Annotated in this window: 51 protein-coding genes and 1 rRNA gene (1 of these 52 only partly in view); 27 read left to right on the top strand and 25 right to left on the bottom strand. The window is 41.5% G+C overall.

Translation table 11 applies throughout. The annotated features are described in order from the left end of the window. Nucleotides 1–813: 813 nt before the first annotated feature. A complete protein-coding gene (tyrS, locus tag F902_RS05770; protein WP_016543200.1) occupies nucleotides 814–2046 on the bottom strand; it encodes a tyrosine--tRNA ligase in 1233 nt (410 codons plus the stop codon). Between the two features lie 61 nt (nucleotides 2047–2107). Here tyrS and F902_RS05775 point away from each other — a divergent pair, with 61 nt between their 5' ends. Continuing rightward, the gene (locus tag F902_RS05775; protein ID WP_004803368.1) at nucleotides 2108–3241 is read left to right on the top strand and encodes an anhydro-N-acetylmuramic acid kinase; all 1134 of its coding nucleotides are present in this window, start codon (nucleotides 2108–2110) and stop codon (nucleotides 3239–3241) included. Between the two features lie 49 nt (nucleotides 3242–3290). On the opposite strand, the gene erpA is transcribed toward F902_RS05775, so the two are convergent. The 5 genes from erpA to F902_RS05800 form a co-directional block, all read right to left on the bottom strand. After that, a complete protein-coding gene (gene erpA, locus F902_RS05780) occupies nucleotides 3291–3626 on the bottom strand; it encodes an iron-sulfur cluster insertion protein ErpA (RefSeq protein ID WP_004656878.1) in 336 nt (111 codons plus the stop codon). 122 nt (nucleotides 3627–3748) lie between these two features. Further along, on the bottom strand, nucleotides 3749–4753 hold the full coding sequence (locus F902_RS05785; protein ID WP_004803366.1) for a putative solute-binding protein: 1005 nt from the start codon (nucleotides 4751–4753) through the stop codon (nucleotides 3749–3751). A 289-nt stretch (nucleotides 4754–5042) separates the two neighbouring features. After that, nucleotides 5043–6050: a putative solute-binding protein gene (locus F902_RS05790; RefSeq protein WP_004803364.1), complete on the bottom strand. Its 1008-nt coding sequence runs from the start codon at nucleotides 6048–6050 to the stop codon at nucleotides 5043–5045. 216 nt (nucleotides 6051–6266) lie between these two features. Then, nucleotides 6267–7268 carry a putative solute-binding protein gene (locus F902_RS05795; protein ID WP_005201754.1) on the bottom strand — a complete coding sequence of 334 codons (1002 nt, stop codon included), beginning with the start codon at nucleotides 7266–7268 and terminating at the stop codon, nucleotides 6267–6269. Between the two features lie 197 nt (nucleotides 7269–7465). Then, nucleotides 7466–8473 (bottom strand): putative solute-binding protein, encoded by a 1008-nt coding sequence (locus F902_RS05800; RefSeq protein WP_005201756.1) that lies wholly within the window; start codon nucleotides 8471–8473, stop codon nucleotides 7466–7468. A 212-nt stretch (nucleotides 8474–8685) separates the two neighbouring features. On the opposite strand from F902_RS05800, the gene F902_RS05805 reads away from it, so the two are divergent. The 4 genes from F902_RS05805 to F902_RS22600 all read left to right on the top strand — a co-directional run bounded on the left by F902_RS05805 (nucleotide 8686) and on the right by F902_RS22600 (nucleotide 13075). Continuing rightward, on the top strand, nucleotides 8686–10614 hold the full coding sequence (locus F902_RS05805) for an ATP-binding cassette domain-containing protein (RefSeq protein ID WP_026057509.1): 1929 nt from the start codon (nucleotides 8686–8688) through the stop codon (nucleotides 10612–10614). Nucleotides 10615–10956: 342 nt separating this feature from the next. Next, entirely contained in the window at nucleotides 10957–11514 is a 558-nt protein-coding gene (locus tag F902_RS05810) for a VTT domain-containing protein (protein WP_005146304.1), read from the top strand. Nucleotides 11515–11757: 243 nt separating this feature from the next. Beyond that, entirely contained in the window at nucleotides 11758–12915 is a 1158-nt protein-coding gene (locus tag F902_RS05815) for a PepSY-associated TM helix domain-containing protein (protein WP_005201760.1), read from the top strand. Beyond that, on the top strand, nucleotides 12899–13075 hold the full coding sequence (locus F902_RS22600; protein WP_005201762.1) for a hypothetical protein: 177 nt from the start codon (nucleotides 12899–12901) through the stop codon (nucleotides 13073–13075). The genes F902_RS05815 and F902_RS22600 overlap by 17 nt, the downstream gene beginning before the upstream one ends. 32 nt (nucleotides 13076–13107) lie before the next feature. On the opposite strand, the gene gyrB is transcribed toward F902_RS22600, so the two are convergent. From gyrB to dnaA, 4 genes are all read right to left on the bottom strand, one after another. Then, nucleotides 13108–15576, bottom strand: a complete 2469-nt coding sequence (gyrB, locus tag F902_RS05820; protein WP_005201764.1) for a DNA topoisomerase (ATP-hydrolyzing) subunit B — start codon at nucleotides 15574–15576, stop codon at nucleotides 13108–13110. Nucleotides 15577–15622: 46 nt separating this feature from the next. Then, nucleotides 15623–16705 (bottom strand): DNA replication/repair protein RecF, encoded by a 1083-nt coding sequence (recF, locus tag F902_RS05825; protein WP_005201766.1) that lies wholly within the window; start codon nucleotides 16703–16705, stop codon nucleotides 15623–15625. A 23-nt stretch (nucleotides 16706–16728) separates the two neighbouring features. Continuing rightward, nucleotides 16729–17877, bottom strand: a complete 1149-nt coding sequence (dnaN, locus tag F902_RS22850; protein ID WP_005201768.1) for a DNA polymerase III subunit beta — start codon at nucleotides 17875–17877, stop codon at nucleotides 16729–16731. A 90-nt stretch (nucleotides 17878–17967) separates the two neighbouring features. Next, the gene (dnaA, locus tag F902_RS05835) at nucleotides 17968–19365 is read right to left on the bottom strand and encodes a chromosomal replication initiator protein DnaA (RefSeq protein WP_004803339.1); all 1398 of its coding nucleotides are present in this window, start codon (nucleotides 19363–19365) and stop codon (nucleotides 17968–17970) included. Between the two features lie 670 nt (nucleotides 19366–20035). Here dnaA and rpmH point away from each other — a divergent pair. The 5 genes from rpmH (at nucleotide 20036) to mnmE (ending at nucleotide 24159) form a co-directional block, all read left to right on the top strand. Continuing rightward, nucleotides 20036–20170: a 50S ribosomal protein L34 gene (rpmH, locus tag F902_RS05840; RefSeq protein ID WP_000831329.1), complete on the top strand. Its 135-nt coding sequence runs from the start codon at nucleotides 20036–20038 to the stop codon at nucleotides 20168–20170. A 27-nt stretch (nucleotides 20171–20197) separates the two neighbouring features. After that, a complete protein-coding gene (rnpA, locus tag F902_RS05845) occupies nucleotides 20198–20593 on the top strand; it encodes a ribonuclease P protein component (RefSeq protein WP_004656857.1) in 396 nt (131 codons plus the stop codon). Nucleotides 20594–20602: 9 nt separating this feature from the next. Continuing rightward, the gene (gene yidD, locus F902_RS05850) at nucleotides 20603–20926 is read left to right on the top strand and encodes a membrane protein insertion efficiency factor YidD (protein ID WP_004803336.1); all 324 of its coding nucleotides are present in this window, start codon (nucleotides 20603–20605) and stop codon (nucleotides 20924–20926) included. 2 nt (nucleotides 20927–20928) lie between these two features. Further along, entirely contained in the window at nucleotides 20929–22689 is a 1761-nt protein-coding gene (gene yidC, locus F902_RS05855) for a membrane protein insertase YidC (protein WP_004803334.1), read from the top strand. A 114-nt stretch (nucleotides 22690–22803) separates the two neighbouring features. Next, a complete protein-coding gene (mnmE, locus tag F902_RS05860) occupies nucleotides 22804–24159 on the top strand; it encodes a tRNA uridine-5-carboxymethylaminomethyl(34) synthesis GTPase MnmE (RefSeq protein ID WP_005201772.1) in 1356 nt (451 codons plus the stop codon). 58 nt (nucleotides 24160–24217) lie between these two features. Here the strand turns inward: mnmE and F902_RS05865 are convergent, their stop codons facing one another. Further along, on the bottom strand, nucleotides 24218–25405 hold the full coding sequence (locus F902_RS05865) for a PilT/PilU family type 4a pilus ATPase (RefSeq protein WP_005201774.1): 1188 nt from the start codon (nucleotides 25403–25405) through the stop codon (nucleotides 24218–24220). 435 nt (nucleotides 25406–25840) lie between these two features. Here F902_RS05865 and F902_RS05870 point away from each other — a divergent pair, with 435 nt between their 5' ends. Next, the gene (locus F902_RS05870; protein ID WP_005201776.1) at nucleotides 25841–26539 is read left to right on the top strand and encodes a DsbC family protein; all 699 of its coding nucleotides are present in this window, start codon (nucleotides 25841–25843) and stop codon (nucleotides 26537–26539) included. A gap of 54 nt (nucleotides 26540–26593) precedes the next feature. On the opposite strand, the gene F902_RS05875 is transcribed toward F902_RS05870, so the two are convergent. The 3 genes from F902_RS05875 to guaD form a co-directional block, all read right to left on the bottom strand. Beyond that, a complete protein-coding gene (locus F902_RS05875; protein ID WP_004656846.1) occupies nucleotides 26594–26845 on the bottom strand; it encodes a GlsB/YeaQ/YmgE family stress response membrane protein in 252 nt (83 codons plus the stop codon). Nucleotides 26846–27073: 228 nt separating this feature from the next. Next, nucleotides 27074–27601 (bottom strand): hypoxanthine phosphoribosyltransferase, encoded by a 528-nt coding sequence (gene hpt, locus F902_RS05880; RefSeq protein WP_005201778.1) that lies wholly within the window; start codon nucleotides 27599–27601, stop codon nucleotides 27074–27076. Nucleotides 27602–27814: 213 nt separating this feature from the next. After that, nucleotides 27815–29143: a guanine deaminase gene (guaD, locus tag F902_RS05885; RefSeq protein WP_005201780.1), complete on the bottom strand. Its 1329-nt coding sequence runs from the start codon at nucleotides 29141–29143 to the stop codon at nucleotides 27815–27817. Between the two features lie 139 nt (nucleotides 29144–29282). On the opposite strand from guaD, the gene F902_RS05890 reads away from it, so the two are divergent. Then, nucleotides 29283–29909, top strand: coding sequence for a nucleotidyltransferase family protein (locus F902_RS05890; protein WP_005201782.1), 627 nt, complete (start codon nucleotides 29283–29285; stop codon nucleotides 29907–29909). 24 nt (nucleotides 29910–29933) lie between these two features. On the opposite strand, the gene F902_RS05895 is transcribed toward F902_RS05890, so the two are convergent. Then, nucleotides 29934–30890: a TerC family protein gene (locus F902_RS05895; RefSeq protein WP_005201784.1), complete on the bottom strand. Its 957-nt coding sequence runs from the start codon at nucleotides 30888–30890 to the stop codon at nucleotides 29934–29936. Nucleotides 30891–31288: 398 nt separating this feature from the next. Here F902_RS05895 and F902_RS05900 point away from each other — a divergent pair, with 398 nt between their 5' ends. Next, nucleotides 31289–32485 (top strand): low temperature requirement protein A, encoded by a 1197-nt coding sequence (locus F902_RS05900; RefSeq protein WP_005201785.1) that lies wholly within the window; start codon nucleotides 31289–31291, stop codon nucleotides 32483–32485. Nucleotides 32486–32551: 66 nt separating this feature from the next. Here F902_RS05900 and F902_RS05905 read toward each other — a convergent pair whose 3' ends face one another. Next, nucleotides 32552–33469 (bottom strand): LysR family transcriptional regulator, encoded by a 918-nt coding sequence (locus F902_RS05905; protein ID WP_005201787.1) that lies wholly within the window; start codon nucleotides 33467–33469, stop codon nucleotides 32552–32554. Nucleotides 33470–33574: 105 nt separating this feature from the next. Here F902_RS05905 and F902_RS05910 point away from each other — a divergent pair, with 105 nt between their 5' ends. Genes F902_RS05910 through F902_RS05925 form a run of 4 tightly spaced genes read left to right on the top strand, consistent with a single transcriptional unit; the run spans nucleotide 33575 to nucleotide 37397 of the window. Next, on the top strand, nucleotides 33575–34804 hold the full coding sequence (locus F902_RS05910; RefSeq protein WP_005201790.1) for an acyl-CoA dehydrogenase family protein: 1230 nt from the start codon (nucleotides 33575–33577) through the stop codon (nucleotides 34802–34804). Nucleotides 34805–34820: 16 nt separating this feature from the next. Beyond that, a complete protein-coding gene (locus tag F902_RS05915) occupies nucleotides 34821–35942 on the top strand; it encodes a phosphotransferase family protein (RefSeq protein WP_005201792.1) in 1122 nt (373 codons plus the stop codon). Continuing rightward, a complete protein-coding gene (locus tag F902_RS05920) occupies nucleotides 35939–36637 on the top strand; it encodes a histidine phosphatase family protein (RefSeq protein ID WP_005201794.1) in 699 nt (232 codons plus the stop codon). Before F902_RS05915 ends, F902_RS05920 begins: the two co-directional genes overlap by 4 nt. Before the next feature lie 16 nt (nucleotides 36638–36653). After that, nucleotides 36654–37397, top strand: a complete 744-nt coding sequence (locus F902_RS05925; RefSeq protein ID WP_005201797.1) for an SDR family oxidoreductase — start codon at nucleotides 36654–36656, stop codon at nucleotides 37395–37397. A 248-nt stretch (nucleotides 37398–37645) separates the two neighbouring features. Here F902_RS05925 and mpl read toward each other — a convergent pair whose 3' ends face one another. Beyond that, nucleotides 37646–39007: a UDP-N-acetylmuramate:L-alanyl-gamma-D-glutamyl-meso-diaminopimelate ligase gene (gene mpl, locus F902_RS05930; RefSeq protein ID WP_004803289.1), complete on the bottom strand. Its 1362-nt coding sequence runs from the start codon at nucleotides 39005–39007 to the stop codon at nucleotides 37646–37648. A 222-nt stretch (nucleotides 39008–39229) separates the two neighbouring features. Here mpl and F902_RS05935 point away from each other — a divergent pair, with 222 nt between their 5' ends. The 4 genes from F902_RS05935 to F902_RS05950 all read left to right on the top strand — a co-directional run bounded on the left by F902_RS05935 (nucleotide 39230) and on the right by F902_RS05950 (nucleotide 43316). Then, nucleotides 39230–39583: a DMT family protein gene (locus F902_RS05935; RefSeq protein ID WP_005186310.1), complete on the top strand. Its 354-nt coding sequence runs from the start codon at nucleotides 39230–39232 to the stop codon at nucleotides 39581–39583. 136 nt (nucleotides 39584–39719) lie between these two features. After that, entirely contained in the window at nucleotides 39720–40232 is a 513-nt protein-coding gene (purE, locus tag F902_RS05940; protein ID WP_005201799.1) for a 5-(carboxyamino)imidazole ribonucleotide mutase, read from the top strand. Between the two features lie 68 nt (nucleotides 40233–40300). Further along, on the top strand, nucleotides 40301–41422 hold the full coding sequence (locus tag F902_RS05945; protein ID WP_005201801.1) for a 5-(carboxyamino)imidazole ribonucleotide synthase: 1122 nt from the start codon (nucleotides 40301–40303) through the stop codon (nucleotides 41420–41422). A 595-nt stretch (nucleotides 41423–42017) separates the two neighbouring features. Beyond that, complete coding sequence (locus tag F902_RS05950; protein ID WP_005201802.1) at nucleotides 42018–43316, top strand: lytic murein transglycosylase; 1299 nt, start codon at nucleotides 42018–42020, stop codon at nucleotides 43314–43316. Nucleotides 43317–43367: 51 nt separating this feature from the next. Here the strand turns inward: F902_RS05950 and F902_RS05955 are convergent, their stop codons facing one another. The 5 genes from F902_RS05955 to F902_RS05975 form a co-directional block, all read right to left on the bottom strand. After that, nucleotides 43368–43751, bottom strand: a complete 384-nt coding sequence (locus F902_RS05955) for a hypothetical protein (RefSeq protein ID WP_162180594.1) — start codon at nucleotides 43749–43751, stop codon at nucleotides 43368–43370. A gap of 109 nt (nucleotides 43752–43860) precedes the next feature. Further along, the gene (locus F902_RS05960; protein WP_005201804.1) at nucleotides 43861–44769 is read right to left on the bottom strand and encodes a matrixin family metalloprotease; all 909 of its coding nucleotides are present in this window, start codon (nucleotides 44767–44769) and stop codon (nucleotides 43861–43863) included. A 384-nt stretch (nucleotides 44770–45153) separates the two neighbouring features. Beyond that, the gene (locus F902_RS05965; RefSeq protein WP_004803275.1) at nucleotides 45154–46065 is read right to left on the bottom strand and encodes a matrixin family metalloprotease; all 912 of its coding nucleotides are present in this window, start codon (nucleotides 46063–46065) and stop codon (nucleotides 45154–45156) included. A gap of 381 nt (nucleotides 46066–46446) precedes the next feature. After that, on the bottom strand, nucleotides 46447–47355 hold the full coding sequence (locus F902_RS05970; protein WP_005201806.1) for a matrixin family metalloprotease: 909 nt from the start codon (nucleotides 47353–47355) through the stop codon (nucleotides 46447–46449). Between the two features lie 3 nt (nucleotides 47356–47358). Next, the gene (locus F902_RS05975) at nucleotides 47359–47769 is read right to left on the bottom strand and encodes a hypothetical protein (RefSeq protein WP_005201807.1); all 411 of its coding nucleotides are present in this window, start codon (nucleotides 47767–47769) and stop codon (nucleotides 47359–47361) included. 201 nt (nucleotides 47770–47970) lie between these two features. Here F902_RS05975 and F902_RS05980 point away from each other — a divergent pair, with 201 nt between their 5' ends. Further along, the gene (locus F902_RS05980; protein ID WP_005201809.1) at nucleotides 47971–48849 is read left to right on the top strand and encodes an MBL fold metallo-hydrolase; all 879 of its coding nucleotides are present in this window, start codon (nucleotides 47971–47973) and stop codon (nucleotides 48847–48849) included. A 121-nt stretch (nucleotides 48850–48970) separates the two neighbouring features. Here the strand turns inward: F902_RS05980 and dnaK are convergent, their stop codons facing one another. The 3 genes from dnaK to F902_RS05995 all read right to left on the bottom strand — a co-directional run bounded on the left by dnaK (nucleotide 48971) and on the right by F902_RS05995 (nucleotide 52664). Further along, nucleotides 48971–50914, bottom strand: a complete 1944-nt coding sequence (gene dnaK / locus F902_RS05985) for a molecular chaperone DnaK (protein WP_005201812.1) — start codon at nucleotides 50912–50914, stop codon at nucleotides 48971–48973. Between the two features lie 151 nt (nucleotides 50915–51065). After that, nucleotides 51066–51611 carry a nucleotide exchange factor GrpE gene (gene grpE / locus F902_RS05990; protein ID WP_005186322.1) on the bottom strand — a complete coding sequence of 182 codons (546 nt, stop codon included), beginning with the start codon at nucleotides 51609–51611 and terminating at the stop codon, nucleotides 51066–51068. A 159-nt stretch (nucleotides 51612–51770) separates the two neighbouring features. Continuing rightward, nucleotides 51771–52664 (bottom strand): LysR family transcriptional regulator, encoded by an 894-nt coding sequence (locus F902_RS05995; RefSeq protein WP_005201815.1) that lies wholly within the window; start codon nucleotides 52662–52664, stop codon nucleotides 51771–51773. A gap of 107 nt (nucleotides 52665–52771) precedes the next feature. On the opposite strand from F902_RS05995, the gene F902_RS06000 reads away from it, so the two are divergent. The 5 genes from F902_RS06000 to F902_RS06020 all read left to right on the top strand — a co-directional run. Next, nucleotides 52772–53626, top strand: coding sequence for an MBL fold metallo-hydrolase (locus F902_RS06000; RefSeq protein WP_005201817.1), 855 nt, complete (start codon nucleotides 52772–52774; stop codon nucleotides 53624–53626). Between the two features lie 388 nt (nucleotides 53627–54014). Next, the gene (locus F902_RS06005; protein ID WP_005201819.1) at nucleotides 54015–54254 is read left to right on the top strand and encodes a hypothetical protein; all 240 of its coding nucleotides are present in this window, start codon (nucleotides 54015–54017) and stop codon (nucleotides 54252–54254) included. 360 nt (nucleotides 54255–54614) lie between these two features. Next, a complete protein-coding gene (locus tag F902_RS06010; RefSeq protein WP_017402117.1) occupies nucleotides 54615–55685 on the top strand; it encodes an alpha/beta hydrolase in 1071 nt (356 codons plus the stop codon). A 133-nt stretch (nucleotides 55686–55818) separates the two neighbouring features. Beyond that, nucleotides 55819–56376: a peptidylprolyl isomerase gene (locus F902_RS06015; protein WP_005201825.1), complete on the top strand. Its 558-nt coding sequence runs from the start codon at nucleotides 55819–55821 to the stop codon at nucleotides 56374–56376. A gap of 424 nt (nucleotides 56377–56800) precedes the next feature. After that, a 16S ribosomal RNA gene (locus tag F902_RS06020) occupies nucleotides 56801–57671 on the top strand (its annotated part continues 256 nt past the right edge of the window); the annotation flags it as partial.

Genomic DNA, 57671 nt, shown 5'->3' on the forward strand with positions numbered 1-57671 from the left:
TCCCAGTGTGGCGGATCATCCTCTCAGACCCGCTACAGATCGTCGCCTTGGTAGGCCTTTACCCCACCAACTAGCTAATCCGACTTAGGCTCATCATTTAGCGCAAGGTCCGAAGATCCCCTGCTTTCTCCCGTAGGACGTATGCGGTATTAGCATTCCTTTCGGAATGTTGTCCCCCACTAAATGGCAGATTCCTAAGCATTACTCACCCGTCCGCCGCTAAGTGATAGTGCAAGCACCATCACTCCGCTCGACTTGCATGTGTTAAGCCTGCCGCCAGCGTTCAATCTGAGCCATGATCAAACTCTTCAGTTTAAAATCATTAGTAGCTTATGGCTACAAATCTTGGCTCATCAATTTTCTGACTAAAAATTCGCTCAAATAAACTTCGAGAAATTTTTACCATTCAATCAATGAAATATTTTCGATCGATCAACCAGTAAAAATCCACACAAGTTGTTCTTCTATTCTCTTAATGATCTTCTCGATGATTCGTCATCATCAAGCTAGGTCGGCTATATTACTCTCAATTTCTTAAAAGTCAACAGGTAATTTAGATATTTAGCAAACTTATCAATCAACCCAAGAATCCAACCTTTTTAGCCAAATCCTTGTTTCTCAACAAGTTTTTATCTGCATCACCGCCGATGGATGTGCATTCTACAGCATTTCACATCAGACACAACCCCCTTTTTTATTATTTTCTTTTGCATGTTTCTTTTTTCTACAAAATCAGTGTTTTCGTTGTTTTTATCAGCTATTTACGTATAAAAAGCAGGCTCATGGCCTGCTTTTTATTATTTTCATTTCGATTTAGTCAGTGAAAGTCACTCGGGCAATGGCTTTTTTACCTGATTGAATGATTAAAGTGACATTCTCTTTTACAGAGTAGCTCATATCAACCACATTCCAGTCAACTTTTACTGCACCACGACCCACGGCGTCTTTCGCTGCTGCTGCATTCGGGTTTAAGCCTGCAACACGAAGAATGGTTGCAATAAATAACTCACCACCAAACTCACCACGAGAAATGGTCACTTCTGGGGTATCTTCTGGTACTTCGCCTTCAGTTACACGGTTACCTGCACTCTTATGTGCATTTTCCGCTGCTTCTGCATCATGGAAACGTTCAACCAACTCAAGCGCCAAGATACGTTTGATTTCCTGTGGGTTACGACCCGCTGCCATTTCATCAAGCAGTACTTTGATTTCATCAAGTGACTTGAAGCTCAATAGATCAAAGTAACGTTCAATCAAGCTATCTGGCATCGACAGGATTTTTTGGTACATCGCACCTGGAGTGTCAAATACACCAATATAGTTGCCTAAAGATTTAGACATCTTATTCACGCCATCTAGACCTTCAAGAATCGGCACAGTAATGCAGACTTGTGATTCTTGACCGTAACGACCTTGTAGGGTACGACCCATTAACAAGTTAAAGGTCTGGTCTGTACCACCTAACTCGACATCTGCCTCAAGTGCAATCGAGTCATAGCCTTGTACCAATGGATACAAGAACTCATGAATTGCAATCGGTTGATGGTTGTTATAGCGCTTAGTAAAGTCATCACGTTCTAACATACGTGATACGGTTTGCTGGCTCGCCAATTGAATTAAATCAGCTGCTGTTCTTTGATTAAACCATTCCGAGTTAAAACGAACTTTGGTTTTATTTGGATCTAAGATTTTAAAAACTTGTTCTTGATAGGTTTTCGCGTTGGCTTCAACTTGCTCACGAGACAACGGCGGACGTGTTGCGCTTTTCCCAGACGGGTCACCAATCATGGCCGTATAGTCACCAATCAAGAAGGTAACTTCATGTCCCAAATCTTGGAAGGTTTTTAATTTATTAATTAGAACCGTATGTCCTAAGTGTAAATCAGGAGCCGTTGGGTCAAAGCCTGCTTTTACACGGAGTGGACGATTCTCTTTGAGTTTTTTCAGTAAATCTTCTTCAGAGATAATCTCGTGCGTGCCTCGTTGAATGAGAGCAAGCTGTTCTTCGGCTGGCAAGAAATTTGACATCACAAAACCTAAACACATCAGTTATTCAATTTGTGCGATATACTAACATTTTTTCAGCATCTTGCAGGATAAGTTGTATATGAGCGCAATCTATATTGGTGTAATGACAGGCACGAGCATGGATGGTGTTGATATTGTTGCAACTTCATTCGACCCTTTAACGCTGCATGCTACGCTGACTGTGCCTTTTGAACTTGAATTACGCGATGAGTTGATGGCATTGACACTGCCTGATGACAATGAAATTGATCGTATGGGTAAAGCTGATGTTGCTTTAGCGCAAATGATTGGGCATGGCATTAATGAACTGATTGAAAAGAATAATTTAGATCGCACTCAAATTAAAGCCATCGGTTCACATGGGCAAACCATTCGCCATCGTCCTGAGCATGGTTTTACCTTACAAATTGGTGACCCCAATATCATTACCGAAATCACGCAACTGCCTGTAGTGTCTGATTTCCGTCGTCGTGATATGGCAGCAGGTGGCCAAGGTGCGCCTTTAGTACCCGCCTTCCATCAAGCCTTATTCCTACATGACAGTATCCACCGTGTCATTTTAAATTTAGGTGGTATTGCAAACGTCAGTATGCTGCCTGCAAATGATTTAAACGGCGTATATGGTTTTGATACCGGTCCTGCCAATATCTTGATGGATGCTTGGTGTCATCGCCACACTGGACATCCTTATGATGAAAATGGCGACTGGGCGGCATATGGCAATCCAATTCGTTCTTTATTGGATCGTCTACAGAATCATGAATTTTTTGCCAAAGAACCACCGAAGAGCACAGGTCGCGAAGACTTTAATTTAGAATGGTTGGATGAGCAGCTCAGCGATTGGCGCAATGATCTGGAATATGATGAACTGGAAGATACGCCAGAGAATGTTCAAGCGACCTTAATGAAACTCACCACACGTGCGATTAAAAAAGCAATTTATCGTAGCAAGGAATGGATGCCGACAGGTGAAATCTATGTCTGTGGTGGCGGTGCCTATAACTCACATTTACTTGAACAACTCCGTTGGCGCCTACGTAAACATAATTGGTCAGTGCAAACAACAGATGCGCTTGGTCTAGCACCAACTTGGGTAGAGGCAACTGCTTTTGCGTGGTTGGCTATGCGCTTTGTACAACAACTGAGTGGCAATTTACCTGCGGTGACGGGTGCAGCAGGTGATCGTATCCTCGGAACAATAACCACGGTATAAAACAAAAAAGCTTCTCAATTGGAGAAGCTTTTTTTACATCAAAAATCGGTTAGATCGAGAACGATGAACCACAACCGCAAGTGGTGGTCGCATTCGGGTTTTGAACTACAAAACGAGAGCCTTCAAGTCCTTCCAAATAATCGACCACTGACCCAACAAGATATTGATAACTGAGGGAGTCAACCAGCATTTTAACGTCGCCATTCATAAATTCAGCATCATCTTCATTGATGCTTTCAGCGAAATTAAAGCCATAAGAGAAGCCTGAACAACCACCGCCTGTTACATAAACACGTAACATAAGATCGTTATTGCCTTCACTTTCGCGTAGTTGGCGAACTTTGTTAGCAGCACTATCTGACAATTCTAGAGCTTGAGCGTTCATGATGGATATTCCTCAGACTTCAATACGTCTTTAATAAATAAAAGACCTGATATTCAGTATAGCATACTCAATATCGGGTCTGTATTTGAAGTTTAAAGTGCTGTTAAAGACTTTTTATATGATTATTTGTAGTTCTCATCCTGTAAACCGCACTCAAAGTTTTTAGCATCTTCACGGCAACGGAATTGCCATAACAATTTCATCATGCGCTTGTCATAAATTCCTTTAGCGGTCAGATTAATACGTGCTTCACGCATTAATTTTTGATAGCCTGGTTTGTCAGAAGCAGGAACTTCCATCCAATATTTTTGTGGAATGTCTGCTTTCATTTTTCCAAGAATGGTAAATGCACGTGGTAATTGTGCTTTCACCCATTCTCTTGACTTTTGGCCAAAACCAGCAGGGAATTTATCCGGATGAATGATTAAATTACCAGTTACTTGTAAAATTGGGTAATTCACAATCGCCCCTTTGGTTCCCAAGCCCTTATACAGTTCTAAAGGTTTGAACGCTGCCGCTGGCGCACCAATAATATCCACCTGACCATTGTTAAACTTCGCACCAAAGTTGGTGATATCTGAACTGACCGCTTGTGCACCGACTTGTGACGCCATAATTTTTTGGGCTTCGTCATAATCTAAAACGGCGATTTTCTTACCTGCCGCCTTGGCAACGGTATTGATATTACGGTCATTCACCAATAAATAGGCATCACCCACAGGAATAACACCAACCACCTCATATTTTCCATTCACCATCGCTTTGGCAAAGGTTGGGCTGGCTAAACCCTGCATCACTTTAACGGCCAATTTAAGGTCGGTAATCGCCCCGATTGCATCCAATGAACCCGTAAATTGGTTAAACTGACGACCACGCATTCCTGTGATACTCACGCCATCACATTTTCCTGCTTTAAAGTCTTCTGCAATGACCGCTTCATTGGTTCCAACTTTAAGCTCAATATCAGCGCCCCAAGTTTTTGCAGCGAGTTGATAATCCTTCATTAATGCATAAACATCGCCACTTTTGCCCACGATATCAAATACACAAATTGTTTGTTTTGCCTGAGTGCCCGCAGATACCGCGGCGATTCCAGTCGCAAGTAATAAAGTTTTAAACCATTGCATGTTATTTTTCCTTTGCATCTATGCTGATTGTTGTTGCATCCCATCCAAAATCAAAAGACCGGCGGTATAGCTTTAAATACGGTTTACCAATGAATCAATGTTTTAATACAGTCATGTTTAATCATCCTGATTGAAACATCTTTTAAATCTTCAAGATTCCATTTGGTTTTTTATATTTTTATATAATTACCAGCTTTGCCAATCAATACAATGGCTTAAATGACATCTGCAAAAAAACAAAAAGCCTAGATAAATCTAGGCTTTAGGTCTTGATTATGGCGATTCAGGATTATTCACCTGGTAATGCACATTCAAAGTTTGCTTTGTCGACTGAACAACGTGCTTTCTTCAATACAGACATCATGCTTGCATCGTAAATACCACGTTTAGTCAGATCCATACGACCATCACGTAATAATTTTTGATATTTCAAGTTATCTTCAGCACTCAAGTTCATTTTGTATTTAGCTGGAATTTCAGCTTCATAACGTTTGATCATAGCGAATGCTTTTGGAAGTTGCTTCACAAAGTAATCACGAGATTTTTGACCAAAGCCAGCAGGGAATTTCTCTGGACGAAGAACAAGATCCGCAGTCACTTGAAGTACTGGGAAGTTAAACATTGCACCATTTGAACCTAAGCCTTTGCTTAATTCTAATGGTTTGTAAGCATAAGCAGGTGCACCGACCATATCCACTTGGCCGTTATTAAATTTAGCAGCAAAGTTAGAAATATCAGAAAGTACCGCTTGCGCACCTACACGTTGAACCATGATTTTTTGTGCATCGTCATAACCCAATACCGCGAATTTTTTACCCGCTGCTTTTTCAATTGAGTTAATGCTCTTGTCACGTACGAAAATGTAAGCAGCGCCTAATGGTGCAATACCACCAATTTCATACTTGTTACCACCTAAATTGGTGGTCATTTTGGCTGCATTACGTGCATCCAATACATAAGTAATCGCACGTTGTGCAACTTCATTGCTCGGTGCACCGCCCAATGAATCGACTGAACCTGCAAATTTGTTATATGGGCGAGCACGCATTGCTGTCATCGCAACAGCAGCACATTTGCCCGCTTTAAAGTTATTGTCTGCAACCTGTTCATCCGTGATTGCAAGTAAGTTGACATCAGCGCCCCAGCCTTTCGCTGCGAGTGCCCAGTCTTGCATCATTTTGTATGATTCACCTGACTTTCCTAATAAGTCGAATACACACACATCTATTGCTGCTTGAGTAGAAGCAGACACACCAAAGATCGAAGTTGCTGCAAGAGCAAGTGCAATTTTTTTCATATTTTTCATCCTTTCACAAACTTTATGTTTGTCTCCTTGTTCGAAGCAAATATTAATCATGTTTTTTGAAAAAAAATAGAGCTTATACTCTATTTTTATGACTAGATTGTTTACTTTTTACCCTCTTTTATCTATTTCTATTATTTTCATAGGCAATTTTGTTATATATACCTAATTTTATGTATAGATTTAGATCTATTCAGTTATTCTCCTTTTTTATTCACCACTCAAAGTACACTCAAAGTTGGTCCGTTCAACCGTACAACGGGCACGCTTCAGCACATTCATCATACTCGCATCATATACGCCTTGCTTGGTTAAATTCATGCGTCCATCCCGTAACATTTTTTGATACCGGGTTTTATCTTCATTGGTCAAAGTAATCTTTTTGGCATTCATCCCTGCTTCTAAACGTTGCACCATGGCAAAGTTACTTGGCAGTTTATTCACGAACCATTGTCTAGACTGGGTTCCAAAACCACTTGGGAATTGTGCAGGACGAATAATCAGGTCACCGGTAATATTCACCACAGGGAAATTAAACAATGCTCCATTGGCCAAGCCTTTACTGATTTCTAAAGGTTTATAGGCATAGGCAGGCGCTGCAATCACATCCACCTGTCCGCTATTAAATTTTTTCACAAAATCAGAAATATCCGATGGTACCGCTACCAAATCGATGCTTTCTACAATGGCCTTCTGCGCTTGGTCATAATGTAAATAAGCGAATTTTTTGCCTTTGGCTTTTTCAATGGTATCGATCTTTTTGTCACGTACAAAAATATAAGCCAACCCAACTTGAATAATACCAGCAACTTCAAATTTCTCGCCGTTCATCGTTGCCGTTAAACGATGCTGATTACGTTTATCCAGTACATAGGTAATCGCCTTTTGCGCAATGGCATTGCTGGTCACAGCCCCAACTGCATCAACTGAACCTGCAAATTTATTATATTTACGGGCACGCATCGAAGTCATATAGACCCCATCACACTTGCCTGCATCAAAATCTTTTTCCGCTTTTTCTTCGTCTTGATAAGGAATCAGTTCAACATCGCCCTGCCATGTTTTAGAAGCCAGCTTCCATTCCTCAATCAGTTTATAAGACTCCCCAGCCTTACCCAATAAATCAAAAACACAAATTTGTTGTTTTGCCTGTACAGGAGTGCTCATGACAAATAGAGCTGTAGCACTCAATGCCCAAAGTCCTTTTTTCATCTTGTTTTCCCTTACTTTGCTATTTTTGCACAATTTTCCATCAGCGCTTATTCAATATAGTCAGATTTCAACCAAAAGAATAGCGCTTTTATATACATATGTCGGGTTTTCATCTGTTTTACCCATCTGCATCACAGAATCAAATTCAGAGAGGGCTAGACATGAGTCAACGAGAAAACATGCTCTGTTATCCCGATTTACTCACCGCCCAAACTACATTCAAAATTGGTTCGGTCGACCGTACAGCGCGCGCGTTTCAGTACACTCATCATGCTGGCATCGTAAATACCACGTTTGGTCAATCCCATACGTGCTTCACGCAAGATTTGCTGATAACGGGTTTTATCCTCGTTACTGAGGTTGATTTTATATTTGGCAGGTAATTCTGATTCAAGACGCTGGATCAGTGCGAAATTGGTATTCAGACGGCTTAGAAACCACGCTCGAGAGTTCTGTCCAAAATTGCTGGAGAATTTTTCAGGACGGATAATTAAGTCCATGGTCATGTTCACCGCCGGGAACGTAATAATCGCGCCCTCATTTCCCAATCCCTTTGACAATTCTAAAGGCTTATAGGCATAGGCAGGTGCCGCCATAATATCGGCCTGACCAGTATTAAACTTTTTGGCGATATCAGAGATATCTGCAAGTACGGCTTGTCCACCTAGGCTTTTCACCACGATCTTTTGTGCTTCGTCATAGCCAAGCACTGCAAATTTTTTCCCTTTGATTTGCTCAATAGTATTCATCTTCTTGTCTTTGACAAAGATATAGGCCAAGCCAATTTGTGAAATCCCTGCAACTTCATAGTTTTCATTATCAACGGTACTGAGCAAACGGCGTTGATTACGCTTATCCAAAGCAAAACTAATCGCTTTCTGTGCAATCGCATAGCTTGGTACCGCCCCAATCGCATCAATCGAACCTGCAAATTTGTTATAACGGCGCGCACGCATCGAAGTCATATAGACGCCATCACATTTGCCTTGTTCAAAGTCATTTTCTGCCAGCGCTTCATTCTGATAGCTGATCAGAAAGGTATCACCACGCCATGCTTTAGCAGCCAAGGCCCACTCTTCCATGGCCTTATAGGCTTCTCCTGATTTCCCCAACAAATCAAAAACACAAATTTTGCTCGCTGCATGTGTTTCTGTATAGGTCCCCAACACCAGCATTGCCCCCAATGCAAGAATTCCCTTGTTCATCCTTAAATCCTATGCTGCTACTTTTAATCTTGTTGCTTATTTTTCATATAATTTAAATAATAATCTGATTCGTGTCACAAAAATAGAGCTTTTACTCTATTTTATCATTGGTTGATCAGCTCAATTCGAATAACTTGATCTTAAATATAAAAATTTGCATTCATGGGCGATCACCTTAAAATGCAGCTATCTATTCGCTATTTTGCATGCTCATGATCCAATTTGACCAAGTTTCATTACGCCGTGGTGGGCGAGTTTTATTCCAAAAAGCTTCAATGCAGCTTCATCCGGGCTGGAAAATTGGTCTTACAGGCGTGAATGGTGCAGGTAAATCGACTCTATTCGCTGCATTCTTAGGAGACTTGGTTGCAGATGAGGGCAATCTGACCCGCCCCGCGGTCTGGACTGTGGCGCATATGGCGCAAGAAATTAAAGCCTTGGAAATGCCAGCAATTGATTTTGTTTTGTCTGGTGATGAAGAATATTGGGACATTCAAGAAAAATTAGCGCATCCAGATCAACTCAGTAATGATGATTTGGCTCGACTGCATGGTCGTTTTGATGAGATCCATGGTTATGCAGCGCCTGCCAAAGCAGCACAATTGATGGCAGGTCTCGGTTTTCTCGATCATCAATTAAAATTAAATGTCGCCAGCTTCTCGGGCGGGTGGCGCATGCGTTTGAACTTGGCGCGCACCCTTATGAGCCGTTCAGACCTGCTATTACTGGATGAACCGACCAACCATTTGGACTTGGATGCGATCTTGTGGTTAGAAGACTGGCTCAAAGCGTATGAAGGCACATTGGTCCTGATTTCACATGACCGAGATTTCTTGGATGCGATTACCGATCATATTCTACATATCGAAAATCAAGAACTGACCTTGTATACCGGTAATTATTCCACCTTTGAAACCACTCGTAGTGAACGCTTAGCGCAGCAACAGCAAGCTTTTGAGAAGCAGCAAGAAACCCGCGCACATCTACAAAAGTTTATTGACCGCTTTAAAGCCAAGGCCACCAAAGCCCGCCAAGCACAAAGCCGAATTAAGCAATTAGAGCGCATGCAGCAACTCGCACCAGCACATATTGATACGCCATTTACCTTCAGCTTCCGTGAACCGACCAAAATGAGTTCACCTCTGCTGAGTCTAGATGCTGCTACGATTGGCTACGGCGATAAAATCATTGCTGAAAAAATTCGTCTGCAAATCACCCCAAGTTCACGTATTGGTTTACTCGGGATGAATGGTGCAGGTAAATCAACCTTAATCAAGACTCTTGTCGGAGATCTGCCACTACTGGCGGGTGAACGTAAAGCCTCTGAACTACTCAATATTGGGTACTTTGCTCAGCATCAAATGGATGCTTTGGATGCCCATGCCAGCCCAATGCTGCAATTGGCACGTATTGCCGACAAGCACATCAGTGAAGCTACTTTACGTGCCTTTTTAGGCAGTTTTGGCTTTAGTGGCGAACGTATGGATACGCCATGTGAGAGCTTCTCTGGTGGTGAACGTGCACGTCTGGCGCTGGCACTGATCGTATGGCAACGTCCCAATGTCTTGATTCTGGACGAACCAACCAACCATTTAGACTTGGATATGCGTCTGGCACTGACCATGGCACTACAGGACTTTGATGGTGCGGTGGTGCTGGTTTCACATGAACGCCAATTGATTGCCAGTGTCTGTGATGACTTGTTATTAGTGCATGCAGGTCAATGCACAGAATTTGCAGGTGATCTACAAGACTACGCCAAATGGTTACGTGAAGCGCGCCAACAACAGATCAATGCACAAAATGCATCACAACAGCAAAGTACAACCAGCCAAGCCCCTGTCGCAAAAGTAGATAAGGAAGCGCAACGTAAAGAAGCAGCTCGTCGCCGTGAAATGACGCGTCCAATTCGTAAAAATATCGAAAAAGTCGAAGCTCAAATTGAAAAGGTTCAGCCACGCTTAGCTGAAATTGAACATGCTTTAGCGGATAGTGCCTTGTATGAGGCCGACCGCAAAAATGATTTGATCAAGCTAATGAATGAGCAAAATGAGCTCAAAGCGAAATTAGAACAGCATGAAGAACAGCTTTTAGAGCTGATGATGGAACTTGAAGAGCTGGAAAGCTCTTTTGCAGATTAAGCTGCCAGCTGATTCATACACAGCTCTGTTTGAGTGTGTATGAATCACAACGTTTAAGGTCATTTATTTAAACAGAAGCATCCCATTTATGGCCTTAAAAGATGCTTTGGATACTTAAAAACACTATGAATAGCATGAAAAATGTCATGAATTTGTCGAGAATTTAAGATAAGGTAAAAATTGGAATTTTCTGAGAAAATTGAGCTTTAGGCTCAGGCTCGATATACTCAGCTGCCACTGTTGTAAATTTATAAGTGACGAATGAATCCTGAGGGTTAAATTCATTTCACATTTTTTGTACTTTAATTTGGTGAGTACTCTATTTTGGATCATACAAACTGAATGAATTCTTTAGATTTTATTTTTAATTTTGAACATATTCTACCAGTCTTAGTTCAAGAATATGGCTTATGGATTTATTTTATCCTTTTTCTGATTATTTTTTCAGAAACCGCTTTTGTTTTTATGTTCTTCTTACCCGGAGACAGTCTGTTACTCACTGTTGGTGCATTATGCTCTGTGGTTGAAATCATGCATCTTGGTTATATGATCAGCTTACTGTTCTTTGCAGCAGCACTGGGCTATATGGTGAATTACCATATAGGCCGTCATTTTGGCGATCGTATTTTCAATGTTAAATCACGCTTTATTAAGCAAGAATATTTGCAAAAAACCAATGTGTTTTTCTTAAAGCACGGGGGGAAAACCATCCTATTGGCTCGTTTTATTCCGTTTGCCCGTTCATTTGCGCCCTTAGCAGCAGGTTCAAGCAACATGAATTATAGCCATTTCGTTGTGTATAACATCTTGGGTGCATTACTGTGGATCAGCGTGTTGGTGACTGCTGGATACTTGTTTGGTCATGCGTTGATTCAAGTGAGTGACTTTGTCGAAAATTAACAAGCTCTTTTGCTGACAGCAATCTGATTATTCATTCATTTCAAGCTTAAATAGATCATTGATAGGTAGGCGATTTCATCGACTACCTTTTTTTAATCATTTTATTCAGTCTAAGGTTTCACGTGGAACGTAAAAAACAATAGTAAATAATAATGAAAATAATTATCAATAAAAATAAAATCACTTCATAAAAACACAATTCTTAAGGAAGCCAATGTTCTCAACCTCATTGGAAAATCAGTTATGAAGCAAACAGCAACTGCCATTAAAAAAACCAACTCGCGCTGGTTTCGCATTAACTTATGGATTCATCGCTGGGTCAGCTTGGTGATTGTGGTGCCCTTTGCAATTTTATCCATCACTGGGGTTATTCTGATTTTCCATGAAGAGATTGATCATGCACTTGGGGTCGAGCCTACGGCTCTACATTCTTCTTTACAACAGCAACGACCGCTAGCGGACTCAATCGCGACCGCACAGAGAACCTACCCTACCGAGCAGATTATCAGTACAGGCTATGACCCCGAGCATCATCCTGGTGTACTCCTTATCGGGATGGCGAAACCTGAACAAAGCTTTGAAAAAGCACGTTGGCTGTTTGCAGATATTGGTTCTGCAACGCTGATTGATCGACCAAATGAACGAGATACTTTGACTGGCTTCTTACTGGAACTGCATGCCAACTGGTTTCTAGGTTTTATTGGACAATTGATTGGGGCACTGATTGCTTTGTTAGTGTTCTTATCTTTGGTTTCTGGCTTGGTGATCTATGCCCCCTATGTGAAAAAATTCTTTTTGGGCATTCTTCGTTTTAGAAAGAGTCAGCGACTATTACAGCTCGACCTACATAATTTAATTGGCTCTGCAATCCTCGGTTGGGCCTTGGTAGTGACCTTAACTGGATTTCTACTGGGTTTTGGTACGGTTGCAATTGGAGTTTGGCAAATGACTGAACTGAAAGCCCTGCAAGACAAATATCAGCATGCCCGTGTGATTCATCCAAATTTAAGCATTGATCAGGTCTATGCGGCCGCTCAGAAAGGTCAAACAGATTGGCACCCCACCAGTGTGTTCTACCCAAAAACAGAATACGCCACCCAAGGTCACTATATGGTGTTACTGCAAGGCAATGAGGGCTTAAAAGAGAAGATGCTAAAAGTCGCCTTGGTCAATGCAGAAACAGGACAAGTAGATACAGTTGAAGAATTACCCACCTATCTGAAAGCCATCTTACTGTCACAACCGCTGCATTTTGGCAATTACGGTGGTATGCCTCTCAAGATCTTATGGAGTCTATGTACCTTACTCACCTTATTTATCACTTTAAATGGCGCATGGTTATGGTGGGCAAAACGCCAACAAAAGGGCTTAAAAGGAGTCAACAATGCAACTGTGGAATAAGTTAAGTGTGTTATGGCTGTTGGCTTTATGCAGTATTTTAGGAATTGTTGGCATGCTGCTGATGGATGGTATTGCAGATGTTATTTTTTTGATCATTACCCTACTCCCTCTATTGGTTGCAGGATGGAGAGCTTATCTTTTACAACACGGTAAAAGATAAGCTCTTTTGTTTGGTATTGATGCCTAAGCTAATTAAGCATCAATATCAGCATTTAACGCATTTTCTTCAATGAAAGCACGACGCGGTTCTACGTCATCACCCATTAAGCAAGAGAACATACGATCTGCTTCAATCGCATCATCAATAGTCACTTGCAACATATTACGGTTTTCAGGATCCATAGTGGTTTCCCAAAGCTGCTCAGCGTTCATCTCACCCAAACCTTTATAACGTTGGATCATCATACCGCGACGTGAGTCTTGTAAAATGTGCTGCCATACTTGATGGAAGCTCGTGACCTGAATACGGCGATCACCTTTTTGCAGATAAGCCCCTTCTTCCAGCAACTTGAACCAGCTCTTCGAGTTCTTCAGTAAACGCGCATACTCAGCAGAATTTAACAGACCAGCATCTAATAGATACGAATGCGGTAAGTTATGCACATATACGGTGACGCGTGGCCAATAATGTGCTGATTTCTCGCCCTGCGCATTTTCACGCTCAAACGCTTCTAATGTAATCTCGGGACGTAGGCTTGGTTGTAATTTTTCAATTGCAACACGTAATTGCTCTGCCCATGTTTCAACATAGTCGCGTTCATGGTTGTGATCTGTTTTAAATGCATCTAGCTCAAGTAAACCATCTAACAAACTTGCAGGATAACGTTGAGTCAGGCGTTGTAAGCTTTTTTGTGACACTTGATAGTCGGCAATAACACTTGCTAATGCAGCCCCATTAATCGCAGGTGCCTCAGCGCTGACATGTAATGCAAGCTCATCAATCGCATTGGAAATCAAGAAGGTTTCCAGTGCATCATTGTCTTTCATGTACTGCTCATGCTTACCTTTCTTCAACTTATACAATGGCGGCTGTGCAATATAGATATAGCCACGCTCAACCAATTCTGGCATTTGACGGAAGAAGAAGGTCAATAACAAAGTACGAATATGTGAACCATCCACGTCCGCATCGGTCATGATGATGATTTTGTGATAACGTAATTTGTCTGGATTATATTCTTCCCGACCAATACCACAGCCCAAAGCGGTAATTAAAGTACCGACTTCTTGGCTTGAAATCATCTTGTCAAAGCGCGCACGTTCCACGTTTAGAATTTTACCTTTCAACGGTAAAATTGCCTGCATTTTACGATTACGACCTTGTTTGGCACTACCGCCCGCAGAGTCACCCTCGACCAGATACAGTTCAGACAATGCTGGATCTTTTTCCTGACAGTCTGCCAATTTACCCGGTAAACCCGCAATATCTAATGCACTCTTACGACGGGTCATTTCACGAGCTTTACGTGCCGCATCACGCGCACGTGCTGCATCAATAATCTTGCCTGCAATCGATTTTGCGGCTTGTGGATTTTCCAGCAAATAAGCTGAAAACTCTTTGTTCATTGCCTGCTCTACTGCAGGTTTCACTTCACTCGACACCAATTTTTCTTTGGTTTGTGATGAGAATTTTGGATCTGGCACTTTCACTGAAATAATTGCAGTTAAGCCTTCACGCGCATCATCACCTGTGACAGCAACTTTTTCTTTCTTAAGAATATTTTCACTTTCAAGATACTGGTTTAAACCACGAGTTAACGCAGCACGGAAACCTGCAAGGTGTGTACCACCATCTTTTTGTGGAATATTATTGGTAAAGCAACGAACGTTTTCTTGGTAACTCTCATTCCATTGCAATGCAACTTCAACGGCAATACCACTATCCGTATCAGCGGTGAAATGGAAAATCTCATTTAAATGGGTTTTACCTTCGTTAATGTATTTAACGAATTCAGATAAACCGCCTTCATAATCATAAACATGTTCGAAGTTTACACGTTCATCACGCAATACAATTCGCACGCCTGCGTTTAGAAAAGAGAGTTCTCTTAAACGGCGAGCCAAAATATCGACATTAAAAATGGTTTGGCTAAAGGTGAGTTCACTCGGCCAGAAACGAACCGTTGTACCCGATGTATCGGTTTCACCTACAACTTTTAATGAATATTGCGGATCACCATGCGCGTATTCTTGTTCATGGATTTGGCCAGCACGGTGAATGGTCAAATGCAATTTTTTAGATAGGGCATTTACAACTGAGACACCTACACCGTGTAAACCACCCGACACCTTATAACTGTTGTCATCGAATTTACCACCTGCATGCAGAATCGTCAGAATCACCTCTGCCGCTGACACCCCTTCTTCTGGGTGAATATCGGTTGGAATTCCACGACCATTATCCGAGACACTCACCGATTCATCTTCATGAATCGTCACGATAATCTCGTCACAGTGTCCTGCTAAAGCTTCATCGATGGCGTTATCCACCACCTCAAACACCATATGGTGTAAACCTGTACCGTCATCGGTGTCACCGATATACATGCCAGGACGTTTACGAACCGCGTCTAATCCACGTAATACTTTAATACTAGAGGAATCATAAGCCTTTTCATTTGTTTGTTCTGTTTGAGAGACTGATTGAGACTCTGAACTCATGGTTACTCCCTAGTAATATTGATCTATTGAAAGATGAAAAATAAAATTATGGTGCAGCAAGACTGACTTGACCGTGAACAACGTGGAATAATTGAAAAGAAATCGACAAATCCTGTAAGTGTTTTAATACCGACGCATGGTCTAAGGTGGTCATAAAAACTTGACTTCCCAACTGACTCAATCGCTCAATTAAACGTTGTTGTGCAGTCTCATCTAACTCTGCTGTCAGATCATCTAATAATACCACAGTTTCCTTATTACTCGCATGTAGCATTGCAATTTGTGACAGTTTTAATGCCATGATTAACAACTTTTTTTGCCCGCGAGAGAGCACATCATCGGCATTGCCAAACGGCGTTTTTAAACGTAAATCAGCGCGATGCGGACCGTACTCGGTATAACGTCGATCGAGGTCTTTTTGATGCTGCTGAACCAAGTCCTGCAATAGACCTTGTTCAGTATGAAAGCCGGGATTGTATTCCAGTTCAATTTCAAGATTGGGTAGAAGTTGCTTTAAATCTTCATGGAAAAATTGGTTCCATTGCTCAACAATACTGACCCGTTGTGAATGCAGCATTTCACCATAATCACTGAGCATTTTATTCCAAGGCTCTAAATCAGCCAAAGTCAGATTACGCCGTGTCTTGAGCAAACTATTGCGTTGTTTGAGTGCCCGAGAATAATATTGCCATGCAAAATAAAACTCAGGTTCCACGTGGAACATTAACCAATCTAATAACTGCCGTCGAGGCTTTGCACCATGGTCAATAATATCGGTACTCTGTGGATCGATATGCTGTAAAGGCAATAATTTTGCCAGTTGACCTTGAGTCGCAATAGTATCGCCATTGACCTTAATCACCTGTTCGCCCGAAGCCAACTTTTGCATACCAATACGCTCACTGGCAGATTGTGCAAATACAATTGCATCCCCTGCATCATATTGGATGTAATGTTTTGGAATATGGGTACGAAATGAACGACCTGTTGCCAGTAAATGTATGGACTCGAGAACTGAAGTTTTTCCAGAACCATTTGCGCCGTAAAAAATATTAAACGGTTGCAACTCATGGAGTGCAACCGTCTTTAAATTACGTACACGTTCGATATTTAAACGCGTGATTTGCATGCTTTAAAACTCAAATCTCGCCATTAAACTCGCATTGGCATCACGACATAGGTTTGATCAGGATGCGCTGGATCTTGAACAAGCACCGATTGATTGGCTTCACTCATGCTCATTTTCACATCATCACCATCCAGTACACCCAACACTTCAAGAATATATTGTGCATTAAATGACATTTCTAGAGGGGCATCTTGATATTGAATTGCAATATCTTCTACCGCTTCATCCTGTTCTGGGTTATTGGCACGCAACTGCAATGAATCTTGATTAAAATTCAAGAAAACGCCACGAAGTTTTTCATTACTTAAAATAGCAACACGCTGCAACGACTGTTTAAACACATCATGTGCAATAAACACATGCTTATCACCATTTTTTGGAATGACACGGCGATAATCAGGGAACTTCCCATCAATTAACTTCGTCGTGAAACGAACCGTAATATCACCCTGCTCTTTATCACGGCTTGGCGTATTAATGGTGACGTTCAACAATTCACGCCCAATCAATAAGGTCAATTGCTCATCTTCAAGACTCAGTAAACGTTGTAATTCACCTACGGCTTTACGCGGAACAATGGCCTGCATCGGCGCTGCTGCTGTTGAAGAAGCCAACACCTCACACAAGGCTAAACGATGTCCATCAGTAGTTACTGTACGTAATTGATTTTGATCAATTTCCAACAATGTACCCGTCAGGTAAAAACGGACATCTTGTACAGCCATAGCAAAAGCTGTTTTTTCAAATAATCGCTTCAATTCACGCTGCGTGACCTGAACTTGTGTACCCTGACTATTTTCAGTAGTTAACAATGGATAATCTTCCGCAGGAAGTGTACCCAAAACGAAACGGCTATTGCCCGATTTTAAAATACAACGTTGATCTTCAGTAATTTGTAGATCAATCAAGGCTGCTGTCGGAAGAGATTTACAAATTTCGACCAGTTTACGTGCAGGAACCGTGGTTTCACCCGCTTCCAAACAAGCACCTTCTGCTAACGTAGTGCTGGCAACCAATTCAACTTCCAAGTCAGAACCTGTAATGGTTAAAGCCTGTTGTGTGGTTTGAATTTTAACGTTTGAAAGAATATTCAAGGTATGACGGCGTTCAACAGCCCCCACCACATGGGATAAAACATTGACTAAACTTTCTTTAGCGATTTTCAAACGCACGATTTTATTCCTCTTACAACAGAAGCCGATATGAATGTTAGCAGTGTACTATGCTGCACTTAAAAATAGTTTGCAACTCTGAAAAATAGATTAACTTTGTAACAAGCGCAGTAAATTTTTATAGTCTTCATTAAAAATAGGGTCTTCTTCACGCAAGCTGACCACTTTTTCACAGGCATGCATCACGGTACTGTGGTCACGACCACCAAAAGCCATGCCAATTTCTGGGAAACTATCCCCAGTTAATTCACGTGCCAAACCCATGGCCAATTGACGTGGGCGTGCATAAATACGGGTACGTTTTGGACCAATCAATTCTTTTAATGGAATTCGGAAGTATTCACTCACCACCCGCTGGATATTTTCCACGCTAATGGTACGTGCACGAATCGCCAAAACATCTTTTAACGACTCGCGTACGACATCTAGGTCAATGACAGTACCTTTGAAACGTGAAATCGCGACCACTTTATTCAGAGCACCTTCAAGCTCTCGCACATTGGCAACCACTTGTTGTGCAATAAACAAAGCACAGTTTCTTGGTAAATCAACACCACTATTTTCAGCTTTTTTCAGCAAAATCTCGATACGGGTTTCGATATCTGGTGGTTCAACCCCCACAGATAAACCCCATGAAAAGCGAGAAACTAAACGTGGATCAAGTTCAGTCAATTCTTTTGGATAACGATCTGAGGTTAGAATAATTTGTTTAGATTCATCCAATAAAGCATTGAATGTATAGAAGAATTCAACAAGACTGGCTTCTTTTCCTGCGAGCAAATGAATATCATCCACCAACAATAAATCTAAAGAACGACAATTTTTCTTAAACTCTTCAACCTTACCTTTTTGTAATGAACTGACAAAGTCCTGTACGAAACTTTCCGAAGTCATATACATCACACGTGCATTTGGCTTGGCTTGTAACAGCGCATTGCCCACGGCCTGCATTAAATGGGTTTTACCCAGACCTGTTGGGCCATACAAAAATAAAGGGTTGTGTTGCGAAGCCCCTAACTGCGTTAAAACTTTACGGCAGGTTTCAGCAGCCATTTGGTTAGAACGGCCTTCAACAAACAAAGAGAAGGTAAATAATGGATTGAGTTGTCTTTTCTTCGGTATTTTAGTGACATTTTGACTGGGTTGAACCAAGTCAGATTCTTTTTTTACTTTTGTTGGAACAGCAACAGGTGCACTACTCAACGCTGCTGTTGTGGTTGCAGGTTGCTCATTAGAAGACAAAATTGTCCCAGGACGTGAATCAACCAGAATTTCAACCTGACGAACTCGGCCTTCCGACAATTGTTCCGCAAGAATAGAGATCAGTTCTAAATGGTTATCTTGAATATAACGCGTCCAATAGGGGTTCGGTGCGTATAAACGCATCACACCATCAACCTCTTCAGCAACCAAAGGACGAATCCACATCGCAAAGACGTTATCAGATAGCTCTTGTCGCAAGCGAGTTAAGCAGTCTGTCCAGAGCATGTGCATCCCCTATATATCCATTTTTTAAATTCAAAAATAAAAAACCGTCACCCCCTCATCTTTCAAAGGGGTCGCCATTCTAACCAAGTTATCCACATCTGTCAGGACAATTTATGGGACTTTTGCTGAAAAAGACAGCATTCGTTTATAAATTTAAATTCAAAACCATATGTGCATAACTTTTTGCACAAGCTGTGGATAGTTTTAAGCTCAAAGTTATCCACAAACTATAAAATTGATAAAAACATGCTTATCCACAGCATAACTTTATGTTTATTCATGAAAAAACATCACTTTCCACAGAATAAATGCGCCCTAATAAGAATAAATTTAAATTTTAAAATTTGAATTTACTTATAGGGTTCACTCGAATTGTGGATAACTGAGCATATCGAAATTTAAATTCAAAATCCAAGAATTAAATTTAAATCAGAAGATGGATTGTTGATAAGCTTGTTTGTAAGCTGTGAATATAGACGAATACTGATATTATTTAAATAGATAGCTTGTGTATATTTTTTGTTTTCAATAAAAGCATATAACTTCGAGCAGTTTTATTGCTTCAAAACAGAACAAAGAAAATGTAAAGTTTTTGATTTTTCATTGACAGCGTAAACATTGCGCAATAAAATCGCGGACCTTTATAGAAAGATCATTTTGGAGTTTCGAAATGAAACGTACTTTCCAACCATCTGAATTAAAGCGTAAACGCGTTCATGGTTTCCGCGCTCGTATGGCTACTAAAGCAGGTCGTCAAGTTTTAGCTCGTCGTCGTGCAAAAGGTCGTCATAGCTTAACTGTTTAATACTGTTAAGCTGACCAGACTTGGGTGATGACACTTTACAGTTTCGGCACTGAATCTCGTATTCGTTGTGCCGCTGATTATAAAAGTGTATTTGATGGTGCGCTTTTTAAAGTGCATCAGCCCCATTTCCTTTTTTTAGCAAAATTAACCGAACAGCCGAAAAGCCGTTTGGGTATTGTCGTTGCTAAAAAAAAGGTGCGTCGTGCACATGAACGAAATCGAATAAAACGTCTTGCTCGGGAGAGCTTTCGTTTACATCAAGCGCAATTTAATGCTGATATCGATATTGTGGTGATGCCTAAAGTAGGTATAGAAGCAATCGCAAATCAAGAATTACATCAACAATTAGATTTTGCTTGGCAAAAATTACAACGCTTAGCAAAGAAGCATTCCAAAGTCGTTGTGACATCCCTCCAAAATTAGAGATCTCCAATGGTACGTTTACTGCATTGGTTGATAAGATGTTACCAAATCGCAATTAGTCCATTATTGGGTCCTCGTTGTCGCTATATTCCCACTTGTTCGCAATATGCAATCGAAGCCTTGCAGACACATGGCGCGGTCAAAGGTGTATGGTTATCGACTAAGCGAATTTGCCGTTGTCATCCTTGGGGTGGGTCAGGCTATGATCCTGTGCCTCGTAAAGCACTTCGTTTTATTTCGTTTCATCAAATAGATTCTCAAATGCATCACGTTGCTGTACCCTTTCGTGATCGTTTATTCAAGCAAAATCTCTCTAACCATTTGGGATTATAGATATGCAACAATGGGCCAGATTTGCAATTCTTGGAGCCATGTTTGTTACCGCATATTTGCTTATTTTGGCTTGGCAAAAAGATTATGGTCATGCTGCACCAGCACCGCAACAACAAGCGGCTGCTGTGACTGCACATGAAGTATCTGCAGATTTGCCAAATGCTCAAAATGCAACAGCGGCTTCAGACTTGCCACAAGCAAATGTGACTGCATCACAAGCCACAGAACATAATACATCTGTGAGTCAGCAACTGATTTCAGTACAAACTGATCTTTATCACCTGTGGATCAATCCAAAAGGTGGTGATATCGTCCGTATTGAATTGTTAAGCCATGATGAAAGCAAAGACAGCGACAAACCGTTTGTCATGCTGGAAAGCGATGCGAAACGTACTTACGTCGCTCAATCTGGTTTAATTGGTTTAAATGGACCAGATAGCAGCCGTGGCGGTCGTCCAATGTATGATGTTGAAAAAACAGCATACACGTTGGCAGATGCGAAAAGCGTTGCGTCGAAAGATGGTAAAACACAGCAAGTGTTGACTGTGCCGTTGGTATTTAAAACACCTGAAGGTGTGGAAGTGATCAAATCGTTCACCTTCACGCAAGGCGATTACCCAATTACCGTTAAACATCAAGTCATTAACCGCAGTCAGCAAAGCTGGCAAGGTCAAATGTTTGGTCAGTTAAAGCGTGATAATTCGGATGACCCAGGTAAGTCTTCACAAGGTATTTTCACCCTGGGTACTTATCTTGGTGGCGCTTGGGGTACACCAGATGCGCATTATAACAAGTTAAAATTTACCAACTTTAATGACGAAAAATTAAATGTTGAAGCCAAAGGCGGCTGGGTTGCCATGGTTCAGCATTATTTTGTGAGCGCATGGATTCCTGGGAACTTAAAACTCACTCAGGCCGATGGTCAGCCATATAATGCAAAATTAGAGTCACGTCAGTCTACGGACGGCATGAATATCATGGGCTTCACTTCTCCAGTGATCAATGTACCTGCAGGTACATCAATGGAAGTGGATGCTAAACTGTATTCAGGTCCAAAAATCCAATCTGAACTCAAAGACTTAGCTGCTGGTTTAAACCAAACTGTTGATTATGGTTGGTTATGGCCAATTGCGAAATTATTGTTCTTGGGCTTGCAATTCTTCCATAACATTATTGGTAACTGGGGCTGGTCAATTATCTTATTGACGATCTTGGTGAAGTTGATTTTATGGCCACTTTCTTCAAAAAGTTATCGTTCGATGGCGAAAATGCGTGTGATTGCGCCAGAAATGCAACGCATGAAAGAAGAGTTTGGTGAAGACCGCATGCGTTTCTCGCAAGAAATGATGGCCTTATACAAGCGTGAACAAGTCAACCCATTGTCTGGTTGCTTGCCGTTGCTATTACAAATGCCGATTTTCTTAGCCTTGTATTGGGTATTGATGGAATCAGTTGAACTCCGTCATGCACCATGGTTAGGCTGGATTCAAGATTTATCTGCGATGGATCCATGGTTTATCTTGCCGTTGATCATGGGTGTGACCATGTTCGTTCAGCAAATGTTGAACCCACAACCGACTGATCCAATGCAGGCAAAAGTGTTCCGTATCATGCCAATCATGTTTACGGTATTCATGTTGTTCTTCCCTGCGGGCTTAGTGCTTTACTGGATCGTCAACAACAGTATTACCATTTTGCAACAATGGTTTATTAACAAAGGTGTCGAAAAAGACCGTCTCAACAAGGTTGAGCCGAGCGCTTAAGTTCGAACTTTTACTGAATAAATCCGCTTAAGATGGTAATCTTAGGCGGATTTTTCTTTGTCTGTATTGAGTGGTTGAACCCAACAACCCTTGCGTTTTTTAGGTGAATTTAACATGCAACATCAAACCACAATTGCTGCGATTGCTACCCCATTAGGTCGTGGTGGTGTGGGGGTGATTCGACTCTCTGGACCGAAAGCTTATGCCATAGCAGAGCAACTGACCCAGAAAAAGCTCCCTGCGGCACGCATGGCAGGTTTCCGCCAGTTTTGTGATGCCGATGGCTCGGTGATGGATGAAGGCATTGTATTGTGCTTTCCGAACCCGCACTCCTTTACTGGGGAAGATGTGGTGGAGTTACAGGGGCATGGCGGTCCAGTCATTCAAAATGCCCTGTTAGCACGTTTACTGGATTTGGGCGCAACTGCTGCAAAGGCGGGTGAGTTTTCCATGCGTGCCTTTGAAAATGGCAAAATGGATCTGGTGCAAGCAGAAGCAATTGCCGATTTGATTGATGCGACATCACAGGCGGCAGCACGTTCGGCGGTTCGTTCTTTACAAGGTGCTTTTTCAACCAAAATTAATACGGTTTTAGAAAAGCTGATTCACTTACGTTTGCATGTTGAAGCCGCGATTGATTTCCCAGAAGAAGAAATTGACTTCTTGGCTGACGGAAAGATTTTGGCCTTGTTGGACGATGTACAAGACTCAGTTCAAGCGGTACAGCAGTCTGCGCGGCAAGGCCAGTTATTACGTGAAGGTTTACAGGTGGTGATTGCGGGTAAGCCAAATGCAGGTAAATCCAGCCTGTTGAACGCGCTCGCAGGCCATGAACGTGCCATTGTGACCGATATTGCAGGTACTACTCGTGATGTACTACATGAAAAGATCAGTTTAAATGGCTTGCCGATTACCCTAACTGATACTGCAGGTTTACGTGAAACCGGTGATATTGTTGAGCAAGAAGGGATTCGTCGTGCGATTAAGGAAATCGAGCAGGCAGATTTATTGCTGTTGGTTTATGACTTAAATCAGGGTGATGAACCTTTGCAATTGGCGCATGAATATTTTGCAGAGCATTTAGAGCCAAAACGTTTGTTATTGATTGGCAATAAATGTGATTTAACGGGTCAAGATGCCACGTTAAGCGATTATCAGGGCTTTCGTCATATCAGCGTTTCTGCAAAACAAGATATGGGGGTTCAAGCGCTCATAGATGCGATTACAGCGCATGCTGGCTTTCAGCCTGAAGAAGATACCTTTATTGCCAGAACACGCCATTTAGACGCAATGAAGCGCACTCAGCGCTACTTGTCTGAGGCGCGTGAGCAACTCGTTGTGTTTAATGCGGGTGAACTGGTGGCTGAATCATTGCGTCTAGCACAAAATGCACTGGGTGAAATCACAGGTGATTTCAGTGCCGATGACTTGCTGGGTAAGATTTTTGGTTCGTTCTGTATTGGTAAATAATGAATTAAATCAAAAATTAATGGCTTGGGTTGTGTTGCAATCCAAGCCATTTTTTCTATCACTGATCTTCAGTTTGTTGCTCTTCTTCAGGCTTTTCTTCTTGTACCACATTTAACGCAGTCATCATTGCAACGGGCGCGCCTTCTTGGCGAGTACTTTTCAGCTTGATCTGTAAACGCAATTCATTGACTGAATCGGCATTGCGTAAGGCTTCATCATAGCTAATTGCGCCTTCGTTATACAGCTCAAATAAGGCTTGGTCGAAGGTTTGCATACCCAGCTCACGCGATTTGCTCATAATCTCTTTCAGTGCATGGAACTGTCCTTTGAGAATATTGTCGGCAATCAATGGGGTATTCAATAAAATTTCAATTGCAGCACGACGACCTTTGCCATCTTGGGTACGTACCAGACGTTGCGAAATAATGCCTTTCATATTGGATGAAAGATCCATCAGCAATTGATTGCGACGCTCTTCTGGGAAAAAGTTAATAATTCGATCCAGTGCTTGGTTGGCATTATTGGCGTGTAGGGTACCTAAGCAAAGATGACCTGTTTCCGCAAAGGCAATTGCATGTTCCATGGTTTCAGTATCACGGATTTCACCAATCAGAATCACATCAGGCGCCTGACGTAGCGTGTTTTTCAAGGCGTGGTGCCATGAATGACAATCAACCCCCACTTCACGATGGGTAATCATCGATTTTTTGTGTTTATGCACGTATTCCACTGGGTCTTCAACGGTAATGATATGTCCCGCTGAGTTTTCATTACGATGGTCAATCATGGCTGCCAAAGAGGTGGATTTGCCTGAACCTGTCCCTCCAACAACCAACACCAGACCACGCTTTTCCATAATCACATTTTTCAAAGATTCTGGCAGTTTCAGCTTTTGAAAGGTTGGAATTTCTGAGGTAATGGTACGAATCACCATACCAATTTGCAGCTGTTGTTTAAACACATTGACACGGAAACGGGAAACATTGGGCACATTGATTGCGAAATTACATTCCCATTCTGTTTCAAATTCTTGGCGCTGTTTTTCATTCATCAAACTATAGGCAAATAGCTTGGTTTTATCTGCGGTGAGTGCCTGTTGCCCCAATGGACGCATCAGGCCTTGCAATTTAATGCTCGGTGGAAAATCAGCGGTGATAAATAAATCGGATCCCCCATATTCCACTACTTTGCTAAGCATATGAAACATAAAGGTTTTGGCTTCTTCTAATAGTTCCGCGTTATACATTGAGCTACCTAAATTTTAACAATGAAGCGAAGTTCATTGCTGTAATACGATGATAATCATCCCGATAGGGAAACATTTTTTTGTTTCTTGAAAATGAATAATGATAGATCAAGGCGACTCGATTTAGGCCATTTTATTCCATCATTTTCACTGTGCTGCTGAATGATGCGAATTATTCCAAAAAGCGAGGTATTGATCTATGTACTTTTTTAAAAATATTAAATAATTATCAATGTGATGGACCTAAATTGTCAGTTTTTTACTGAATCGATCGCTTGCAGCATGTGTATGGGTGAATGTGAACAGAATAAACGGATGTTCCACGTGAAACATCGCATGAATTGGTTGAGTTTTGGTTGTTACTGAGTAAGCTTGGCTGTTGAGCGGCTTGAGACTGATTACAATAGCCGCTGATTTTTGAATTGAGTGTTCGTCATGTTAAAAAAAATTGGGATGTTCTCATTATTGAGCTGTATGTCAGCGATGAGTTTTGCCAATGTAGACAGCTTAAAAAGCAATTTAAATAAGCAATATCCCAATATCCAAGTCAGCAACATCCAACCTACAGAAATGACTGGTTTATATAGCGCCAGTCTGGATAATCAGATTATTTATTTGGATGAAAGTGCACAACACATGTTTGTGGGTTCTATGGTGCGCTTAAAAGATCAAAAGAATCTGACCAAGGATTTAGTGATCCAACAAAATTCGATTGACTGGAAACAACTGCCTTTTAAGGATGCGATTAAAACGGTTAAAGGTAATGGTAAGCGTGAGTTAGCGGTATTTTCGGACCCAAATTGTTCATATTGCAAAAAATTAGAAGCTGAACTGGACAAGCTGACCGATGTGACGATTTATACCTTTATCTATGCTTTAAAACCACAATCGATCGCGGTGTCAAAATCGGTTTGGTGTGATGCCAATCCAGCCTATGCATGGAAAAACTTGCTACAAAAGAATCTGCAACCGAAAGAAAAAAGTTGTGCCAACCCGATTGAGCGTAACCTTGAACTCGGTCGTAAACTTGCTGTGGATGCCACGCCAACCTTGATTTTCTCAAATGGTTTGAAAATGGTCGGTGGACGCAGTGCTGAAGAAATTCAGATGATTTGGAAAGAGCTCGGACTCTAATGAAAAAGCTCCCCAATCATCGATTAAAATGAATGGGGAGCCTTCATAAGGGATTTAACTTTTTTTGGTGATGAGTTTATAAAGGAATAAAATAATCACCGCACCCAGAACAGACGCAATAAAACCTGCTGCCGAATTTTCAGCATATAAGCCAAGTAAACGTCCACCGTAAGTGGCGAGTAATGAACCTGCGATACCCAATAAGGTCGTGACAATAAAGCCAGCTTTGTCATCACCTGGATGTATTGCGCGTGCAATTAAACCAGCAAAAAAACCAACAACAATGGCTACAATCAGAGACCACATTATCTTTTCTCCTTGTTTTAAAAGCGGTATTTCTTATTATCCTGCTTGATTCGAGCCTACTTTGTCTGTAGTGGATTGCCTATTTATGTCGTATTTTTGTGCACTCTTTAGCAGGCTTTGTTTAATCACACAGCATAAAAAAGGTGCCCTAAAGCACCTGAGTCGGCATTATGATCAGCCCATGACAGTTGTCATCGGTATTGATGCAATGCTAGTAAGGTTGAGTCATTAAAGACCGATTTCACCAATAAATGGGAGGTGACGGTACTTTTGATCGAAATCTAAACCATAACCGACAATAAAGCGATCTTCGACTTCGAAACCGAGGAATTTGACTTCTAACGGAATTTCACGGCGTGATGGCTTACTGACCAGCGTACACAATTCAATCGAGTTCGGGTTACGTGTTTTCAGCATTTCAACCACTTTACTGAGGGTATTACCTGAGTCGATAATATCTTCGACTACCAGCACATCTTTACCGTGAATTTCGCCATCAAGATCTTTTAAAATTTTGACATCACGAGAGGAAACGGTTCCACCACCATAACTAGACACGGTCATAAAATCGAGTTCATGTGGTTTGTCGATGGCACGGCATAAATCTGCCATAAAAATGACTGAACCACGTAATAAGCCGATCAGTACCAGTTCTTTATCACTTTGAGCATAGTGTGCATTGATCTTTTCGCCCAGTTCTTTGACTTTGGCTTGAATCTCTTCACTTGAAATCATAATGCGCATTGCAATGGTCATCGGTAGATTCCTAAAACTTAAAAACGGGAAAAATAAAAAAGGTGTTGACCTGCAACACCTCGAAATCTTGAGCTAATCCGCCAATTTTAAAACAAAATCACCGTTCATGCACCTTTTGATGATGAAGAATATGTTTCATTTTGAGCAGATGCACGGTCACGTTTTAACAGAACAGCGCATCCAACGGCCAATATGATCCACCCAAGTTTCTGTTTATTTAAACGTTTCGCTTTGGCTGTAGGCTTTTTGTCCATAGATATAGGTTGCCTCAATATTTCGGTCATCGCCCATAGTGAATAAGGCAAATAGGCTGTCATCAACCGATTTTGAACGGGACTGACGCAGTTGCTGTAATGCGGTCGGTTTCAGGTTCAATACCACAAAATCAGCTTCTTTGCCGAGATTGAAATTACCGAGCTTGTCATCCAGATGCAAGGCTTTTGCTCCGCCTAAGGTTGCATGATAGAGCGACTCAAACGCAGACAGTTTATCACCTTGTAGCTGTTGAACCTTGTACGCTTCATTGACGGTTTGCAATAAACTAAACGAGGTCCCTGCCCCAACGTCGGTGCCAAGGCCGACTTTAACCTGCTGTTGCCAAGTTTTGTTCAATGGGAATAAACCGCTACCCAAGAATAGGTTTGAGGTTGGACAGAAGGCAATTGCAGAATCAGTCTCATGCATGCATTTCCATTCAGCATCTTCTAAGTGGACACAGTGTGCGAATACCGAGCGCTGGCCAGTTAAGCCATAGTGATGATAGACATCCAGATAACCCTTTTGCTCAGGGAACAAATCTTTGACCCAAGCAATCTCATCTTTATTTTCACTCAAATGGGTATGCACATAGACATCTGGGAATTGTGCTTTGAGTTGGCCTGCTTTTTCGAGTTGTTCTGGGGTGGAGGTCGGCGCAAAACGTGGGGTAATTGCATACAGTGCACGACCTTGGCCATGCCACTTCTCAATTAATGCTTTAGAATCGTTATAGCCGCTGTCTGCGGTGTCACACAAGGCTTCGGGTGCATGACGATCCATCATGACTTTACCCGCGATTAAGCGCATTTGGTGCTGTGCTGCGGCCTCAAATAAGGCATCCACCGATTCAGGATGTACCGTACAGAATACCAATGCTGTGGTGGTGCCATTTTTGAGTAGTTCATTGACAAAGAATTGCGCAATTTCTTTCGCATAGGCTTGGTCTTTGAACTGGATTTCAGTTGGGAAGGTATAGGTGTTTAACCAGCTTAAAAGTTGCTCGCCGTAGGCCCCGACCATTTCAGTTTGTGGAAAGTGAATATGCGTATCGATCATGCCCGGAATGATCAACTGTTCTGGATAATGCTGAATTTCAACGTTTGCAGGAAGATGGGCTTGAGCGTCGTTCCACGTGCCAAACCAGCGAATTTTGCCTTGTTCAGTGATCATGACACCATCTTCGAGATAACGCACTTGATCGGCAATTTCAGCAGCTTGGGAAACGGTTTTTTGAATATCTAAGAAGCGACCACGAATCACCGTGATTGGAGTAGCCAAAGTCATAACAACCTACAATTTTACTTTTTTCGGTTGATTGTACCTGATTTTGCCAAAGTTACTGGATTATTCGTCTAATTCATCGGCTTAAAAGGTATATAAATGTGACTCATAATTTAAAGCAACTCAGTTTGGGGAAATCGAAATGTATGCCTTATCTGGGGGAAACGCAGAGACAGAGCAAAGCAATCGAAGCAGACTGTTTGATCTGATTATGCAGTCCCCTGCCTTGTATGGGATGTTGCAGCAATTGGCTCGATTACATCCTGCAGCTTATTTAAGTGCAGGTGTGCTTCGGAATACTGTATGGGCACATTTACATGGTCAAAGCTTTGACTTGAACAATTGCGATATCGATGTGATTTATCATGATGCAATGCAAACAGATGAGTGTTTGCAAAAACAGTTGCAGCAAGATTTAGAACGTATCTTTCCTGAACAACAATGGGATGTGGTGAATCAGGCCTTGGTGCATACCTGGTATCGTCAGGGCAATGCAGCAAACATTCAGCCCTTAGTATCGCTTGAACATGCTTTGTCGTTATGGCCAGACACAGCAACGGCGATTGCGCTCAGGTTAAACTGCGTTGGAGAACTGGAACTGATCGCACCCTTTGGCCTGCATGATTTATTTGCATTGAGATTGCGTTGGAATTCAGCATTGGTCAGCTATGACACATTTAAACAACGGCTTGAGTCCAAACAGTGGTTACAGCAATGGCCTAAATTGCAATTAGTTGATGATGCTCAAATAAAAAAGGGCCTTCATTGAAGACCCTTTTGATATGCTTTGTGCTTATTGTTCTTGGCGTTTGTTATGACGTAACGAGAGATACGCGGTGATGCTCAACACCAGTACGATAAAGCCTAACGAGATCCAGATTGGCATGTGGAATACATCGAGCAATAACATTTTTGCACCAATGAACAATAAGATGATGCCCAAACCATAGGGTAAGTAATGCATTTTGCTTGCAGCACCTGCCAATAAGAAGAACATCGCACGTAAGCCCAAAATCGCCATTAAGTTTGCGGTTAACACAATGAACGGGTCACTGGTCACAGCGAAAATCGCAGGAATAGAATCCACCGCAAAAATCACATCAGACGCTTCTACCAAGATTAACACCAAGAACAAAGGCGTCGCCCATAACACACCGTTCTGACGAACGAAGAACTTATTGCCTTCCAACTGTGGGGTAATCCGCATGTGTTTGCGTAACCATTTCAGGATTTTGATATCTTCAATATTGGTCTCTTCTTCATCCTGCCCTTTTAGGAACTTAAAGCCTGTGTAGACAAGGAACGCACCGAAGATATACAACACCCAAGAGAACTCTTGTACAAACCAAGCACCAATAAAGATAAAGATGGTTCTTAAAATGATTGCACCGAGTACGCCGTAAAGCAGGATTTTACGCTGGAATGCAGGAGGAATTGCAAAAGCCGCAAAAATCATCAGCCAGACAAAGACGTTATCAATTGCCAGCGATTTTTCCAGTAAATAACCCGCAAAGTATTCCATGGTTTTTTGGTTGGCGATGGTTGCGCCAACAGTTTGTTGTAGATACAACCACAAACCACCACCAAAGATCATGGCAACGGTGACCCACGCAATACTCCAGTAAGCCGCTTGCCTGATGGGTACATCTTGGTTTTGTTTTTGTTTAAAGCCTAAAAAGTCGACCAGTAGCATGACCGTTACGATTCCGAAGAACGCAACGTACAGCCATAAATTACCGATAGTTTCCATCACAACTCCCTATCTGGCAAATGGACATAAAAAAACCTTGACCAGTTGCCAGATGAATTAAATAAAACATCTGTTTCAACATGATCAAGGTCTTGCCTACATCACGATCGTTTGTGATGCTCAGAGTCCGACTTTTTGCAAAGTGTAATGACGAAACTCTGACACCTAAATTGTTCAGTTTCACAACCTAGGCTTGGAGGAGGCTACTCCCCTTGTCAAATTCTGTTATGGATGATGACATCCAAAGATAGGCATAGAATTACATAAATAATCGATTTAAGCAAACTGTGCATGCATAAATTTTAAACATTATTTTTATCTGGGTGAGATAGGAAAATTCCTCAACTTGGATTAATTTAAACTCGAACTGCTTAGTAACGTGATGAGAATAAAAACAGATGAGTGCTGAAAAAAATCAAAATAAAACACGAAAATTATTTGCTCCTCGTGATCCAACCGAAGCCCACCGAGCCGCGACACCCCTAGAATTGTTATTTGACCTGATTTTTGTGGTTGCGATTGCAACCGCAGGACAACAACTCCACCATGCGATCATTGAAGCTCATCTATGGCATGCTTTTCCGACCTATGTGATGGTGTTTTTTGCCTTGTGGTGGGCATGGATGAACTTCACCTGGTTTGCCTCAGCCTATGACAATGATGACACGCTGTATCGCAGTCTGACCTTTGTGCAAATCGTCGGCTCATTGGTGATGGCGGCGGGCATCCCCGCAGTGTTTCAAGAACATAATTTCGATGTGATTATCATTGGTTATGTGATTATGCGTTTGGCTTTAGTGACCCAATGGATCCGTGTCGCCAAGCACGATCCTGAACGGAGGGTAACGGCTTATCGCTATGCTGTTGGCATTGTCTTAGTGCAGTTGGGGTGGTTAATTGGAAATTTCAGCGCCATTCATATGACGCCTTTGCTATTCCTTATTCTGGTTTTGGCTGAACTCGCTGTACCGCTATATGCCGAAAAGCATGCAGTAACACCATGGCATCCACATCATATTGTTGAGCGTTATGCATTACTCACCATCATCGTGTTGGGAGAGTCGATTATTGGCAGTTTTGCCGCAACGCAGGAAGCTTTTTCCAATCATGATGTCAATTTCAAAGAAATTTTTTTGGTGATTGGTGGACTGTTGATGATGTTTGCCATGTGGTGGGTCTATTTTGACCGCAGTCATCATCACCATCAACGTCGTGGGGTACAGCCTTTTTTATGGGGCTATGGTCATTTTTTTATTTTTATCAGTATTGCTGTCTTAGGTGCTGCTTTGGCAGCAGCGGTTGATGTTTCAACTCAACATGCCCACATTTCCAGCCAAATGATGGGATGGCTGATCGCTGCCTGTCTGGCGATTTATAGCACCTATATTTGGTTGTTTTACGAGGCCTTTGATTTATCGGGATGGCGACGTTGGCTCTATCCAATCACCATTTTGATCCTTTTCACGATTCCTTTATTTTTTGCCGATATTGGTTATATCGTTTTTGCGATGGCAGTGGTCTATATCCTGCGTCTTGTCATTGCTCAACTGTATTTGAGCAATTGTAATGATAAGCGCATGGCTGCAAGCACATAATCAAAGCACTGTTTGTTATCGCGTAGATTGCGAGAACAAGCGAGAAACGAGATATACGCGCTTGTTTTAAGCAAAGATTTTTAGAATTTCGGTGCGTAAGAATTGATGGCGTGAATTATGTTTCACCTGCTCATGCCAATACATGCCCATATTGATTTTAGGGAGCTCTATGGGCAGTGCATGAATCTTCAGATTCTCCGCATAATGCAGATGTTTGAGAATACTTTGCGGAATGGTCAAGATCGCCTTCGGATATTGAGCCAAGACTTGCAGTGCCGTTGCATAATGCTGGCAACGCAGAAAAATCTGCCGCGACAGTTGCTGCCGATTGAGATAAATATCTTCCAGTAATAAGCCTGTGCGCCGTGACGACACCCCAATGTGCGGTGAAGATAAATACAGCGATAAATCCATATCTTGCTGTTGGGTACAGACCACAAAATGGTCTTCTATCAGGTTTTCAAACTGTAAATGATCCTGATGCGGTTGCACCAGATCAATCACAAAATCAATTTGTTGGGCGGAGAGATCTGCCAACATGTTTTTACGATCCAGCTTGGAACTCAGAAACTGAATATCCAAATTCAGTTGGGCAAAATGATGAACCAGTTGCGGAAAAATAATCGGTTCGATTTCATCATGAATGGCAATTTTCAGGCTTTGCAGCATGCTGGGCATAAAGTCCTGCTGGGGCACTGCAATCTGTTGAATCGCCAGTAATGCTGTTTGAATCGGCTGATAAATTTGCTCGGCATAGGGCGTGGGCAGCATCTTTTGCCCGCTACGCACAAATAGATCATCTCCGAGTTGTGTGCGTAAGCGCTGTAAGGCATGGCTGACCGCAGATTGGCTGATACAGAGCAGTTGTGCGGCTTTGGAAATGCTTTTTTGCTCAAAAATGGCAATAAACAGTGGATACAGATTGATATCGATGCGATGAAAATGCGCCACTTCCAGTGGGTTAGTATTATGAATCTGATTCATAGTTTTGCATAAAATTAAATCATTTCATTCATAATAAATTTTCACTTATGGTGATGTAAAGCAGCGAATCAATATTCGCCATATTTTACATTGAGGGAAATGATGATGTTTGCATTATCTGAACGCGCACAGGACTTTATTGCACGAACTAAAGCCTTTATTCAACAAGAAATAGAACCGATTGAAAAAGCGTTCTGGGATGAAGTGCATCATCGCAATGTTGATGGTGACTGGACCCAATGGCAATGGCCTGAACAATTACAACAATTGAAAGATAAGGCAAAAGCGGCGGGCTTATGGAATATGTTCTTACCTGATGCCGAGCTCGCTGCAGGCTTATCGGTTCAGGAATATGCACATATTGCTGAGCTGACAGGACGTAGTCTGCTCGCTCCGACAGTATTCAATTGTAATGCGCCAGATAGCGGCAATATGGAAGTGTTATGGCGTTATGGTAGCGATGAGCAAAAACAACAATGGCTACAGCCCCTACTCGCTGGAGAAATCCGTTCCGTATTCTGTATGACTGAACCTGCGGTGGCGTCCAGTGATGCCACCAATATGCAAGCCACGGCAGTGATTGAAGGCGATGAGATTGTCTTGAATGGCCGTAAATGGTGGTCATCTGGCTTGGGTGATCCGAATGCCAAAGTGATTATCTTTATGGCTTATACCCCAGATCCAAGCAAAGACCGCCATCATCAACATTCAATGGTACTGGTGCCGATTGATACGCAAGGCGTGACCATTGAACGTATGCTGCCTGTGTTTGGTGATTATGATGCGCCGCATGGACATGGACAGGTCAGTTTTGACAATGTGCGTGTACCCGTCAGCAGCTTTATTGGCGGCGCTGGGCAAGGTTTTGAAATCGCTCAAGGTCGTTTAGGGCCAGGGCGTATTCACCATTGTATGCGTTGTATTGGTGCTGCTGAAAAAGCCTTGGAGCTGATGATTGATCGTGGTATGTCACGCAAAGCTTTTGGTAAAGAAATCCTGAAATTGGGCGGTAATTTAGAGCGTGTTGCAGATGCACGTGTGCAGATCGATCAAGCGCGATTATTAACGCTATATGCCGCTTATAAGATGGATACCTTAGGCAATATGGCGGCTCTGACAGAGATTTCTGCGATTAAAGTGGTGGCACCGAGCGTATTACAGCATGTGGTCGATATGGCGATCCAAATTCATGGTGGTGAAGGTGTTTCACGAGATACCCCACTGACTGCATTTTTCAATCAAGCGCGGAGTTTACGTTTGGCCGATGGACCTGATGAAGTCCATAAAGGCGTGATTGCCAAATTAGAACTGAAAAAACGTGGCCATGCTCGTTGATAAGGAAAATACAACAATGACAATGATTGATATCGGTGGACAAGTTCGTCGCGGTGAAGAACTGGATATTGCAGCGATTGAAAGCTGGTTAAAAAACCAAGGTGTGGATTTGCAAGGACAGGCACAAGTGACCCAATATTCGGGTGGTGCATCGAATTGGACCTATCGTTTGCAGTATGACAATGCTGATCTCATTTTACGTCGTCCACCCAAAGGAACCAAAGCCAAATCTGCGCATGATATGGCGCGTGAATACAATGTGCAGAAGCATCTTGCGCCGTTCTACCCTGTCCTGCCTGAAATGATTGCACTGTGTCAGGACGAGAGCGTCATTGGCTGTGACTTCTATGTCATGAAACGGATTGAAGGCATTATTCCGCGTGCCAATTTACCCAAAGAATTACAGCTGGATGAGCCACAAGTACAGCAGCTGTGTCTGAATGTTTTGGATAAATTGATTGAACTCCATCAAGTGCCTTATCAAGGTACAGAACTGGAAAAACTGGGTAAAGGTGAAGGCTATTGTCGTCGTCAGGTTGAGGGTTGGGATGTGCGTTACAGTAAGGCACTGACGCCAAATGTGCCTGATTTTGCCTTTGTGCGTGAATGGTTGCTGCAACATATCCCTGCCGATGCTAAAACTTGCGTGATTCATAATGACTGGCGTTTTGATAATGTCATTTTAGATCCACAACAACCGACTCAAGTGGTTGGGGTGCTGGATTGGGAAATGGCAACACTGGGTGATCCATTGATGGATTTGGGCAGTGCACTCGCCTACTGGATTCAAGAGGATGATGATGCTTTGATGAAATCCAGCCGCCGCCAACCCACCAATTTAAAAGGCATGCTGACACGGCAACAAGTGGTGGATTATTATCTGAAAAAGACTGGTTTGAAGCCTGATAACTGGGCATTTTATGAGGTGTTTGGTTTGTTCCGTTTGGCGGTGATTGCCCAGCAGATCTATTATCGTTATTACCACCAGCAAACCGATAATCCCGCCTTTAAAGATTTTTGGATCATGATTCATGCCTTACATATTCGGGCCTTAAAACTGATTGCGCAAAACCATCCACAAGCACAGCAATTGATTCTCGAATACGGGGCAAAACTACAGGATATTTTAAAACGATGACCACAATTTATTTGGTGCGACATGGGCAAGCCTCATTTGGTGCGGCAAGTTATGACCAGCTTTCAGCCAAAGGTGAACAGCAGGCACAGGTCGTCGGTGATTTTTTTAAACAGACCCTAAAGCAAACGCCGCTGATTGTGGCGGGTTCCATGCAACGTCATCAGCAGACGGCGCAATTGGCCTTATCCCAAAGCTTTCATGATGCAGCGATTCAAACTGAATCGGCATGGAATGAGTTTGATCATCAACAGGTGTTTGCACAGTACGAACCGCGTTTTAATCAACCTGAATTGCTGAAACAGGATGTTGAATTGATGGCCAATCCACGTGCTTATCTGGCCAAAATCTTTGATGGCGCGATTGATCGCTGGATTGGAGAGCAATATGACCATGAATATCATGAGACCTGGTTAGGCTTTCAATCACGTGTAGAAAGTGCTTTGCACAGTTTGTGCCAGCAGATTGATGCCACACAACCGCGTCAGGCGGTGGTATTTAGTTCTGGCGGTGTGATTTCGGTGGCGGTCGGTCAGGTATTAGGTCTGGATGCTAAACAGATTTTTGCACTGAATTGGTCGATTGCCAATGCCAGTATTACCACGTTGCGTTGGACAGATGGTCGTTTGCAATTACTCAGTTTCAATGAGCATCATTATTTGAAAGCGCGTGATGCTGAACTTTTAACATGGATTTAAAAAATAGGTGGCAGGCATGGCAAAGACGATTTTAATTACAGGGGCAAGTTCGGGCTTGGGCGCAGGTATGGCGCGTGAATTTGCCGCCAAAGGCTACAATCTTGCCCTTTGTGCACGACGTTTAGAGCGTTTGGAAGCCTTACAACAACAGTTGCAAAACCAGTTTTCGATTCAGGTCAAGATTAAAACCCTTGATGTGACTCATTACGATGATGTGTTTACGGTTTTTAAAGCTTTTCAGCAAGAATTTGGGACAATCGACCGAATCATTGTCAACGCAGGCGTCGGTGATGGCCGCCGTATCGGGAAAGGTCATTTTGAGGTGAATCGGGCCACGGCGGAAACCAATTTTATTTCGGCACTGGCGCAGTGTGAAGCCGCGGTTGAAATCTTTAGAGCGCAAAATAAAGGTCATTTGGTGGTGATCTCTTCGATGAGTGCGATGCGTGGTTTACCGAAGCATTTATCGACCTATGCCGCTAGTAAAGCTGCGGTGGCGCATTTGGCCGAAGGGATTCGTGCTGAGTTGTTGAATACGCCAATTAAAGTCTCAACGATTTTCCCGGGTTATATCCGCACTGAATTAAATGAAGGCGCGAAGAAATTACCATTCGAAGTGGATGAGAAAACGGGAAGTAAGGCTTTGGTGAAAGCGATTGAGAAGGAACCTGTGAAGGCTTATGTGCCGCAGTGGCCGTGGTTGCCAATGGGAATTGCAATGAAAATTTTGCCGTTGAAATTGGTGAATAAACTAAGTTGATTGCAATTTTAAATGCATGGACAAATATGTTTATTAGGCAATATTTCACAGCCTCATATAGGCTGAATAGTCGAGTTGTTTGGGTATAGGCGTTTCCTTACTTTTCAGGGATGAAAAGTAACAAAAATCCTTTGTTGAGCAGAGGGTACATCCATGTCACCCCTGCTCAACTGGCGGCATCCATGCCGCCTGTCACGATAGTGAATACTGTGACAAGATTAGATTATGAAAGTAGGCTATGAGCTAGATTACGACAAAGCCGTAATCAACTTTTGGTGTAAACCGCCAAAACCACCATTGGACATGATCACCACAGCATCGCCCTCACCTGCTTCATTGACCACACGGGCAATGATGTCATCTAAAGAACGGCTGACTTCAGCCTTGTTTGCTGAAGCTGAGATCACAGGTTGTAAATCCCAATCCAAGCCTTCTGGTTGATACCAAATCACTTCATCCGCTAAACGAGCAGAATGTGCCAAACCATCTTTGTGGCTGCCCATACGCATGGTGTTAGAACGCGGTTCAATGATCGCCCACAGCTTACGTTCGCCTAGACGTTTACGTGCGCCGTCAAGTGTGGTTTCAATTGCAGTTGGGTGATGGGCAAAGTCATCATAGACTTCGATGCCACGCACCGTGCCTAACAGCTCCATACGGCGTTTAACACCACCGAAGTTAGATAAAGCTTCACAGGCTTGTTCAAGGCTGACACCAACGTGTTGTGCAGCAGCAATGGTTGCTAAAGCATTGGCAACACTGTGTTGCCCTGTCATGTTCCATTTCACTTCACCAATCACTTTGCCGTGTTCCAGTACTTTAAAGTGACTGCCATCGGCACTGATCAACTCAGCAGATAACGCGGCTTGGTCATTTGGTTTAAGACTGGTACGAAGCACAGGCGTCCAGCAGCCCTGCTCTAATACTTCATCAATATTGGTTTCAGTAATTGGCGCAATAATGCGACCTTCACTTGGAATAGTACGCACCAAATGATGGAACTGTTTTTGAATTGCAGCCAGATCATCAAAAATGTCGGCGTGGTCAAATTCAAGGTTATTTAAAATTGCTGTTTTAGGGTGATAGTGAACAAACTTAGAACGTTTATCGAAGAAAGCAGAATCATATTCATCTGCTTCTACACAGAAATATTTGCCACCACCTAAACGTGCACTTTCACTAAAACCAAGCGGTACGCCACCGATCAAGAAACCCGGGTTTAAGCCTGCTTGATCAAGCACCCAAGCCAGCATAGTGGTGGTGGTGGTTTTACCATGTGTACCTGCGACACCAAGCACATGTTTGCCTTGGAGCACATGATCGGCCAAGAATTGTGGGCCAGAAATATAAGGCAGACCTTCATTCAGCATGTATTCAATCGCATCAATACCACGTTTCATGGCATTGCCGACAATCACAAGATCAGGATGCGGTTGCAAGTGGCTACGGTCATAGCCCTGCATCAATTCAATACCTGCATTTTCAAGTTGAGTCGACATTGGTGGATAAACATTGGCATCTGAACCTGTGACTTTATGTCCTAAATCTCGTGCGAGTAGAGCCAAAGACCCCATAAATGTGCCACAAATACCCAAAATATGCAGATGCATAACGCGCCTTCTCCACTGCTTTTCATACAGCACTGATATCGTGTGTATGATTGTCGTTATCAATAAAAATCAAACGCAACGATAGCAAGGCTTGCATGGAAAAGATAGTCAAAATTCGTTGTTGTTGTTTAGTTCTAATTGCACGGATGAATGCTAAAATTTCAGCGTTTTTACAAGCATTTCACCTCTGCTGTTCAACCTTTATCTGGATAAAAGCACATTATGTTGAGCCCTACTCTTTTAGCGTTATGTTTGTTGATTATTTCCAACTGTTTTATGACTTTGGCGTGGTATGGGCATCTGAAAATTCTGCATGATGCGCCCATTTGGCAGGCGATCTTATTTAGCTGGTGTATTGCCTTGCTGGAATACAGCTTTATGATTCCTGCCACCAAGTTGCTCAACCAGCATGGCTGGAGTCTGGGTGAAATGAAAATTACTCAGGAAGTCGTGACCTTAATGGTGTTTGTGCCCTTTATGATTTTTGTGTTTAAACAACCCTTCAAACTTGATTACATCTGGGCGATGCTGTGTTTAATGGGTTGTGTCTACTTTGTTTTTAGAAATCAAAGTTAATTTTTCAAGGCGTCAGTTAACGCGTTCTTTTGTTGGGGATGCCTGAAAAAACCGCTATAATATCTGCCAATTTATTCCCTTGTGCTTGGCGTAAGTCGAGATACTTGTCTATTTTTATCATGTTTTGGAAAAGCCAATGAATGCGGTCGCAACAGATAGCCAACCTTTAGTCGGAATTATCATGGGTTCTCAATCAGATTGGGCAACACTTGAACATACCGCTAACATGCTCAAACAGTTGGGTGTTCCTTTTGAAGCTGAAGTGGTTTCTGCGCATCGTACGCCAGATCGTTTATTTGAATATGCTGAAACAGCTCGTGAACGTGGTATTCAGGTAATTATTGCAGGTGCCGGTGGTGCTGCACATTTACCAGGTATGTGTGCGGCTAAAACTGATTTACCTGTATTGGGTGTACCAGTGAAATCATCGATTTTGAATGGCGTTGATTCATTGCTTTCGATTGTACAAATGCCAGCAGGTATCGCAGTCGGTACTTTGGCAATTGGTCAGGCAGGTGCGACGAATGCTGCAATTCTGGCGGCACAGATTTTAGGTTTAACTCGTCCAGACATCGCTAAAAATGTGACTGACTTCCGTACTGCACAAACAGAAAAAGTATCGAGTAATAACATTCCTGGTCATGAATGAGGATAAGCAAAGCAACGCTTTGCCCGAATGTAAGGCGAAGACTTTGTCTGAGCAAAAGAGTTATAGATATGAATAAAACCATCGGTATTTTTGGTGGTGGGCAGCTAGGCCGGATGATGGCACAAGCAGCGTTACCACTGAATATTCAATGCACCTTCTTTGAAGCAGAAACAGATTGTCCTGCTGCGATTTTGGGTCCAGTTTTTTCGAGCCAAGCGGCGCAGGGATTACAGGATTTTATTGCAAGCGCGGATGTATTTAGCCTTGAATTCGAAAATACACCTGTTGCAGATGTGGATGTTTTGACACAAAGCAAAACTTTGCACCCTCCTCGCCTTGCTTTGGCGACTGCACAAAATCGTTTGGCTGAAAAACGTTTGTTTGATGAGTTGAGCATTCCAGTTGCACCGTATCGCGCTGTGGATAGTTTAGAAAGCTTAAAACAAGCGGTATCGGATCTTGGATTACCCATCGTATTGAAAACCGTAACGGGTGGTTATGATGGTAAAGGTCAATTCGTTTTACGCACTGAAGATCAAATTGAGACAGCTTGGGCTGAATTAGGTCCTGCAAAAAGTTTGGTGGCAGAAAGTTTTGTCAAATTCAGTCGCGAAGTATCGATTATTGCGGTACGTGGACAAAATGGTGATGTGAAAACTTGGGCTTTGGCTGAGAATCATCATCATAATGGTATCTTGTCACACTCAATCGTACCTGCACCAAATAGTGCTGATCTACAGCCTGTTGCGCAAGACTATATTACCCGTTTGTTGAAGCACTTAGATTATGTGGGTGTTCTCACACTTGAACTATTTGTCACAGAACAAGGTTTATGTGCCAATGAAATGGCGTGTCGTGTGCATAACTCAGGTCATTGGTCGATTGAAGGTGCGATTTGCTCGCAATTTGAAAACCATATCCGTGCCGTTGCAGGCTTACCATTAGGTGCAACTGAAGTGATTCGCCCAAGTGTGATGATCAATATTATTGGTCAGCATCCCAAGTCAGAAGATGTTTTGGCACTGAATGGCGCACATTTACACCTCTATAATAAGTCTGAGCGTACTGGCCGTAAGTTGGGACATATTACTTTAATGCCAAATCATTCAGATGATTTAACCGATTTATGCCGCCAATTGGCGAAAATATTACCTGTTCCATTGGCATTAACCGATGATATGAGCATCTAAACTTATCCACAATGCCTAAAAAAGCGATCTTTGGATCGCTTTTTTAATTCTAGAATACTTTTAAATTTAAAAAATAAACATTAGGGTGTTGTGGATAAATTATTTCAGGTATTTTGAATTTAAAATTGCGTTGTTTATTTGAATTTAAATAAAAGTGGATAAGTCGTTTTGCGTTTTTAAATTCAAAATAGACATCCCGTTTTAAATTTAAAAATAAGGTGATAATAGGTTTTTAAATTTAAATGATAAGATGTGGATATCTATTGCTTCTATAATAATATAAGAAATAAAAGCTTATTGTTTTCTTGGCGTTCTGTTTGAATCACGTACCGTTTAACTCGAAGAAATGAATTTAAAGGTGGATAAGTTTTTTAAATTTAAAAGATCGAGTTATCCAGTATTGTATTTTTGAATTTAAATTGGGCTTGTTGATAACTTTTAAATTTAAAATAAAGCCTGAATTATGAATTTAAAAGCAGTGTTTTAAATTTAAAAAACTGAGAAATGAATTCAAAGTTACGTTTCCAAACTATACATCTTCATATAGCGTGTTAAGGTGGAGAGGAAATTTAAATTCAAAAGTTTTGGTTCAGTCATGAAACGTCATTTTTCTTTTTTTCTAGGCACTGCCTTATTTACTTTTTTCAATCAGGCGCATGCCGAGCTTGTGATTAACGGTGCAACAGTTTCGACACCCGCCACAACAGCGACTGTTGCCAGCAGTAATTATACGCCAAATTCTAATTTTCAGGGCTGTATTGCCAATTTGCGTTCGCAGGCAATCGCATCGGGTGTATCAGGCGCAACATATGATCGCTATACACAAAATTTGACGCCAGACTACTCTGTCATTGATAAATTAAATTATCAGCCTGAATTTTCGACCCCAATCTGGGATTATTTATCTGGCCTTGTGGATAACGAACGAGTACAAGCAGGACAGCAAAAACTTACTCAACATCGTGCTGTCTTGAACCGAGTTGAGCAGGCCTATGGTGTACCTGCTGAAACAGTCGTAGCTGTATGGGGTGTCGAAAGTAACTATGGTGATATTTCGGGTAAATATCCTTTATTACAGGCATTGGGTACTTTGAGTTGTGAAGGTCGTCGTCAAAGTTATTTCCGTGGTGAGTTTTTTGCCACTATGCGTATTTTACAACGTGGTGATTTAACCCAAGACCAACTTTATGGTTCATGGGCAGGGGCTTTTGGTCATACTCAGTTTATGCCATCAACCTATGAACGCCTAGCAGTTGATTTTGATGGTGATGGTCGCCGTGATTTGGTTTCAAGTACCACCGATGCCTTGGCTTCGACGGCTAATTTCTTAAAACGAGCAGGGTGGCAAACTGGTATGCCATGGGGCTTTGAGGTTAAAATCCCACAAGGCATGTCGATCTCGGGTGAAAGCCGTCGTAATAAGAAAGCATTGAACAGCTGGATTGCGCAAGGGGTCACCCGTGCGGATGGCACCGCGTTAATTCAAGGTAATTTATCGGGCAGTACGCCAGCGGGACTGATTTCACCGGCGGGTGCCAATGGTCCATTATTCCTGGTATTTAAAAACTTCGATGCCATTTATAGTTATAACGCGGCTGAAAGCTATGGTTTAGCCATTGCACATTTATCCGATCGTTTACGTGGTGGTACGCCATTTTTAACCGCTTGGCCAACCGATGATGCAGGGACATCGCGTGCAGAACGTCGTGAAATTCAACAGTTTTTAGTGCAGCGTGGTTATGATATTGGTGCAGTCGATGGATTGATTGGCGATAAAAGCCGTCAGGCCATTCGCCAAGAACAGAGCCGTCTTGGTTTAAACCAGACTGGACGTGCAGGGCAGCAGATTTTACGTGCGTTCCGTCAGGAACAGGCCAAGCAAATGATGAAATAAATTTGAACTCGATAATTAAAAAAGGTCTGCCCATGGGCAGACCTTTTTTAATTAAGGGGCAGCATCTAATTTAACGGCTTCTAAAATATCAAAAATTACCGCTGTGACATCTTGGCTTAAATCACGATCATTAAAGATTTCATAAGCGGTGATAGTGACATCGGTATCACTTGGTAATTGTTTTTGTTCTTCTTCAATCAAGTGCTCGATAGGCAATAGCGTTTGTTTGATTTCAAGATGCAACACTTCATCATAAGCAAGATTTTCATCTTCAAGCTCTAACTCTTGCTCATTGAAATAAGGAATTAAGATGGCATGGAGATAAGGGCTAATATCTTGAATATTCAAGAGTTCGATATCACGAGTCTGTTCAATCGTACTGATGTGGTCGTTCACTTCAATTAAGATATGATAATAACTCATGCTGATCTCCATTAAGGCTAAGATGATGTTTTATCATCACAATAACATGAATAAATCAAAACAATCGACCCATTCTTGTTATTGCTTAGCAGATCATCTTATATCGACCTATTATGTTCGATTAATCCGCTAAACCTAATAGCTTTAGATCAGTCTCAGTCAGTTGAAAATCTTTTGCATCCTGATCTTTAATCCGTGGATACATCAAAGATCTTGGATCACCGGTATGTTTTAGACCCAAAGCATGACCAAATTCGTGTGCTAAGGTTAAACGTAAGTCATCAGTTGATGAAAATTCATAAATAAAAATCTGCTTTCCATCAAATTGACCTTTGTGTAGCACTTCAGGCTTAAACGTCTCATTAAACTCATTTACAGAAGCACTTAACTGTTGATGGACTTGTTTCGATTTTTCAGCCTTTTCCTGAGTTTGCTGAACTTTATGGTTGTATTCAGTAATCTTTGCCTGCAATTTCTGGGCTTGTTGCTGCAACTGTTGTTGCTGTTTTTGCAGTGCAGCGAACAATGCTTTATTGTTGCTGTCTGCCTTATATTGCGCTAAGCCTTGTTGATATTGTTGGGCCTGATTTTCGTAGGCTTTCTTTTGTAGTTCAAGTTGAGCATTGCTTTCTGCTAAATCAGCATTGGTTCTCTGCAATTTCTCATTTCTATTCAACCAATTCTGTTGTTCTTGCTCAAGTTGACTCAAACTTTCAGCACGTTTCATGCTACGAATTTGACGTTGGTCAAAAACCAGATTAATCACAAAATCTGCGTCAGGATCATACACAAAATATTTTTGACCCGTGTTCTTTTCCCAAATTGCAGCAGCCTGTTGGCTTAATTCGATCATTTGTTGTTGATCGATGTTCAAACGCGGGTCAAGTTCAGCAATACGATAACGTAAAGGTTGTTCTGTGTTATAGCGAACTTGCGACTGTGCTGGAGCAGTCGAGCTAATTTTAGCAAAAGTCGAGACTGGGGCTAGCAAGGTAAAACATGCAGCCATAAGGAGAGATAAAAGACGCATAATAGGAGATAAAGCTTGAAAGAGGTCACATTTTATTCAAAAAAAATCAGTAGTCAAATTGATAGAAGATCGTTCAATTTATGAGTTTTAACGATATTTCTGGAAAATGAATAAAAATACATTTGTAGACATATTGGTAAAAATCGTGCAAAAAAAACAGGATTTGTTTATTAAATGATCTAAAACCAATGCGAGAACAACTGTTTATTTTTTATTTTTAATGCATTAAATCTTTAATCGATGATCAAAGTAAGCTGCAAAAATATTTTTTACATCTTAAAAAAATACATTCTATTTCACATAAAATATTTATTTATTTGTACAAAAACTATACTTAAAGTCTAGTCAATGTTAATTCTTGTAAAGAAAAACCTGCTGTTGCTATCAATAAATGGCTTTTACCAAATCCTTATCAGAATCAGTGAGTGCAAATTGCTGAAAGTTTTGTTTTTGAATCACTGGGTACATCAGTGAGCGTGGATCATTGGTATGCTCTAGACCGAGTGCATGACCAAATTCATGTGCTAAGGTCAAACGCAGATCATTGGTAGAAGAAAATTCATAGATCAGAATTTGTTTACCGTTGAAGTGTCCTTTATGGAACAAATGTGGTTGAAAGACCTGATTAAATTGGCTTGCCGAGGCAACCAGTTGTTGATTGGTTTGATTTAGATTTTGAATGCGTTGATTGAGCTGCTGTGTACGTTGATTATGTTCTTGAACTTCACGTTGCAACACTAAAGACTGTTGTTCTAAAGCCTTCTGCCTTTGTGAAAATTGTTGAGCTAAATCTTTAGAAGTAGAACGGGTTTGGTTGAAACGCAAAACCTCAGTATTGTATTGCTGGAATTGGAGATTGAGTTGTGCCTGTTTGCTGGCGATTAAAGCAGTCGTTCTTTGAATTTCCTCTTTGACTTGCTGTAATTGTAGATTTTGATTTTCCCACTGTTGTTGTTGTTGCTTCAGTTGATCTAGGCCTTGTAAACGATCTGTGCTACGTTGTTGACGTTCATCAAAGATTAAATTAATGCTGAATTCAGCTTGAGGATCATAAATAAAGTTTTGTTGTCCTGTTTCTTGTTCCCAAAGCTTGGCTGCTTGCTGGGTGAGTTCGAGGACTTGTTGTTGACTTAAATTAAAGCGTGGATCAATGTCGGCAATACGATAATGCACTATTTTTTTTGTGGCTTGGTGCTGATGTCCATCCGTATGATTGATATTTGCTTGAGCGCTGCTGAACTGAGGTAGGCTCACACTCAAACAAGCAATAAAGAATGCTAGATAATGAACTCGCATGCTGAAATCCCCCCAAATAAAACTTATTTTTCATCATTATTTTGTGGGCGTCAAAATGCTATGTATTTAATAAATAAAACTAAAAAATGTGATTTTGTTCTAATAAATAAAAAATTGAATCGAGTGATTTGCACAATAAAAAAATGAAGAACATGTGTGTTTTTTGATCGTAAGTTAAAAAATATCAACGGATTAAATTGATAATGGCAAAAAATCCTTGAGCAGAGAGCGAAAAAATGGCCAATTGTTAACTTTTGTAAAATTTATCCAAAGTTGAAAAGTTTTTTACTTTATAGTTAAAAATTGCTGGATTGTGACATTTATAGTCCATTCAATTTGAGTCGTTTTTTCGAGAGATCAGACCATAACAATGTGTTGGGACTATCTTGCTAATAAAAGAGAGAGGTCTGCTTGGGTCAAACGGAAATGCGCAGTATCTTGATCTTTCATAATAGGATGCATGAGTGCTTGTGGATCATCAGCATGTTGTAGCCCCAATGCATGGCCGAACTCATGTGCGATAGTTAAACGTAAGTCATCTGTTGATTCAAACTCGTAAATTAATATTTGTTTGCCATTAAATAAGCCCTTATGAAATAAATGGGGTTTAAAGCGTTGCTTATATTGGCTGACGGAGGCATTGAGCTGCTGGTCTAAAGCATTGAGTTCATCAACCTGCTGATTTAACTGCATGATTCTCTGATTATATTGAGCAATTTCTTGTTGTAATGTTTGCACATTCTGCTCTAAATCCCGCTGCCGTTGCTGAAAATATTCTGGGTTGGCAAAAGAACTGGGATGCTGTCGTGCATTTTGTTGTTCTTGATTATAGTGCTGTATTTGCTGATTCAGTTGTTGCTGTTTTAAGTCGAGAAGATGTTTACTGCTCAGGATTTCCTGTTCAATCTGATCAAGCTGCCGCTTTTTTTCTACCCAGTGTTGTTGATTGGATTCAAGTTGGTTGAGGTGTTCTCTGCGTTGTTCGCTTTCCATTTGACGCTCATCATAAATCAGATGAATCGCGAGCTGCGCATGAGGATCGTAAACAAAATAATCTTGCCCAGTACCATCTTTCCAGATTTGTGTCGCTTGTTTGCTAATGGTTTTGACTTGCTCGATACTGAGTTTAAAACGAGGGTCAACTTCGGCAATACGATAGCGTAGGCGTGTATCCAGTGGACTGGCGATACGGTCTGTCAGCGAATTAAATTTAAGCTGAGGGTGTTGGCGGGTTTGATAGCCTGACCAAAGTAAAAAGAGTACCAATACAAGAAGGAGGAAGAATTTCATTCGTTATTTTTTGGAAAATAGAGGTTGATATAGGCTTGGCACCACTAAGAATCCCCATATGAGGGTGGTGAAGATATTACCTAGCTCATAAAAAATGGCGCCAAAACAAGATATGAATGTCGAAGCATAGCTTGGTAAAAGATAAATAAGTAACAGTGGGAAAAAACTATAGACGTAAAGCTTTCTTGCCCATTGTTTAAATAAAAGTAAGCCGATGAATACAATAACAAAACCAAGCATAAGTATGCCTGAGATGACAAGTTCCCAGTTCTGAGGATCTCTTGATACGAGTTCGCTTATTGCAATGGATGTTTCATTGTAAGCATCAAATATTGAGCTTATGAGAAAACTAAGCAGTGAAAATATAAGCATTAATCTAAATCTAGTTTTGCTAATGACAGGATCTATTTTCATCTTTAATCTAAGTATCATTTTTTTAATACTTGGGATTATACCGAAAATAATTTCATGTGTATCAAGCCAATATTATTGTATTAAACTCGATTTGCTTAAGGTTTAGGTTTAGTATTTTATGTGGGGTTAACTCATACACGGGTTATATGGTGAGTGAGACAATTCATTCTGACAATTAGAATAAAATGCAAAGGAATATGCATGCTGAAATATCTACTCAAAGCGCCTGAGGCTGCATGGGCGGTGGTTTCGCCCGCACCAGCAAAGGCAGAAAATCTAAAAATTAAATATTTGGGGACTGCAGGGTTTATTCTGTCTGATAATAATCGAACCTTAGTGCTTGATCCTTTTATTAGCCGTCCAAGTCTTTGGCAGACCTTTACTCAACCTTTATCTAGCGATCCAGCATTGGTCAAACACTATATCCCTGATGCAGATGAGGTACTGATTGGCCATGCACATTATGACCATATTCTGGATGCTGCAGAAGTGTGTAAACAAACAGGCGCTCGCTTGATTGGTTCACAAGCCAGTGTGATGTATGGACGTTCTGCAGGCTTGCCTGAGCAACAGATGCAAGCCACACAGGGCAGGGAGGTGATTCACTGCGGTTCTTGGCAAGTGATTGGCTTGCCTTCAATCCATGGCAAAGCCTTGTTTGGTCGTGTTCCATTGCCAGGAGATATGACCGTACCACCACCGTATCCACCAAAATTTCATCAGTTACGACATGGTTTGGTGTTGAACTGGTGGATTGATACAGGCCAGCTGCGCGTTGTTCACATTGATTCCGCCGATTTTATCGAGCAAGAGTTGCAGGGCAAACAAGCTGATATTGTGTGTTTATGTGCAATCGGACGCAAATATCGTCCAAACTATGTCAAAGATGTGGTGCGATTACTGAAACCGAAATACATTATTCCATGTCATTGGGATAGCATGGTGACGCCGATTGATGCGCCACCGCAGTTGTTGCCGGGCGTGAATATTCCTGAGTTTATTGAAGAAATAAAAGCCTGTGGTGTAATACCTTTGTTTATGCCGATTTTGGGTGAGCTGTATTTTGAGCAATCTAAATAGTTACTTTCTATATATTGGTTTTGATTCATTGTTCGTAGCCCAACAAGGGGCTCCATGCTGCATTATAAAAATTTAATGCAAAAAAAACCGCGCCAGCGCGCGGTTTTTTTAAAGAGACAAATTATTTTTTGTCATCTTTTACTTCTGTGAACTCAGCATCTACGACGCCATCGTCCGCTTTTTGTTGTTGACCCGCATCACCACCTTGGAATGCATTTGGATCAAAACCTTCTGCGCCGCCAGCACCTTGTGCTTGTTCATAAGCACGTTGAGTGATTGGCATCAAGATGTTTTGTAAAGCTTCAGTTTTCGCTTTGATGTCTTCAACATCATTTTCTTTCGTTGCTGCTTCAAGCTCAGAAACCGCAGTTGTGATCGCAGTTTTTTCATCTTCAGTGACTTTATCACCAAGATCTTTAACTGCTTTCGTCGAGCTAGAAACAAGCGCATCTGCTTCGTTACGTGCTTTTGCTAACTCTTCAAACTTACGATCTTCTTCAGCATTCGCTTCAGCATCTTTAATCATTGCTTCGATTTCAGCATCAGATAAACCTGAGTTTGCTTTAATCTGGATCGATTGCTCTTTACCCGTGCTCTTATCTTTAGCCGATACTTTCAAGATACCGTCAGCATTGATGTCGAACGATACTTCAATTTGCGGTACACCACGTGGAGCAGGTGGGATATCGCCTAATTGGAAGTTACCCAACAATTTGTTTTGTTGAGCCATTTTACGTTCGCCTTGGAACACTGAAATGTCTACAGCAGGTTGGTTATCAGCAGCAGTCGAGAATACTTGAGATTTCTTTGCAGGAATCGTCGTGTTTTTCTCAATAATCGCTGTTAATACGCCACCCATGGTTTCGATACCAAGTGTTAACGGTGTTACGTCTAATAAAAGTACGTCAGTTTTGTCACCAGACAATACCGCACCTTGAATCGCAGCACCAATCGCAACCGCTTCGTCCGGGTTCACGTCTTTACGTGGTTCTTTACCGAAGAATTCTTGTACTTTTTGTTGTACAAGTGGCATACGAGACTGACCGCCTACCAAGATCACGTCAGAGATGTCAGACGTCGAAAGACCCGCATCTTTAAGTGCAATACGGCAAGGCTCAATCGTACGAGCAACTAAGTCAGCAACCAAACCTTCAAGTTTTGCACGTGTTACGTTGATCACTAAGTGTTTAGGACCAGTCGCATCAGCAGTGATGTATGGAAGGTTGATTTCAGTTGCATTCGAAGAAGAAAGCTCGATTTTTGCTTTTTCAGCAGCTTCTTTCAAACGTTGTAACGCAAGTGGATCATTTTTCAAGTTCACACTTTGTTCTTTCTTGAACTCTTCAACCAAGAATTCAATTAATGCGTTATCAAAGTCTTCACCACCAAGGAAAGTATCACCATTTGTTGATAACACTTCGATTTGTTGGTCGCCATCAAGGTCAGCGATTTCAATGATTGATACGTCGAATGTACCACCACCTAAGTCATACACCGCAACTTTACGGTCGCCTTCTTTTTTGTCCATACCGAACGCAAGTGCCGCAGCAGTTGGTTCGTTAATGATACGTTTAACATCAAGACCTGCAATTTTACCCGCATCTTTAGTTGCTTGACGTTGCGCATCGTTAAAGTAAGCAGGAACAGTAATCACTGCTTCAGTTACGGTTTCACCTAAATAGTCTTCTGCAGTTTTTTTCATCTTTTTCAAGATTTCAGCAGAGATCTGTTGAGGTGCTAATTTTTTATCGTTTACTTCAACCCAAGCATCGCCATTGTCTGCTTTGATGATTTTGTAAGGCACAAGACCGATGTCTTTTTGTACCGCTTGATCTTCGTAGCGACGACCGATTAAACGCTTGATTGCGAATAATGTATTTTTCGGGTTAGTTACCGCTTGACGTTTCGCACTTTGACCAACAAGGATCTCACCATCTTTATATGCAATGATCGATGGAGTTGTACGCGCGCCTTCAGCGTTTTCAATTACTTTTACTTTATCGCCTTCAAGTACAGCAACACATGAGTTGGTAGTACCTAAGTCAATACCAATAATTTTTGCCATTGTTTGTGTTCCTCTAAAATTTTGTTGCAATGTTTTGCTTGTTATTCGATATGAGAGTCAATTGGTATTTTTCAAGCATTTTTATGAAAAAAAATCAAAAAACTCTCAGATTCGTACGCTTTTGAGCAAATAAACGCTTTGCTCACGTAGATTATTGACCCACCATCACCATCGCTGGGCGAAGTAAACGACCATTTAAGGTATAGCCTTTCTGTAAAACAGTACCAATTTGATTGGCTTTGGCATTCGGGTCGATTCCTACGGCTTGGTGTAAATCCGCATTGAAACCATTTTGGGTATCTGCTTCGACTACGCCAAACTTCTCAAGCGTGGTGAGTAGTGATTTCAAAGTCAGCTTAATCCCTTCAAGTACAGGTGTTTGTTCTTCACCCGCAGCCTGAATTGCACGTTCTAGGTTATCGACAGAATCCAATAATTCTTTCGCAAATTTTTCCAGCACAGTCTCTTTATGCTTTTCAGACTCACGTTGAATACGTTCAACACTCTTTTGTGCTTCATAAACAGCATTGGCTGTACGTGCTTTTTCGAGTTTTAAGCTTTCTTCGAGTTTGGTGATTTGAGCTTGTAAATCTTCAACGCTAAGCTCGTTTGCTTGCTCTACACCTTCAGCTTGAGTTTGTTCAGTTTGTTGCTCATTTTGAATGTCTTGAGCTTGCTCATTGTGCTCATTAGCCATTGATGATCTCCGTTGAAAAAAGTTCTTAAACATGTACAGTCCTTCTGGCGTTAATGCTCATAGGGTTAAACCCGAACTGCCACATCTTGGTCATTCATAGATAGGGATGAAGTATGGGCAACGCGACAAAATTCAAGCGTTCAGGTCGATTTAAATCTTTTAATTTTGCTGATTTAAGTAAAAATTTAAGTTTTCAATCACAAAAGCAATAAATTCTTGGGTGATTTTCGGTAAATGTTGTCTGGATGCATAAACCAAAGATAAGGTGAGATCGGGTGCCGAAAAATCGGTAAACACCTGTTGCAAACGTTGTTGAGCAATATCTTTACGCACCAGCAACGTTGGCAGCATCGCAATCCCTTGGGCTTTAAGACACATCTGATAAAGCGCAATCACATCATTGCTTTTAAACGTAACATTTAATGGATAGTTCTGGGGTTGCTGATCTGTATCAAATAAGGTCCAGTATTGGTTATGTGTGTGATGGGCTATACATTCATGTTGAATGAGTTGACTGGGATGTAACAGGGGAGTGTGGTCTTGTAAGTAATGTGGGTGTGCGCAAAAGGTGGATTCAATTTGACAGACTGGGCGGGCAATCAGTCCTTCTGCGACTTTCTGAGTAATCCTCAAAGCAAGATCCACATGAGCATCCATTAAGTCCACGGTATTTTCCGTTAAATACACATCAAAATGAATCTGTGGATAGCGTTTTTTAAATTGCTTAATACATTCATTCACACCAAGCTGAAATAAAAATAAGCCGCAGGTAAAACGGATGGTGCCACTGTGCTGTTCTGGCGCGGCTAAGCCTTCTAATAGTTGTTGCTGTTGTAAAATATTTTCGCAGTAGACCAGCGCTTTCTCACCCGCAGGGGTGAGTGAAACTTTACGCGTATTGCGTTGAAACAGACGCGTCGAAAAAGTTTGTTCGAGATGGTCTAAGTAACGGGAGACCATCGCTTTAGAATAATCGAGATGTTCAGCAGCTTTGCTCAGATTGCCTTGATGCGCAATACAAACAAAGACTTGGATCGCTTTTAATGTGTCCATCGTTATTATCATTGTTGCAAGATATGCAACATTTTATCTTAGTTTAGAGTGTTTATTCAGCAATAATTGCAATTTAAAGTGTCTCTTATCAGATTGGAGACGATAAGATGAATACCAAACCTTATATTATTGCTTTATCAACTTTGACAGCAACATCTGCTGCTTTCGCACAAGATTTAAAAATCCAAAACTTTTTGGCTCAACCTGAGCACTTCGGTGTGACTTCAACCTTGATTGAAGGTGATAAAGAAGTGTTATTGGTGAATGCACAATTTTCTAAATCGGAAGCATTGCGTATTGCCGCTGATATTTTAGATAGCGGTAAAACCTTAAAAACCATTTTTGTCAGCTATGGCGATCCAGACTTCTATTTTGGTTTAGATGTGTTTAAGCAATACTTCCCGAACATGCAGGTGATTGCGACCCCTGAAACGGTGAAGCATATTCAGGATACGCAAGCACTGAAAGTACAGTACTGGGGACCAAAAATGGGTGCCAATGCACCGAGCAAAATTATTGTTCCGCAAGCGTATACGGCTAAAACCTTAAAATTAGAAAATGAAAATATCGAAATCAAAGGTAAGAAAGAACTGACTTATTTATGGATTCCGAGTGCCAAAGCAGTTGTCGGTGGTATTCCAGTATCATCGGGTATTCATCTGTGGACTGCGGATACTCCAACAGCCAAAGATCGTGCAGAAGTGGTACAGACTTTAGAGAGTATCAAAGCCTTAAATCCACAAGTGGTGGTGCCTGCACATATGAAAGTAGGCGCAGCGGAAGGTCTTGATGCGGTGAATTTCTCAATTGACTATTTAAAGCAGTATGAAAAAGCGGTAAAAGCCAGCAAAAATTCAGCTGAATTAATTGGAATTATGCAAAAACAGTATCCAACTTTAGGCGAGTCAAGCAGTTTAGAGTTGGGCGCCAAAGTGGTGAAAGGCGAGATGCAATGGCCTTAAACCAAGCTAAATAAATGGAAAAACCGTGATCAGGAGTCACGGTTTTTTTATGGCTGCTACATTTATTTTTAATCAAAATTACGCAATTGTAATCTTTTAAGCAGATTGTACGGTGTTTCTATGAATTATAAAAAAATAAGATAATCGCTTTTTCACTAAAAAAATAAAAATAAAACCCGTGAAATTACTTTAACTCTAATGCTTTAGCGATTTTGAATGTTTTTTTAATATGTGAAATATGAAAAGAGTTGATTTAAGAAAAATTGCAAAATAGAGCGGCTTACATAACAAACTGCAACTAATCCGCATCACGACCGAGAAAAAAATTGTGAATCATAGGCATCGCAAAGACAACTTTGCTTTTTGTCATAATGAAAGGAAATACGAAATGAAAAAGTTAGCATTGATTTCTGCGGTTGTAGCCGGTGTTGCATTAACAGCTGTAGGTTGCTCAACTCAAGGTGGTTTAGACGCGTCTGGCTCAGCTCAAACAACAGGCGCAAGCCCAGCAGGCGTACAAGGTGGTGTTGGCGTACAAGGTGGTTCATCAGTTGATGTTCAATCTGGTGGTGCTTCTGCTGACGTATCGGGCTCAGTTTCTGGTTCAGCAGGTACGACAGCTCAATAATTTTTTAGAATGAAGTTAGCTTCGCATGAGATTAAACACACGATGCCGCATGCAATCTTACTAATGTACTGCTATACATTGCGCGAAGTTAACTTAATTCATAAAACTGACACTTTTAGAATGCTATAAACTAGAACGAATTCATTCGTTCTAGTTTTATCGTTTTAACAATCTCATGTTAAAACAGCGTTTAATTGACATAAAAAATAGCTGTGAATAAGCACTATGGATAATGACTTTTTGATAGTAGCCCTTTAGCGTACGACATATTTTTCAAATCTTGAACTTGATCTAAGACTTTAGAAAAGCATATAGTCGAAGACAACAAGAATTATGGACAGAGCGAAGAAGGGGACAGAAGTGACAGCATTACCTCAAAAAATTCAAACAATTTTAGACAAAGGGCAAGGCCCTGCTGCACGAGCGCTAGATAAGCTCCCCAAAATTGTTCAAGAGTCTCTCGCTAAGCTTCTCGCTTATCCACACCAATATCCAGATTTAGATTCTTTTACTAAATGTTTGATGGCCGTCCAAATTAAGCAAGGGCGCATTGGCTTTATTGGTGATGATCCAATTGAGTCTCGCCGTCAGTTTGATGCGCAAATGTTGGCAATTATTAATAAACCAACATCGATTGAATCTGTTGAGGATATTCGTCTCCCTTTACAAAGTGGTACGGTCTTTGCCAGACATTATCATCCTGCACCGAATAAGAAATTGCCGATCATTGTGTTCTATCATGGTGGTGGTTTTGTGGTGGGCGGTTTGGATACCCATGATGAAGCCTGCCGTCTGATTGCCAAATATGCAAAAGTACAGGTCTTAAGTATTGATTATCCACTTGCACCAGAAGCATCACCACAACTGCTGATCAAATCATGTGAAGATGCACTGGCGTGGGTATATCAAAATCGCCGTCAATTGAAAATCTATAAGAATCGTATTGCGGTTGCAGGTGATAGTGCAGGGGGCAATATTAGTACTGTGGTTGCACAGCACTCTGTTGGTAAAGCCTATGCACCACAAGCACAATTATTGATTTATCCCGTGGTTGACTTCAAAAGCCGCCATCCTTCGTTCTATGCCTATGGAGAGGGTTTGGTGCTGACCAGTAAAGATGTGGATTATGTGACTGACTATTATGCAACACAGCATGATGTTGCATTAGATGATCCGTTGATCTCACCAACCTATGGCAGTCTTAGAAAGTTGGCGCCTACTTATGTGATTACAGCAGGGCATGATCTATTGCATGATGAAGGTGCAATCTATAGTCATAAGCTCAGACAAAACGGCGTAAAAGTACAATACGTGGATTACCCTGATCAAACCCATGGCTTTATTAACCTCACGCCAGTCTCAAGCAAGGCAAAACGCAATACCATTGAAGTTGCCAAAAACTTTAGAAAATTTTGGGACAAACATTGTTAATAAAGTCCGAGCCGATGTTTCACGTGAAACATCGGTTTTTTGTTTTAAAGATAACAAATAGAAATAGCAAAATAGAATCAGCAAAACTAAGATGAGCGTTCACAACAAATTAATGATCAAGCCGAGAAAAGCAATGATGAAAAAGTTGTTCATGACAACAGGTTTAATTTTGGCAAGCAGCCATTTATTTGCAAATACCATGGTTGATATGAAAACCAGTATGGGCAACATCGAAATTGAACTTTTTGATGATAAAGCACCTGTGTCGGCAAAAAACTTTGAAAGCTATGTAAAAAGCAACTTCTATACAGGCACGATCTTCCATCGTGTGATTCCTGGCTTTATGGTGCAGGGCGGTGGTTTAGATGCCAATATGATTGAGAAGACAACTAAAGCACCAATCGTGAATGAGTCTGGGAACGGTTTGAAGAACACCCGCGGTACTTTAGCCATGGCACGTACCAGTAACCCGAACTCTGCAAGCAGCCAATTCTTTATTAATGTCGCAGATAATAACTTCTTAAATAAGTCACCGATGGATGCAGGTTACGCCGTATTTGGTAAAGTAACTAAAGGCATGGATATTGTCGATAAGATTGTAAATGTACCAACGGCAAACTATGGGATGCATCAAAATGTACCGAAACAACCCATTAAAATTATCAGCGTACAGATAAAGAACAGTAAGTAAAAAAACAAAGCAGAAATATGTATAGAATATTTCTGCTTTAATTTTATATACTTACGAGAGTTATGCTGCTTTATTGAACATGTTTGTGTGTAAAAAAAGAACACTTGATAAAACAAGGGTTTAAAAAGACTTGCACCCTAAAAAAAAACTCCTATAATGCACTCATCCCGACGCGATGAAGCAAAAATAACTTAGCTTTAACTGGTTAAGTTGTTAAATATTTATTGCGTTAATTTACCACTGGCGAGGTGGTAAAGAGATCATTAAGAGAATAGAAGAACAACTTGTGTGGATTTTTACTGGTTGATCGATCGAAAATATTTCATTGATTGAATGGTAAAAATTTCTCGAAGTTTATTTGAGCGAATTTTTAGTCAGAAAATTGATGAGCCAAGATTTGTAGCCATAAGCTACTAATGATTTTAAACTGAAGAGTTTGATCATGGCTCAGATTGAACGCTGGCGGCAGGCTTAACACATGCAAGTCGAGCGGAGTGATGGTGCTTGCACTATCACTTAGCGGCGGACGGGTGAGTAATGCTTAGGAATCTGCCATTTAGTGGGGGACAACATTCCGAAAGGAATGCTAATACCGCATACGTCCTACGGGAGAAAGCAGGGGATCTTCGGACCTTGCGCTAAATGATGAGCCTAAGTCGGATTAGCTAGTTGGTGGGGTAAAGGCCTACCAAGGCGACGATCTGTAGCGGGTCTGAGAGGATGATCCGCCACACTGGGACTGAGACACGGCCCAGACTCCTACGGGAGGCAGCAGTGGGGAATATTGGACAATGGGCGAAAGCCTGATCCAGCCATGCCGCGTGTGTGAAGAAGGCCTTTTGGTTGTAAAGCACTTTAAGCGAGGAGGAGGCTACTAGTACTAATACTACTGGATAGTGGACGTTACTCGCAGAATAAGCACCGGCTAACTCTGTGCCAGCAGCCGCGGTAATACAGAGGGTGCGAGCGTTAATCGGATTTACTGGGCGTAAAGCGTGCGTAGGCGGCTGATTAAGTCGGATGTGAAATCCCTGAGCTTAACTTAGGAATTGCATTCGATACTGGTCAGCTAGAGTATGGGAGAGGATGGTAGAATTCCAGGTGTAGCGGTGAAATGCGTAGAGATCTGGAGGAATACCGATGGCGAAGGCAGCCATCTGGCCTAATACTGACGCTGAGGTACGAAAGCATGGGGAGCAAACAGGATTAGATACCCTGGTAGTCCATGCCGTAAACGATGTCTACTAGCCGTTGGGGCCTTTGAGGCTTTAGTGGCGCAGCTAACGCGATAAGTA

The organism is Acinetobacter higginsii, from assembly GCF_000369525.1.
Classification (GTDB): domain Bacteria; phylum Pseudomonadota; class Gammaproteobacteria; order Pseudomonadales; family Moraxellaceae; genus Acinetobacter; species Acinetobacter higginsii.

What these genes read in the sequence shown, in the direction of transcription:
- erpA (WP_004656878.1), bottom strand. Translation starts at nt 3,626, where the DNA reads ATGAACGCTCAAGCTCTAGAATTGTCAGATAGTGCTGCTAACAAAGTT.
- F902_RS05960 (WP_005201804.1), bottom strand. Translation starts at nt 44,769, where the DNA reads ATGCGTCTTTTATCTCTCCTTATGGCTGCATGTTTTACCTTGCTAGCC.
- guaD (WP_005201780.1), bottom strand. Translation starts at nt 29,143, where the DNA reads ATGACTTTGGCTACTCCAATCACGGTGATTCGTGGTCGCTTCTTAGAT.
- rpmH (WP_000831329.1), top strand. Translation starts at nt 20,036, where the DNA reads ATGAAACGTACTTTCCAACCATCTGAATTAAAGCGTAAACGCGTTCAT.
- recF (WP_005201766.1), bottom strand. Translation starts at nt 16,705, where the DNA reads ATGCAAATCACGCGTTTAAATATCGAACGTGTACGTAATTTAAAGACG.
- F902_RS06000 (WP_005201817.1), top strand. Translation starts at nt 52,772, where the DNA reads ATGAATACCAAACCTTATATTATTGCTTTATCAACTTTGACAGCAACA.
- F902_RS05995 (WP_005201815.1), bottom strand. Translation starts at nt 52,664, where the DNA reads ATGGACACATTAAAAGCGATCCAAGTCTTTGTTTGTATTGCGCATCAA.
- F902_RS05785 (WP_004803366.1), bottom strand. Translation starts at nt 4,753, where the DNA reads ATGCAATGGTTTAAAACTTTATTACTTGCGACTGGAATCGCCGCGGTA.
- F902_RS05955 (WP_162180594.1), bottom strand. Translation starts at nt 43,751, where the DNA reads ATGGAGATCAGCATGAGTTATTATCATATCTTAATTGAAGTGAACGAC.
- F902_RS22600 (WP_005201762.1), top strand. Translation starts at nt 12,899, where the DNA reads ATGCAACTGTGGAATAAGTTAAGTGTGTTATGGCTGTTGGCTTTATGC.
- F902_RS05800 (WP_005201756.1), bottom strand. Translation starts at nt 8,473, where the DNA reads ATGAACAAGGGAATTCTTGCATTGGGGGCAATGCTGGTGTTGGGGACC.
- hpt (WP_005201778.1), bottom strand. Translation starts at nt 27,601, where the DNA reads ATGACCATTGCAATGCGCATTATGATTTCAAGTGAAGAGATTCAAGCC.
- F902_RS05915 (WP_005201792.1), top strand. Translation starts at nt 34,821, where the DNA reads ATGACAATGATTGATATCGGTGGACAAGTTCGTCGCGGTGAAGAACTG.
- F902_RS05945 (WP_005201801.1), top strand. Translation starts at nt 40,301, where the DNA reads ATGAATAAAACCATCGGTATTTTTGGTGGTGGGCAGCTAGGCCGGATG.
- F902_RS05925 (WP_005201797.1), top strand. Translation starts at nt 36,654, where the DNA reads ATGGCAAAGACGATTTTAATTACAGGGGCAAGTTCGGGCTTGGGCGCA.
- F902_RS05905 (WP_005201787.1), bottom strand. Translation starts at nt 33,469, where the DNA reads ATGAATCAGATTCATAATACTAACCCACTGGAAGTGGCGCATTTTCAT.
- F902_RS05775 (WP_004803368.1), top strand. Translation starts at nt 2,108, where the DNA reads ATGAGCGCAATCTATATTGGTGTAATGACAGGCACGAGCATGGATGGT.
- F902_RS05790 (WP_004803364.1), bottom strand. Translation starts at nt 6,050, where the DNA reads ATGAAAAAAATTGCACTTGCTCTTGCAGCAACTTCGATCTTTGGTGTG.
- F902_RS05970 (WP_005201806.1), bottom strand. Translation starts at nt 47,355, where the DNA reads ATGAAATTCTTCCTCCTTCTTGTATTGGTACTCTTTTTACTTTGGTCA.
- F902_RS05875 (WP_004656846.1), bottom strand. Translation starts at nt 26,845, where the DNA reads ATGTGGTCTCTGATTGTAGCCATTGTTGTTGGTTTTTTTGCTGGTTTA.
- yidD (WP_004803336.1), top strand. Translation starts at nt 20,603, where the DNA reads ATGGTACGTTTACTGCATTGGTTGATAAGATGTTACCAAATCGCAATT.
- F902_RS05920 (WP_005201794.1), top strand. Translation starts at nt 35,939, where the DNA reads ATGACCACAATTTATTTGGTGCGACATGGGCAAGCCTCATTTGGTGCG.
- yidC (WP_004803334.1), top strand. Translation starts at nt 20,929, where the DNA reads ATGCAACAATGGGCCAGATTTGCAATTCTTGGAGCCATGTTTGTTACC.
- dnaA (WP_004803339.1), bottom strand. Translation starts at nt 19,365, where the DNA reads ATGCTCTGGACAGACTGCTTAACTCGCTTGCGACAAGAGCTATCTGAT.
- F902_RS06015 (WP_005201825.1), top strand. Translation starts at nt 55,819, where the DNA reads ATGATGAAAAAGTTGTTCATGACAACAGGTTTAATTTTGGCAAGCAGC.
- tyrS (WP_016543200.1), bottom strand. Translation starts at nt 2,046, where the DNA reads ATGTGTTTAGGTTTTGTGATGTCAAATTTCTTGCCAGCCGAAGAACAG.
- F902_RS05935 (WP_005186310.1), top strand. Translation starts at nt 39,230, where the DNA reads ATGTTGAGCCCTACTCTTTTAGCGTTATGTTTGTTGATTATTTCCAAC.
- mpl (WP_004803289.1), bottom strand. Translation starts at nt 39,007, where the DNA reads ATGCATCTGCATATTTTGGGTATTTGTGGCACATTTATGGGGTCTTTG.
- F902_RS05870 (WP_005201776.1), top strand. Translation starts at nt 25,841, where the DNA reads ATGTTAAAAAAAATTGGGATGTTCTCATTATTGAGCTGTATGTCAGCG.
- F902_RS05815 (WP_005201760.1), top strand. Translation starts at nt 11,758, where the DNA reads ATGAAGCAAACAGCAACTGCCATTAAAAAAACCAACTCGCGCTGGTTT.
- F902_RS05950 (WP_005201802.1), top strand. Translation starts at nt 42,018, where the DNA reads ATGAAACGTCATTTTTCTTTTTTTCTAGGCACTGCCTTATTTACTTTT.
- F902_RS05795 (WP_005201754.1), bottom strand. Translation starts at nt 7,268, where the DNA reads ATGAAAAAAGGACTTTGGGCATTGAGTGCTACAGCTCTATTTGTCATG.
- F902_RS05910 (WP_005201790.1), top strand. Translation starts at nt 33,575, where the DNA reads ATGTTTGCATTATCTGAACGCGCACAGGACTTTATTGCACGAACTAAA.
- F902_RS05810 (WP_005146304.1), top strand. Translation starts at nt 10,957, where the DNA reads ATGAATTCTTTAGATTTTATTTTTAATTTTGAACATATTCTACCAGTC.
- gyrB (WP_005201764.1), bottom strand. Translation starts at nt 15,576, where the DNA reads ATGAGTTCAGAGTCTCAATCAGTCTCTCAAACAGAACAAACAAATGAA.
- F902_RS05975 (WP_005201807.1), bottom strand. Translation starts at nt 47,769, where the DNA reads ATGAAAATAGATCCTGTCATTAGCAAAACTAGATTTAGATTAATGCTT.
- F902_RS05865 (WP_005201774.1), bottom strand. Translation starts at nt 25,405, where the DNA reads ATGTATAACGCGGAACTATTAGAAGAAGCCAAAACCTTTATGTTTCAT.
- F902_RS05980 (WP_005201809.1), top strand. Translation starts at nt 47,971, where the DNA reads ATGCTGAAATATCTACTCAAAGCGCCTGAGGCTGCATGGGCGGTGGTT.
- purE (WP_005201799.1), top strand. Translation starts at nt 39,720, where the DNA reads ATGAATGCGGTCGCAACAGATAGCCAACCTTTAGTCGGAATTATCATG.
- F902_RS05805 (WP_026057509.1), top strand. Translation starts at nt 8,686, where the DNA reads ATGATCCAATTTGACCAAGTTTCATTACGCCGTGGTGGGCGAGTTTTA.
- F902_RS05900 (WP_005201785.1), top strand. Translation starts at nt 31,289, where the DNA reads ATGAGTGCTGAAAAAAATCAAAATAAAACACGAAAATTATTTGCTCCT.
- F902_RS05965 (WP_004803275.1), bottom strand. Translation starts at nt 46,065, where the DNA reads ATGCGAGTTCATTATCTAGCATTCTTTATTGCTTGTTTGAGTGTGAGC.
- rnpA (WP_004656857.1), top strand. Translation starts at nt 20,198, where the DNA reads ATGACACTTTACAGTTTCGGCACTGAATCTCGTATTCGTTGTGCCGCT.
- grpE (WP_005186322.1), bottom strand. Translation starts at nt 51,611, where the DNA reads ATGGCTAATGAGCACAATGAGCAAGCTCAAGACATTCAAAATGAGCAA.
- mnmE (WP_005201772.1), top strand. Translation starts at nt 22,804, where the DNA reads ATGCAACATCAAACCACAATTGCTGCGATTGCTACCCCATTAGGTCGT.
- dnaK (WP_005201812.1), bottom strand. Translation starts at nt 50,914, where the DNA reads ATGGCAAAAATTATTGGTATTGACTTAGGTACTACCAACTCATGTGTT.
- F902_RS06005 (WP_005201819.1), top strand. Translation starts at nt 54,015, where the DNA reads ATGAAAAAGTTAGCATTGATTTCTGCGGTTGTAGCCGGTGTTGCATTA.
- F902_RS05890 (WP_005201782.1), top strand. Translation starts at nt 29,283, where the DNA reads ATGTATGCCTTATCTGGGGGAAACGCAGAGACAGAGCAAAGCAATCGA.
- F902_RS05895 (WP_005201784.1), bottom strand. Translation starts at nt 30,890, where the DNA reads ATGGAAACTATCGGTAATTTATGGCTGTACGTTGCGTTCTTCGGAATC.